General features: G+C 68.1%; 52 protein-coding genes (1 of these 52 running past the window's edge). 38 read left to right on the top strand and 14 right to left on the bottom strand.

Features of this window, described 5'->3' with window-relative positions; translation table 11 throughout:
• The 21 genes from AC07YS_RS23445 to AC07YS_RS23345 all read left to right on the top strand — a co-directional run.
• On the top strand, nucleotides 1-896 hold the 3' portion of the coding sequence (locus tag AC07YS_RS23445; RefSeq protein ID WP_492735748.1) for a 2-dehydropantoate 2-reductase. It extends 121 nt beyond the left edge of the window; 896 of the gene's 1,017 nt are visible here — the last part of the coding sequence; the start codon falls outside the window, past its left edge; it ends in the stop codon at nucleotides 894-896.
• 53 nt (nucleotides 897-949) lie between these two features.
• Nucleotides 950-2,209 (top strand): D-amino acid dehydrogenase, encoded by a 1,260-nt coding sequence (locus tag AC07YS_RS23440; protein ID WP_495270054.1) that lies wholly within the window; start codon nucleotides 950-952, stop codon nucleotides 2,207-2,209.
• Between the two features lie 191 nt (nucleotides 2,210-2,400).
• Nucleotides 2,401-3,384 carry a Bug family tripartite tricarboxylate transporter substrate binding protein gene (locus tag AC07YS_RS23435; RefSeq protein ID WP_495273748.1) on the top strand — a complete coding sequence of 328 codons (984 nt, stop codon included), beginning with the start codon at nucleotides 2,401-2,403 and terminating at the stop codon, nucleotides 3,382-3,384.
• A gap of 20 nt (nucleotides 3,385-3,404) precedes the next feature.
• Nucleotides 3,405-4,220 carry an SDR family oxidoreductase gene (locus AC07YS_RS23430; protein WP_495270056.1) on the top strand — a complete coding sequence of 272 codons (816 nt, stop codon included), beginning with the start codon at nucleotides 3,405-3,407 and terminating at the stop codon, nucleotides 4,218-4,220.
• Between the two features lie 43 nt (nucleotides 4,221-4,263).
• Entirely contained in the window at nucleotides 4,264-4,800 is a 537-nt protein-coding gene (locus AC07YS_RS23425; RefSeq protein WP_062474577.1) for a cupin domain-containing protein, read from the top strand.
• Nucleotides 4,801-4,831: 31 nt separating this feature from the next.
• Entirely contained in the window at nucleotides 4,832-5,701 is an 870-nt protein-coding gene (locus AC07YS_RS23420) for an alpha/beta fold hydrolase (RefSeq protein ID WP_495270057.1), read from the top strand.
• Between the two features lie 36 nt (nucleotides 5,702-5,737).
• Nucleotides 5,738-6,571: an IclR family transcriptional regulator gene (locus AC07YS_RS23415; protein ID WP_070060330.1), complete on the top strand. Its 834-nt coding sequence runs from the start codon at nucleotides 5,738-5,740 to the stop codon at nucleotides 6,569-6,571.
• Nucleotides 6,572-6,591: 20 nt separating this feature from the next.
• Nucleotides 6,592-7,431, top strand: coding sequence for an SDR family oxidoreductase (locus AC07YS_RS23410; RefSeq protein WP_495261756.1), 840 nt, complete (start codon nucleotides 6,592-6,594; stop codon nucleotides 7,429-7,431).
• Nucleotides 7,424-9,121, top strand: coding sequence for a thiamine pyrophosphate-binding protein (locus AC07YS_RS23405; RefSeq protein ID WP_492695778.1), 1,698 nt, complete (start codon nucleotides 7,424-7,426; stop codon nucleotides 9,119-9,121). Before AC07YS_RS23410 ends, AC07YS_RS23405 begins: the two co-directional genes overlap by 8 nt.
• A 20-nt stretch (nucleotides 9,122-9,141) precedes the next feature.
• Nucleotides 9,142-9,942 carry an aspartate dehydrogenase gene (locus AC07YS_RS23400; protein WP_354343357.1) on the top strand — a complete coding sequence of 267 codons (801 nt, stop codon included), beginning with the start codon at nucleotides 9,142-9,144 and terminating at the stop codon, nucleotides 9,940-9,942.
• Nucleotides 9,943-9,950: 8 nt separating this feature from the next.
• The gene (locus AC07YS_RS23395; protein WP_495270058.1) at nucleotides 9,951-11,426 is read left to right on the top strand and encodes an aldehyde dehydrogenase; all 1,476 of its coding nucleotides are present in this window, start codon (nucleotides 9,951-9,953) and stop codon (nucleotides 11,424-11,426) included.
• 13 nt (nucleotides 11,427-11,439) lie between these two features.
• Nucleotides 11,440-12,411, top strand: coding sequence for a VOC family protein (locus tag AC07YS_RS23390; RefSeq protein WP_095947548.1), 972 nt, complete (start codon nucleotides 11,440-11,442; stop codon nucleotides 12,409-12,411).
• Between the two features lie 14 nt (nucleotides 12,412-12,425).
• Nucleotides 12,426-13,412 carry a Bug family tripartite tricarboxylate transporter substrate binding protein gene (locus AC07YS_RS23385; RefSeq protein WP_307693878.1) on the top strand — a complete coding sequence of 329 codons (987 nt, stop codon included), beginning with the start codon at nucleotides 12,426-12,428 and terminating at the stop codon, nucleotides 13,410-13,412.
• Between the two features lie 32 nt (nucleotides 13,413-13,444).
• On the top strand, nucleotides 13,445-14,617 hold the full coding sequence (locus AC07YS_RS23380) for an FAD-dependent monooxygenase (RefSeq protein ID WP_495270059.1): 1,173 nt from the start codon (nucleotides 13,445-13,447) through the stop codon (nucleotides 14,615-14,617).
• 30 nt (nucleotides 14,618-14,647) lie between these two features.
• Nucleotides 14,648-14,869: a recombinase-like helix-turn-helix domain-containing protein gene (locus tag AC07YS_RS23375; protein ID WP_062474598.1), complete on the top strand. Its 222-nt coding sequence runs from the start codon at nucleotides 14,648-14,650 to the stop codon at nucleotides 14,867-14,869.
• Nucleotides 14,870-14,880: 11 nt separating this feature from the next.
• Nucleotides 14,881-15,924: a Rieske 2Fe-2S domain-containing protein gene (locus tag AC07YS_RS23370; protein ID WP_495270060.1), complete on the top strand. Its 1,044-nt coding sequence runs from the start codon at nucleotides 14,881-14,883 to the stop codon at nucleotides 15,922-15,924.
• A 23-nt stretch (nucleotides 15,925-15,947) separates the two neighbouring features.
• The gene (locus AC07YS_RS23365) at nucleotides 15,948-16,916 is read left to right on the top strand and encodes a PDR/VanB family oxidoreductase (protein ID WP_495270061.1); all 969 of its coding nucleotides are present in this window, start codon (nucleotides 15,948-15,950) and stop codon (nucleotides 16,914-16,916) included.
• A gap of 55 nt (nucleotides 16,917-16,971) precedes the next feature.
• Nucleotides 16,972-18,078: a porin gene (locus tag AC07YS_RS23360; protein ID WP_495270062.1), complete on the top strand. Its 1,107-nt coding sequence runs from the start codon at nucleotides 16,972-16,974 to the stop codon at nucleotides 18,076-18,078.
• Nucleotides 18,079-18,124: 46 nt separating this feature from the next.
• Entirely contained in the window at nucleotides 18,125-19,441 is a 1,317-nt protein-coding gene (locus AC07YS_RS23355; protein WP_495270063.1) for an MFS transporter, read from the top strand.
• 656 nt (nucleotides 19,442-20,097) lie between these two features.
• Nucleotides 20,098-22,335, top strand: coding sequence for a M1 family metallopeptidase (locus AC07YS_RS23350; protein ID WP_495269794.1), 2,238 nt, complete (start codon nucleotides 20,098-20,100; stop codon nucleotides 22,333-22,335).
• Between the two features lie 74 nt (nucleotides 22,336-22,409).
• On the top strand, nucleotides 22,410-22,817 hold the full coding sequence (locus AC07YS_RS23345) for a lipoprotein (RefSeq protein ID WP_495269795.1): 408 nt from the start codon (nucleotides 22,410-22,412) through the stop codon (nucleotides 22,815-22,817).
• 152 nt (nucleotides 22,818-22,969) lie between these two features.
• Here the strand turns inward: AC07YS_RS23345 and AC07YS_RS23340 are convergent, their stop codons facing one another.
• The 5 genes from AC07YS_RS23340 to AC07YS_RS23320 all read right to left on the bottom strand — a co-directional run bounded on the left by AC07YS_RS23340 (nucleotide 22,970) and on the right by AC07YS_RS23320 (nucleotide 26,769).
• Entirely contained in the window at nucleotides 22,970-23,704 is a 735-nt protein-coding gene (locus tag AC07YS_RS23340) for a transporter substrate-binding domain-containing protein (RefSeq protein ID WP_495269796.1), read from the bottom strand.
• A 76-nt stretch (nucleotides 23,705-23,780) separates the two neighbouring features.
• Complete coding sequence (locus AC07YS_RS23335) at nucleotides 23,781-24,629, bottom strand: substrate-binding domain-containing protein (protein WP_495261746.1); 849 nt, start codon at nucleotides 24,627-24,629, stop codon at nucleotides 23,781-23,783.
• Nucleotides 24,630-24,678: 49 nt separating this feature from the next.
• A complete protein-coding gene (locus tag AC07YS_RS23330) occupies nucleotides 24,679-24,882 on the bottom strand; it encodes a type II toxin-antitoxin system antitoxin (RefSeq protein WP_062474617.1) in 204 nt (67 codons plus the stop codon).
• Between the two features lie 45 nt (nucleotides 24,883-24,927).
• Nucleotides 24,928-25,824 (bottom strand): SPFH domain-containing protein, encoded by an 897-nt coding sequence (locus tag AC07YS_RS23325; protein WP_489057074.1) that lies wholly within the window; start codon nucleotides 25,822-25,824, stop codon nucleotides 24,928-24,930.
• Nucleotides 25,825-25,848: 24 nt separating this feature from the next.
• Nucleotides 25,849-26,769 carry a LysR family transcriptional regulator gene (locus AC07YS_RS23320; RefSeq protein ID WP_495269809.1) on the bottom strand — a complete coding sequence of 307 codons (921 nt, stop codon included), beginning with the start codon at nucleotides 26,767-26,769 and terminating at the stop codon, nucleotides 25,849-25,851.
• Nucleotides 26,770-26,878: 109 nt separating this feature from the next.
• Here AC07YS_RS23320 and AC07YS_RS23315 point away from each other — a divergent pair, with 109 nt between their 5' ends.
• Complete coding sequence (locus AC07YS_RS23315) at nucleotides 26,879-27,310, top strand: VOC family protein (RefSeq protein ID WP_062474623.1); 432 nt, start codon at nucleotides 26,879-26,881, stop codon at nucleotides 27,308-27,310.
• Nucleotides 27,311-27,320: 10 nt separating this feature from the next.
• The gene (locus AC07YS_RS23310) at nucleotides 27,321-28,235 is read left to right on the top strand and encodes an amino acid ABC transporter substrate-binding protein (protein WP_495269797.1); all 915 of its coding nucleotides are present in this window, start codon (nucleotides 27,321-27,323) and stop codon (nucleotides 28,233-28,235) included.
• Between the two features lie 29 nt (nucleotides 28,236-28,264).
• On the opposite strand, the gene AC07YS_RS23305 is transcribed toward AC07YS_RS23310, so the two are convergent.
• The 3 genes from AC07YS_RS23305 to AC07YS_RS23295 form a co-directional block, all read right to left on the bottom strand.
• Entirely contained in the window at nucleotides 28,265-29,035 is a 771-nt protein-coding gene (locus tag AC07YS_RS23305; protein ID WP_492743870.1) for a TIGR04325 family methyltransferase, read from the bottom strand.
• 90 nt (nucleotides 29,036-29,125) lie between these two features.
• Nucleotides 29,126-30,019 carry a response regulator transcription factor gene (locus tag AC07YS_RS23300; RefSeq protein ID WP_062474629.1) on the bottom strand — a complete coding sequence of 298 codons (894 nt, stop codon included), beginning with the start codon at nucleotides 30,017-30,019 and terminating at the stop codon, nucleotides 29,126-29,128.
• Nucleotides 29,991-33,386: a hybrid sensor histidine kinase/response regulator gene (locus AC07YS_RS23295; RefSeq protein ID WP_495269798.1), complete on the bottom strand. Its 3,396-nt coding sequence runs from the start codon at nucleotides 33,384-33,386 to the stop codon at nucleotides 29,991-29,993. Before AC07YS_RS23295 ends, AC07YS_RS23300 begins: the two co-directional genes overlap by 29 nt.
• A 244-nt stretch (nucleotides 33,387-33,630) precedes the next feature.
• Between AC07YS_RS23295 and urtA the strand changes: the two genes are divergently transcribed.
• The 8 genes from urtA (at nucleotide 33,631) to AC07YS_RS23255 (ending at nucleotide 40,833) form a co-directional block, all read left to right on the top strand.
• Entirely contained in the window at nucleotides 33,631-34,899 is a 1,269-nt protein-coding gene (gene urtA, locus AC07YS_RS23290; RefSeq protein WP_062478305.1) for an urea ABC transporter substrate-binding protein, read from the top strand.
• A gap of 124 nt (nucleotides 34,900-35,023) precedes the next feature.
• Nucleotides 35,024-35,938: an urea ABC transporter permease subunit UrtB gene (gene urtB / locus AC07YS_RS23285; protein ID WP_495269799.1), complete on the top strand. Its 915-nt coding sequence runs from the start codon at nucleotides 35,024-35,026 to the stop codon at nucleotides 35,936-35,938.
• Between the two features lie 28 nt (nucleotides 35,939-35,966).
• Complete coding sequence (gene urtC, locus AC07YS_RS23280; RefSeq protein WP_495269800.1) at nucleotides 35,967-37,163, top strand: urea ABC transporter permease subunit UrtC; 1,197 nt, start codon at nucleotides 35,967-35,969, stop codon at nucleotides 37,161-37,163.
• A 21-nt stretch (nucleotides 37,164-37,184) separates the two neighbouring features.
• Nucleotides 37,185-37,928 carry an urea ABC transporter ATP-binding protein UrtD gene (urtD, locus tag AC07YS_RS23275; protein ID WP_495269801.1) on the top strand — a complete coding sequence of 248 codons (744 nt, stop codon included), beginning with the start codon at nucleotides 37,185-37,187 and terminating at the stop codon, nucleotides 37,926-37,928.
• 15 nt (nucleotides 37,929-37,943) lie between these two features.
• Nucleotides 37,944-38,633, top strand: a complete 690-nt coding sequence (gene urtE / locus AC07YS_RS23270) for an urea ABC transporter ATP-binding subunit UrtE (RefSeq protein ID WP_495269810.1) — start codon at nucleotides 37,944-37,946, stop codon at nucleotides 38,631-38,633.
• Nucleotides 38,634-38,657: 24 nt separating this feature from the next.
• Nucleotides 38,658-39,890: a formamidase gene (fmdA, locus tag AC07YS_RS23265; RefSeq protein ID WP_495269802.1), complete on the top strand. Its 1,233-nt coding sequence runs from the start codon at nucleotides 38,658-38,660 to the stop codon at nucleotides 39,888-39,890.
• Between the two features lie 16 nt (nucleotides 39,891-39,906).
• Nucleotides 39,907-40,251 carry a zinc ribbon domain-containing protein gene (locus AC07YS_RS23260; protein WP_139701700.1) on the top strand — a complete coding sequence of 115 codons (345 nt, stop codon included), beginning with the start codon at nucleotides 39,907-39,909 and terminating at the stop codon, nucleotides 40,249-40,251.
• 231 nt (nucleotides 40,252-40,482) lie between these two features.
• A complete protein-coding gene (locus AC07YS_RS23255; RefSeq protein ID WP_056582144.1) occupies nucleotides 40,483-40,833 on the top strand; it encodes a hypothetical protein in 351 nt (116 codons plus the stop codon).
• Nucleotides 40,834-40,922: 89 nt separating this feature from the next.
• Here the strand turns inward: AC07YS_RS23255 and AC07YS_RS23250 are convergent, their stop codons facing one another.
• Nucleotides 40,923-41,786, bottom strand: a complete 864-nt coding sequence (locus tag AC07YS_RS23250) for a helix-turn-helix domain-containing protein (protein WP_492685450.1) — start codon at nucleotides 41,784-41,786, stop codon at nucleotides 40,923-40,925.
• Between the two features lie 311 nt (nucleotides 41,787-42,097).
• Between AC07YS_RS23250 and AC07YS_RS23245 the strand changes: the two genes are divergently transcribed.
• Together AC07YS_RS23245 and AC07YS_RS23240 are read left to right on the top strand one after the other, a co-directional pair.
• Nucleotides 42,098-43,984 carry a tannase/feruloyl esterase family alpha/beta hydrolase gene (locus tag AC07YS_RS23245; RefSeq protein WP_492685451.1) on the top strand — a complete coding sequence of 629 codons (1,887 nt, stop codon included), beginning with the start codon at nucleotides 42,098-42,100 and terminating at the stop codon, nucleotides 43,982-43,984.
• Between the two features lie 40 nt (nucleotides 43,985-44,024).
• Entirely contained in the window at nucleotides 44,025-45,968 is a 1,944-nt protein-coding gene (locus tag AC07YS_RS23240; protein ID WP_495269803.1) for a tannase/feruloyl esterase family alpha/beta hydrolase, read from the top strand.
• Nucleotides 45,969-46,016: 48 nt separating this feature from the next.
• Here the strand turns inward: AC07YS_RS23240 and AC07YS_RS23235 are convergent, their stop codons facing one another.
• Genes AC07YS_RS23235 through AC07YS_RS23220 form a run of 4 tightly spaced genes read right to left on the bottom strand, consistent with a single transcriptional unit; the run spans nucleotide 46,017 to nucleotide 49,856 of the window.
• Nucleotides 46,017-47,141: an NAD(P)/FAD-dependent oxidoreductase gene (locus tag AC07YS_RS23235; RefSeq protein WP_495269804.1), complete on the bottom strand. Its 1,125-nt coding sequence runs from the start codon at nucleotides 47,139-47,141 to the stop codon at nucleotides 46,017-46,019.
• A 5-nt stretch (nucleotides 47,142-47,146) separates the two neighbouring features.
• Entirely contained in the window at nucleotides 47,147-48,124 is a 978-nt protein-coding gene (locus AC07YS_RS23230) for a Bug family tripartite tricarboxylate transporter substrate binding protein (protein ID WP_495269805.1), read from the bottom strand.
• A 41-nt stretch (nucleotides 48,125-48,165) separates the two neighbouring features.
• A complete protein-coding gene (locus tag AC07YS_RS23225) occupies nucleotides 48,166-48,858 on the bottom strand; it encodes an RraA family protein (protein WP_492685455.1) in 693 nt (230 codons plus the stop codon).
• A complete protein-coding gene (locus tag AC07YS_RS23220) occupies nucleotides 48,855-49,856 on the bottom strand; it encodes a hydroxyacid dehydrogenase (RefSeq protein ID WP_492685456.1) in 1,002 nt (333 codons plus the stop codon). The genes AC07YS_RS23225 and AC07YS_RS23220 overlap by 4 nt, the downstream gene beginning before the upstream one ends.
• 106 nt (nucleotides 49,857-49,962) lie before the next feature.
• Here AC07YS_RS23220 and AC07YS_RS23215 point away from each other — a divergent pair, with 106 nt between their 5' ends.
• Nucleotides 49,963-50,928 carry a LysR family transcriptional regulator gene (locus AC07YS_RS23215; RefSeq protein ID WP_495269806.1) on the top strand — a complete coding sequence of 322 codons (966 nt, stop codon included), beginning with the start codon at nucleotides 49,963-49,965 and terminating at the stop codon, nucleotides 50,926-50,928.
• 10 nt (nucleotides 50,929-50,938) lie between these two features.
• Complete coding sequence (locus tag AC07YS_RS23210; RefSeq protein WP_174254369.1) at nucleotides 50,939-51,859, top strand: MurR/RpiR family transcriptional regulator; 921 nt, start codon at nucleotides 50,939-50,941, stop codon at nucleotides 51,857-51,859.
• Here AC07YS_RS23210 and AC07YS_RS23205 read toward each other — a convergent pair.
• A complete protein-coding gene (locus AC07YS_RS23205; protein ID WP_495269807.1) occupies nucleotides 51,796-52,671 on the bottom strand; it encodes an HAD-IIA family hydrolase in 876 nt (291 codons plus the stop codon). The genes AC07YS_RS23210 and AC07YS_RS23205 overlap by 64 nt on opposite strands.
• Nucleotides 52,672-52,858: 187 nt before the next feature.
• On the opposite strand from AC07YS_RS23205, the gene AC07YS_RS23200 reads away from it, so the two are divergent.
• From AC07YS_RS23200 to phnE, 3 genes are read left to right on the top strand one after another with little or no spacing between them, the layout of a single operon-like run.
• On the top strand, nucleotides 52,859-53,794 hold the full coding sequence (locus AC07YS_RS23200; RefSeq protein ID WP_070060360.1) for a phosphate/phosphite/phosphonate ABC transporter substrate-binding protein: 936 nt from the start codon (nucleotides 52,859-52,861) through the stop codon (nucleotides 53,792-53,794).
• A gap of 8 nt (nucleotides 53,795-53,802) precedes the next feature.
• Nucleotides 53,803-54,603 (top strand): phosphonate ABC transporter ATP-binding protein, encoded by an 801-nt coding sequence (gene phnC, locus AC07YS_RS23195; RefSeq protein ID WP_495269808.1) that lies wholly within the window; start codon nucleotides 53,803-53,805, stop codon nucleotides 54,601-54,603.
• Complete coding sequence (gene phnE, locus AC07YS_RS23190; RefSeq protein WP_139706725.1) at nucleotides 54,600-55,598, top strand: phosphonate ABC transporter, permease protein PhnE; 999 nt, start codon at nucleotides 54,600-54,602, stop codon at nucleotides 55,596-55,598. The genes phnC and phnE overlap by 4 nt, the downstream gene beginning before the upstream one ends.
• Nucleotides 55,599-55,838 lie beyond the last annotated feature (240 nt).

Genomic DNA, 55,838 nt, shown 5'->3' with positions numbered 1-55,838 from the left:
TCGACAAGCTCGCGCGCCACGGCCTCACGCTCACCGACCTCGACGGCGCCCGGCACAAGCTGGCGGCGCCCACGTTGCGCCTGTGCGAGCAGGTGCCGGTGGGCGCGCGGCCCGCGCTGGTGCTGCTGTGCGTGAAGAGCGGCGCCACGGCCGAGGCGGCGCGCGAACTGGCCTTTGCGCTGCCCGCCGGCACCACGGTGGTTTCGCTGCAGAACGGCATCTCGAACTGCGCCGCCGCGGGGCAGGCCGGCCCGTCGCTCAACATCCGCGCCGGCATGGTGCCGTACAACGTGGCCGAGATCGACGACGGCGCCTTCCACCGCGGCACGCCCGGCCGGCTGGCCGCGGAAGACGATCCCGCGCTGCGCGACTGGCTGCCCGTGTTCGAGCGCGCTGGCGTGCCGCTCGACCTGCATGCCGACCTGCTGCCGGTGCAGTGGGGCAAGCTGCTGCTCAACCTCAACAACCCGGTCAATGCGCTGTCGGGCCTGCCGTTGCGCGACGAACTCATGCAGCGCGGCTACCGCCGCTGCTTCGCGGCGCTCATCGACGAAACGCTGGGCGTGCTGCGCACGGGCGGCATCGTGCCCGCGCAGGTGGCGGCCGTGCCGGCGCGGCGCTTGCCCGGACTGCTGCGGCTGCCCGACTGGCTGTTTCGCATCGTCGCGGCGCGCATGCTGCGCATCGACGCCAAGGCGCGCTCCAGCATGGCGGACGACCTGGCGCTGGGCCGCCGCACCGAGATCGATGCGCTTTGCGGCGAGGTGGTGCGGCTCGCGCAGGAGCACGGCCTGAGCGCGCCGCGCAACGCGCGCATGGTCGCGCTGCTCGAGGCCTGGCCGCAACAGCCGAAGCGCTGGACGGCGCGCGAACTGCAGGACTCACTGGGTCTCTGAGCGCCAAGCCTGTACCCTCAGGCCATGGCGGCTTTCAAGAGGGAGGGGTTGTCATGCAGGTCCTGATTCTCGGCAGCGGTGTCATCGGCACCTCGGTGGCGTACTACCTGGCGCGCGCCGGGCACGCGGTGACGGTGCTGGAGCGCCAGCCGGCGCCCGCGCTCGAAACCAGCTTCGGCAATGCGGGCGAAGTCTCGCCCGGCTACTCGGCGCCCTGGGCCGGGCCCGGCGTGCCGGTCAAGGCGATCAAGTGGATGCTCATGCAGCACAGCCCGCTGGTCATCAAGCCGATGCTCGATCCGGCGATGTGGCGCTGGGGCCTGTCGATGCTGCGCAACTGCACGCAGGCGCGCTACGAACTCAACAAGGGCCGCATGGTGCGGCTGGCCGAATACAGCCGCGACTGCCTGAAGGCGCTGCGCGCGGACACCGGCATCCGCTACGACGAGCGCATGCAGGGCACGCTGCAGCTCTTTCGCACGCAGGCGCAACTCGACGGCACCGCGAAGGACGTGGAAGTGCTGAAGGCATCGGGCGTGCCCTACCAGGTGCTCGACCGCGACGGCTGTGTGTTGCATGAGCCCGCGCTCGGCGCCGTGAAGGACAAGTTCGTCGGCGGCCTGCGCCTGCCGGGCGACGAGACCGGCGATTGCTTCAAGTTCACGCAGGCGCTGGCCAAGCTCGCTGAGGCCGAGGGCGTGCAATTCAGATTCGGCGTGACCATCCAGGCCCTCGAACATGAAGCGGGGAAGGGCGTGACCGCGGTGCGCACCGACCAGGGCGTGTTCACCGCCGACCGCTACGTGGTCGCGCTCGGCAGCTACTCGCCCGCGCTGGTGCGGCCCTTGGGCATCGACCTGCCGGTCTACCCGGTCAAGGGCTTCTCGATCACGGTGCCCATCACCGACGCGAGCGGCGCACCCGAATCCACCGTGATGGACGAGACCTTCAAGGTCGCGGTCACGCGCCTGGGCGATCGCATCCGCGTGGGCGGCACGGCGCAGCTCTCGGGCTTCGACCTGGCGCTCGATGCGCGGCGGCGCGACACGCTCGAGCACGTCGTGACCGACCTGTTCCCGCGCGGCGGCCCGGTGCGCGATGCGTCCTTCTGGACCGGCCTGCGCCCCATGACGCCCGACGGCACGCCGGTGATCGGCGCCACCCGCGTGCCCAACCTGCTGCTGAGCACCGGCCACGGCACGCTCGGCTGGACCATGGCGGCCGGCACCGGCCGCGCGATGGCGGACCTGGTCGCGGGCAGGGCGCCCGAGATCGACATGGAAGGCCTGACCGTGGCGCGCTACGGCGGGTAGCCCAACCCCGCTTCCACCCTCGAAGGGCGGCCCGAAACGGCCGCCCTTTTTCGTGGGCCGCACACCCCGGTGTCACCTCAACTAGGGTTTTTACCTAGCCATGAAGTTGTCTTCGTCGGTATTCTCGCGGTGTTCCATTAATAAATCGTTGTTTCTTTAGTGAAACAAACCATCGATTCCACGGACCCCCGATGACACACACTCGCCGCCTCGCCATCGCCGCTGCCGTCTCCCTGGCCGCCGCTTGCGCTTCCGGACTCGCCTGGGCAGACACCTACCCCAGCAAGCCGATCACGCTGGTCGTTGCCTATCCGGCGGGTGGCGACACCGACGCCCTGGCGCGCCTGTACGCCGAAAAGCTCTCGGCCCGCGTCGGCCAGCCCGTGGTGGTCGACAACCGCCCCGGCGCCAGCGGCATCATCGGCAGCGCTTTCGTGTCGAAGGCCGCGCCCGACGGCTACACGCTGCTGCTCGCGCCCAGCACCTTTTCGATCGCGCAGCTGGTGCTCAAGACCGGCAGCACCTCGGGCTACGACGTGCTCAACGGCTTCACGCCGATCGTGCAGACCGGCAGCCTGCCGCTGTTCCTCGTGGCCAGCGGCGCCAAGGGCTACACCGGCCTGAAGGACGCGGTGGCCGCGGCCAAGGGCGGCAAGTCGCTGAGCTACGCCAGCCCGGGCAGCGGCTCGCCGATGCACATCCTGGGCGAGATGTTCGCCCGCGCCTCGGGCACCAGCCTGGCGCACGTGCCGTACAAGGGCGTGGCGCCCGCCGTCAACGACGTGCTCGGCGGCCATGTGCCGGTGACCTTCATCACGCTGGGTCCGGTGGCGCCGTACATGCCCAACGGCAAGATGGTCCCGCTGGCCGTGGCCTCGCGCGAGCGCTCGCCGCTCGCGCCCAAGGTGCCGACCTTCGCCGAGCTGGGCTACAAGGACGTCGAGCTCACCGCCTGGAACGGCCTGTGGGGCCCGCGCAACCTGCCGCCCGAAATCGTGAAGACGCTCAACGGCCATTTCAACGAGATCCTGAAGATGCCCGACATCGTCGCGCGCATGGCCGTGCTGGGCACCACGCCCGTGGGCGGCGACGCCGACGTGCTGGCCAAGACCAACGCCGCCGACTTCGCGCGCTTCGGCAAGGTCATCAAGGAACTCGGCATCCAGGCCGACTGAACTTCACGGAGACGCCCGCCATGACCGACCTCAAAGCCATCGCCGATTCCTCCAGCCTGCAGGCCCTGCTGGCCGAGATGCCCGCCAACCTGCTGGCCGGCCGCCGCGTGCTCGTGACCGGCGGCGCGCGCGGCCTGGGCTTGGCGTTCGCGCAGTGCGTGGCCGCGGCGGGGGCGAGCGTGGTGCTGGCCGACATCCTCGGCGAGCTGGCCGAGACCGAGGCCAAGGCCCTGCGCGATGCCGGCCGCACGGCGCACGCGTTGGCGATCGACCTGTCGGACCCGGCCTCCATCGAGGCGGGCGCGGCCGAGGCGGTGCGCCTGCTGGGCGGCCTGGACGGCCTCGTCAACAACGCCGCCATCACCAACTCGGGCGGGCGCGACGCGCACCAGCTCGAGATCGACATGTGGGACCGCGTGATGAACGTCAACGTGCGCGGCAGCTGGCTCATGGGCCGCGCCTGCCGCCCCGCGCTGGCGGCCAGCGGCCGTGGCGCCATCGTCAACCTCGCGTCGGACACGGCGCTGTGGGGCGCGCCGAACCTGCTGGCCTATGCCTCGAGCAAGGGCGCCGTCATCTCCATGACGCGCTCGCTGGCGCGCGAATGGGGCGGCGACAACATCACTGTGAACGCCGTGGCGCCCGGCCTCACGCTGGTCGAGGCCACCGAGTACGTGCCGATGGCGCGCCACCAGAAATACCTCGAAGGCCGCGCCATCCCGCGCGAGCAGCAGGCGGCCGACGTCTGCGGCGCGACCGTGTTCCTGCTGTCCGGCCTGGCGCGCTTCGTCACCGGCCAGCTGCTCGCCGTCAACGGCGGCTTCGCGATGCACTGAACCCGTCACCACCGACCGAATTTCCCGACCAAGGAGTACACCCATGAGCGATTTGTCCGAACAGCAGAAGATCAACAACACCCTGGCGCAGCCCGAAGGCAGCAGCCTGGCCGAGTGGATGAACACCCGCATCGCCCGCTACGAAACCCGCAAGTACGACTGGGACGCGCTGAAGTTCCAGGCCGACTTCGACCCCAAGTTCCGCCGCGCGCAGATGCGCTACGTGGGCACCGGCGGCACCGGTGTCGCGGCCGACACCAACACCGTGCCCTCGGAGCACTTCACCTTCTCGACCATGGTGATCCCGGCCGGCCACGAAGGCCCGCCGCACATTCACACCGACGTGGAAGAGGTGTTCTTCCTCATCCGCGGCAAGCTCAAGGTCGTGATCGAGAAGGACGGCGAGCGCTTCGAAACCATCATGACCGACCGCGACCTGATCTCGGTGCCGCCCGGCGTGTACCGCGAAGAGATCAACATCGGCGACGAAGACGCGCTGATGTGCGTGATGCTCGGCGCCAAGAAGCCCGTCACGCCGACGTACCCCGCCGACCACCCGCTGGCCAAGATCAAGCGCTGAGCGAGCGAGCAAGCAAGCGAGCGAACAGGCCATGAGCACCGTCGACATCTCCGCCCAGACCCTGCCGGCTTCCGAGCTGGCACGGCTCGATGCACGCTTTCCGGCCCGCGACGTCGCGGTGGGCGGCGGCGCGGTGGTGTCGGTGCGCGAATGCGGGCAGGGCCCCGTGATCGTGTGCCTGCACGGCATCGGCTCGGGCGCGGCCTCGTGGCTCGACACCGCGGCGCTGCTGGCGCCGCAGGCCTGCCTCATCGCGTGGGACGCACCGGGCTACGGCCGCTCGACGCCGCTGGCTTCGGCTGCGCCGACCGCCGCCGACTACGCCGCACGCCTTGAAGACATGCTCGATGCGTTGTCGATCCGCTCCTGCGTGCTCGTCGGCCATTCGCTGGGCGCCATCGTCGCCGCGTCGGCCGCCCGCAGCGATGCGAGCGCCAGTGCCCGCATCCGCCGCCTCGTGCTCGTGAGCCCCGCCATCGGCTACGGCGCCGCCGGGCGCATCGACGCCCGCGCCAAGGTGCGCGCCGAACGCCTGGCCACGCTCGACGACCTCGGCATTGCCGGCATGGCCGCCAAGCGCGCGGGCCGGCTCGTGTCCGACGGTGCCAGCGAACACGCCCGCCAGTGGGTGCGCTGGAACATGGCGCGCCTGAACGACCACGGCTACCGCCAGGCCGTCGAGCTGCTGTGCAACGCCGACCTGTTGGCCGACCTGCCGCCGCCGATGCCCGTGCGCGTGGCCTGCGGTGCGCTCGACGTCGTCACGCCGCCCGCCGCCTGCGAAGAAGTCGCGCGCCGCTGCGGCGTGCCCCTCGAATTGGTGGACGATGCGGGTCACGCCGGCTATGTGGAACAACCGCAGGCCGTCGCCGCCTTGCTGCGCGAATCGCTCGCCGGCTGACCCGACACGAACAAGACAACCGAGAGGAATCCAGACATGGCCACCGACAACGAAGTGATGGAAGAGGGCGCGGACCGCTACAACGTGCCCGCGCTGGAGCGCGGCCTGCGCGTGCTGTGCGAGTTCAGCCGCGAGAGCCGCACGCTCTCCGCGCCCGAGCTGGCGCGCCGCTTCGACCTGCCGCGCTCGACCGTCTTCCGCCTGCTGACCACGCTGGAGAACATGGGCTTCCTCGAGCGCGCCGAGGGCGGGCGCGACTACCGCCTGGGCCTGGCCGTGCTGCGCCTGGGCTTCGAATACCTGGCCTCGCTGGAGCTCACGCAGCTGGGCACGCCGCTGCTCAACCGCCTTTGCGACGAGCTGCGCACGCCCTGCAACCTGGTGGTGCGCGACGGCCGCTCGATCGTCTACGTCGCCAAGGTGGCACCGGCCACGCCGTTCGCCAGCTCGGTCACGGTGGGCACGCGCCTGCCGGCCCACGCCACGGTGCTGGGCCGCATCCTGCTGGAAGACCTCACGCTGCCGCAGCTGCGCGCGCTGTACCCCGAAGACAAGCTTGAGACCTTCTCGCCGAGCACGCCCAAGACCGTGAACGAACTCTTCGACATGGTGCAGGCCGACCGCCAGCGCGGCTATGTGCTGGGCGAGGGCTTCTTCGAATCGAACATCTCGACCATCGCCGCGCCGGTGCGCGACCACAGCGGCCACATCGTGGCGGCACTGGGCGCCACCATCACCTCGGGCCACATCGACGAGAACCGCATGGACGAGATGGTGCAGCGCGTGCGCGGCACCGCCGACGAGATCTCGGGCCTGCTCAATTACTCGCCCGCGCGCACCAGCAAGGTGGTGCCGCTGCGCAGCGCCTGACGACTGATTTCCGTTTGACCATGACGACCTTCGCCCCTTCCTCTTCCTTCTTCGCCGCCGACGCACTGGCCGGCCGCGTGGCCGTGGTCACGGGCGGGTCGTCGGGCATCGGCCTGGCCACCGTCGAGCTGCTGCTCGGCTGCGGCGCCGCCGTGGCGCTGTGCGGTCGCAACGCCGAACGGCTCGATGCCGCCGTGGCCGGCCTGCGTGCCCAGTACCCCGACGCCAAGCTGTTCGCGCAGACCTGCGACGTGCTGGACGCCGCCTCGGTGCGCGCCTTCGCCGCCGCCAGCGAGGCCGCGCTCGGCCCGGCCTCGATGCTGGTCAACAACGCAGGGCAGGGGCGTGTCTCCACCTTCGCCGACACCGACGACGCGGCCTGGATGCAAGAGCTGAACCTGAAGTTCTTCTCGGTCATCCACCCGACGCGCGCCTTCCTGCCGCAGCTCACGGCGCAGCGCGCGGTGCTGGGCGATGCCGCCATCGTCTGCGCCAACTCGCTGCTGGCACGCCAGCCCGAGCCGCACATGGTCGCCACCTCGGCCGCGCGCGCGGGCCTGTTGAACCTCGTGCGCTCCATGGCCACCGAGTTCGCGCCGCAGGGCGTGCGCGTCAACGGCATCCTGATCGGCCTGGTCGAGTCGGGCCAGTGGCGCCGCCGCTTCGAGGCGCGCGAAGACAAGTCGCAGGACTGGGCCGCCTGGAGCCGCCAGCTCGCCACCACCAAACACATCCCGCTGGGTCGCCTGGGGCTTCCGACCGAAGCCGCGCGCGCGATCCTTTTCCTTGCTTCACCGCTCGCGTCGTACACGACCGGCAGCCACATCGACATCTCCGGAGGCCATTCCCGCCATGCATAACCCCAACAACACCGTCACGGTCGGCGCCGTCGTCGCCGCGTTCCTCGAGCAGTGCGGCGTCAAGGCAGCCTTCGGCGTGATCTCGATCCACAACATGCCGATCCTCGATGCCTTCGCGCAGCGCGGCACGGTGCGCTTCATCTCGGCGCGCGGCGAAGCCGGCGCGGGCAACATGGCGGACGCCTATGCGCGCTCCACCGCCAGCCTGGGCGTGTGCATCACCAGCACCGGCCCGGCCGCGGGCAACATCGCCGGCAGCATGGTCGAGGCACTGACCGCCGGCGCGCCGCTGTTGCACATCACGGGCCAGATCGAGACGCCGTACCTGGACAAGGGCATGTCGTACATCCACGAGGCGCCCGACCAGCTCACCATGCTCAAGGCCGTGTCGAAGGCCGCGCTGCGCGTGCGCAGCGTCGAGACCGTGCTCGGCACGCTCAAGCGCGCGGTGCAGCTCGCCATGACGGCGCCGACCGGCCCCGTGAGCGTGGAGATTCCGATCGACATCCAGTCGGCGCTCACGACCATGCCGGCCGACCTGTCGCCGCTGCCCATCGAGCGCCCCGTGCCTTCGGCCGCCGGCCTCGATGCACTGGCCGCGCGCCTGGCCACGGCCAAGCGTCCGCTGCTGTGGGTGGGTGGCGGTGCCCGCCATGCGCGCAGCGCGATCCAGCGCCTGCAGAAGCTGGGCTTCGGCGTGGTCACGACCACGCAGGGCCGCGGCACGGTGCCCGAGGACGATGCCGGCTCGCTCGGCGCCTACAACATCCAGAAGCCGGTTGAGGCCTTCTATCAGACCTGCGACGCGATGCTCGTGGTCGGGTCGCGCCTGCGCGGCAACGAGACGCTCAAGTACGAACTGAAGCTGCCGCGCCCGCTGTACCGCATCGACGCCGATGCCGCCGCCGAAGGCCGCTGCTACGCGTCCGAGGCCTTTGTCTGCGGCGATTCCGCGCTGGCCCTCGACGGCCTGGCCGACCGCCTCGAAGCCGCGAAGTACCAGGCCGACCCGCAGCTGCTGGTCGACCTGCGTGCCGCGCATGACCAGGCGGTTGCCACGCTGCGCGACGGCCTCGGCCCGTACGCCGAGCTCGTGCGCCAGCTGCAGTCGGTGGCCGGCCGCAAGTTCAACTGGGTGCGCGACGTCACGGTGTCCAACAGCACCTGGGGCAACCGCGAGCTGCGCGTGTTCGAGCCCAGCGCCGGCGTGCACGCCACGGGCGGTGGCATCGGCCAGGGCATGCCCATGGCCATCGGCGCGGCCATCGGCGCGGCGGTGACGGGCTCGGGCCGCAAGACCTTCTGCCTGGCCGGCGACGGCGGCTTCATCCTGAACCTGGGCGAGCTGGCCTGCATGGTGCAGGAGAAGGCGCCCATGGTCATCGTGCTCATGAACGACAAGAGCTACGGCGTCATCAAGAACATCCAGGACGCGCAGTACGGCGGCCGCCAGTGCTACGCCGAGCTGCACACGCCCGACTACGACCTGCTGTGCAAGTCGATCGCGCTGCCGCACGCTCGCGTGAAAGACCTGGCCGACCTGCCGGCGCAGCTGGACCAGGCGCTCGCCGCCAACGGCCCGTTCCTGCTGGAGATCGACATGCTGTCGATCGGCGGTTTCAAGACCAGCTTCGCCGGCCCGCCGACCAACACGGTCACGCAGATTCCCGCGCTCGGCGCGGCCAAGTGAGCGAACGCGGAGCCCCACGCATGACCACTGCCATCACGCGCATCGCCCTCGTCGGCTGCGGAGCCATCGGCACCTCGGTGCTCGAACTGCTGCGCGGCGATCCCGCCCTGAAGGTGGTGGCCATCGTCGTGCCGGCCGAAGGCATTGCCGCCGCGCAGAAGGCCGCCCCCGACGCGCAGGTGGGCAGCGCCGTGCCCGCCGACGGCATCGACCTGGTGGTCGAGACCGCCGGCCATGCCGCCATCGAGGAACACGTGCTGCCCGCGCTGGCGCGCGGCACGCCCTGCGTGGTGGCCTCGGTGGGTGCGCTGTCGGCCACGGGCTTCGCCGAGAAGCTCGAAGCCGCCGCCGTTGCCGGCCGCACGCAGGTGCAGCTGATTCCCGGCGCCATCGGCGGCATCGACGCGCTGGCCGCGGCCCGCATCGGCGGCCTGGACAGCGTGCGCTACACCGGCCGCAAGCCGCCGCAGGCCTGGAAGGGCACGCCGGCCGAGCAGGGCCGCAACCTGGACACGCTGGCCCACGAAACCGTGATCTTCGAAGGCAGCGCGCGCGAAGCGGCCTTGCTCTACCCGAAGAACGCCAACGTGGCGGCCACCGTCTCGCTCGCGGGCCTGGGCCTGGACCAGACGCTGGTGCGCCTCATTGCCGACCCGGCCACCACCGAGAACGTGCACACCGTCGAAGCCGAAGGCGCCTTCGGCAGCTTCGCACTGACCATGCGCAACAAGCCGCTCGCGGCCAATCCCAAGACCTCGGCCCTGACCGTGTACAGCGCCGTGCGCGCGCTGCGCAACCGCGTCGCGCCTCTTGCCATCTGAGCCACCCCATGATCTCCACCGAACTCCTTCCGATCTACATCGCCGGCGAATGGCGCCTGGGCGGCGGCGACGTCTACGAAAGCCTGTACCCGGCCACCGGCGAGCCCATCGCACGCCTGAAGGCCGCGAGCCTGGCCGACGTCGAAGAAGCCATCACGCGCGCCGACCACGCCTTTCGCACCAGCGGCTGGGCCCAGCGCCTGCCGCACGAGCGCGCCGCCGTGCTGCACCGCGTGGCGCAGCTGATCCGCGAAGAGGGCGAGTCGCTGGCGCAGAAGCAGCGCCTGGACAACGGCAAGCCGATCAGCGAAACGCGCAACCTCGTGGCCAGCGCCGCGGGCACCTTCCAGTTCTTCGCTGCCGCATTGGAGACGCTCGAAGAAACCATCACCCCCTCGCGCGGCGCGTTCATCACGATGAGCGTGCACGAGCCCATGGGCGTGGTCGCGGCCATCACGCCGTGGAACTCGCCCATCGCGAGCGAAGCCCAGAAGTTGGCGCCCGCGCTGGCCGCCGGCAACGCGGTGGTCGTGAAGCCCGCCGAAGTCACGCCGCTCATGGCGCTGGAGCTGGCGCGCATCTGCGAGCAGGCCGGTGTGCCCAAGGGCATCGTGAGCGTGCTGCCGGGCAAGGGCTCGGTGATCGGCGACGCGATCACCAAGCACCCGCTGGTCAAGCGCGTGTCGTTCACCGGCGGCACCACCACCGGCAAGCACATCGCCCACATCGCGGCCGACAAGATGATGCCGGTGTCGCTCGAGCTCGGCGGCAAGTCGCCCACCATGGTGCTCGACGACGCCGACCTCGACCATGCGGTGAACGGCGTGCTCTACGGCATCTTCAGTTCGTCGGGCGAGTCGTGCATCGCGGGCTCGCGCTTGTTTGTCGCGCGCGGCATCTACGACGAGTTCCTCACGCGGCTGGCCGAAAGCGCCAATGCGCTGCGCGTGGGCGATCCGGCCTCGGAGCGCACGCAGATGGGGCCGCTCATCACGGCCAAGCACCGCGAAGGCATCGAGCGCTACGTGGACCTGGGCGTGTCCGAGGGCGGGCGCATCCGCACGGGCGGCGTGCGCCCGCACGGCGCCGACTACGACAAGGGCTACTTCTACCAGCCGACCATCCTCGAAGGCCTGACCAACAACGCCCGCATCAGCCAGGAAGAAATCTTCGGCCCGGTGCTGGTCGCGATGCCCTTCGACAACGAGGAAGAACTGATCGCGCAGGCCAACGACAGCGTCTACGCGCTGGCCGCGGGCGTGTGGAGCCGCGACTTCAAGCGCGCCTGGAAGCTGGGCCGCGCGGTGCAGGCCGGCACGGTCTGGGTCAACACCTACAAGCAGTTCTCGGTCTCGACGCCGTTCGGCGGCTGGCGCGACAGCGGCCTGGGCCGCGAGAAGGGCCGCGAAGGCATCTTCCAGTACATGGAGCAAAAGAGCATGTACTGGGGCACGAACGACCAACCGCTCCCGTGGGCGAACTGAACAGGAGCACACGATGAGCGTACTTGGCATCGACCAGATCACCTACGGCGCGGACGACCTGCCCGCCTGCCGCCAGTTCTTCCAGGACTGGGGCCTTTCACTCGTGTCCGAAGCCGCCGACGAACTCGTCTTCGAGTGCCTCAACGGCTGCAAGGTGGTCGTTGCGGCGTGGGACAAGCCCGGCCTGCCGCCCGCGATGGAAGAGGGCCCGACGCTGCGCGAAGTGGTGTGGGGCGTGGAAAGCGACGCCGACCTGGACCGCTACGCCGCCGCCATCGCGCAAGACCCGGCCTTCACCGACACCACGGTCGACGGCGCGCGCCGCATCGGCTGCACCGACCCCAACGGCCTGGCCGTGCGTCTGCAGGTCAGCCGCAAGCGCGCGGTCGAGGTCGACTGCGGCGCCATGAACACCTGGAACGCCAAGCCGCGCGTGAACCAGCCCGCGCCGATCTACGAACGTGCCACGCCGATCGAGGTCGGCCACGTCGTGTTCTTCGTGAGCGACGTGAAGGGCACGAGTGCGTTCTATGCGCAGCGCTTTGGCTTCGTGTCGTCCGACGGTTATCCGAACCGCGGCGCCTTCATGCGCTGCGCGCCCGAGGGCGGCCACCACGACCTGTTCCTGCTGCAGATTCCGTCGGGCAAGCGCGGGCTCAACCACGTGGCCTTCACCGTGCGCGACATCCACGAGGTGTTCGGCGGCGGCCTGCATTTCTCGCGCTGCGGCTGGGACACCCAGCTGGGCCCGGGCCGCCACCCGGTGTCGTCCGCGTACTTCTGGTACTTCAAGAACCCGGCCGGCGGCCTCATCGAGTACTACGCCGACGAAGACCAGCTCACCGCCGACTGGCAGCCACGCGAGTTCGAGCCCGGCCCGACCGTGTTCGCCGAATGGGCGGTCGATGGCGGCCTCGATGGCCACACCCGCCGCCAGAAGAACGCCGAAGGCCCGAAAGGTGCTTTCCTGACGGAAAAGAAGTGAACCCGGTGACCCTCATGCAACGACGTTTTTCTTTCTCCCTGCTGGCTGCCGCGGCGCTGGCCATCGCCTTGCCCGCGCACGCGCAGAGCGATGCGCACAAGCAGCTGTCGAGCGACCGCTTCACCATCGTCTCGCCGTTCCCGCCCGGCGGCCCGGTCGACACGCTGGCCCGCATCCTGTCCGACGGCCTGGCCAAGCGCTACGGCCAGGCGGCCGTGGTCGAGAACATGGTGGGCGCGGCGGGCAACATCGGCATCGACAAGGTCAAGCGCGCCAAGGGCGACGGCCACACGCTGCTCGTGGTGCCCGCTGGCAACCTCACGATCAACCCGACGTTGATGCCGAACTTCCCGTTCAACATCGAGAAGGACTTCGTGCCCGTCACCATGCTCGCCAAGGCGCCCAACGTGCTGGTGGCGTCGCCGGCCTCGGGCATCAAGAGCGCGAAGGAGCTGGTGGCCATGGCCAAGGCCAAGCCCAACACGCTGTCGTATGCCTCGCCCGGCGTGGGCAGCGGCCTGCACCTGGCGGGCGAGCTGTTCAAGCAGCAGGCCGGCATCGACCTGCTGCACGTGCCCTACAAGGGCACGGCACCCGCGCTCAACGACGTGCTCGGCGGCTCGGTGCCGCTGATGTTCAGCAACCTGCCCGCGACCATGCCCTTCATCAAGAACGGCAAGCTCGTCGCGCTGGGCGTGACCGAAGCCAAGCGCAGCGCCGCCGCGCCCGACATCCCCACGCTGGCGGAGCAGGGCATCCAGGGCGTGGCCGTGACCTCGTGGTATGGCCTGCTGGCCCCCAAGGGCACGCCGCCCGCCGTGGTCGAACAGCTCGCCAAGGACGCAGCCGAGATGCTGGCCCAGCCCGACGTGCGCGAACGCCTGAAGGCACAGGGCATGACCGACGCGGCCATGAAGCCCGCCGAGTTCGCTGCGCACATCCGCGATGAGACGGCCGTCTGGGCCCGGATCATCAAGGCCCGCAACATCGTGGCCGAGTGAGCCACCCCCAAGAACAAAGAGAGACAGAGACCATGCAGACAAGCGAATCCACCATCGGCATCGTCGGTGCCGGCATCGGCGGCCTGGTCGCCGCCATCGCACTGCGCCGCGCGGGGCACGACGTGGTCGTGTTCGAACAGGCCAAGCAGTTCGCCCGCGTCGGCGCCGACATCAACCTCACACCGAACGCCGTGCGCGCCCTCGACGGCCTGGGCGTGGGCGATGCCGCCCGCGTGACGGCGGCCCGCCCGTCGCACCGCATCAGCCGCACCTACGACAGCGGCGAAGAAACCTCGCGCCTCGAAATGGCCGACTCGGCCGAGCAGCGCTACGGCGCGCCGCAGCTCACCATCCACCGCGCCGACCTGCTGGCTGCGCTGGCCGACATGTTCCCGGCCGAGCGCGTGGCGCTGGGCAAGCGCGCCGAGACCATCGCGGCCGACGACAACGGCGTGACCCTGTCGTTCAGCGACGGCACCAGCGCCCGCGTGGGTGCGCTCATTGGTGCCGACGGCATCCACTCGGGGGTGCGCACCGCGATGTTCGGCGCGGAGAGCTCGCGCTTCACCGGCATCGTCGCCTACCGCGCCGTGGTGCCCGCCGAGCGCGTGGCCGGCGTGCCCAACCTGGGCGCCTTCACCAAGTGGTGGGGCCCGAACCCGCAAAGCCAGATCGTCACCTTCCCGCTGAACCGCGGCAAGGACATCTTCATCTTCGCCACCACGCCGCAGGACACCTGGCACCTCGAATCGTGGACCGCGCCGGGCAGCGTCGACGAGCTGCGCGAGCAGTACGTGGCCTACCACCCCGAGGCGCGCGCGCTGCTCGACGCCTGCGACACGGTGCTGAAGACCGCGCTGTACGAGCGCGACCCCATGCCCGCCTGGGCGCAGGGCCGCATGGCGCTGCTGGGCGATGCCGCGCACCCGATGCTGCCCTTCATGGCGCAGGGCGCCGGCATGGCCATCGAGGACGCCGTGGTGCTGTCGCGCCACCTCGACGGCGTGGCCATGGCCGGCATTCCCGCCGCGCTGCAGGCCTACCAGACCGCCCGTATCGAGCGCGCCAGCCAGGTGCAGCTCGGCTCGCGCGGCAACAACTGGCTGCGCGAAGGCGGCAACGCCGACTGGGTGTACGCCTACGACGCCTGGGCCGTGCCGCTGGGCGTGCCGGCGCAGGGCGCTGTCGCCGCTGCCACCGCCTGAAATTTTTCCCCTCGCTTACGGAGGCTCACGATGCAACAAGACCGCTTTCTCCAACCGCACCAGGCGCGCCAGCGCCCCGCGACCACCTACGAAGACCTGCTGGGCGACGTGATCGAACGCGCCTACGCCGACGGCATCCATGACCTGCCGGGCCTGGTGCAGCGCCTGAACGACAGCGGCCTGGCCACGCCGGGCGGCCTCGCATGGACCGAGGCGCTGTACCGCAAGGAAATGGCCACGCTGGCCGCCTGAGGAGAACCACCATGACCATCGCCATCCATCCCGTTCCCGCCGATCCGGTCGACCACCTGCTCGAGATCGGCCTGAAGGACCTCTGGTACCCGATCTGCCCCTCGCACTTCATCAAGGAGAACCCGATCTCCCTGCGCCGCCTCGGCCGCAAGCTCGCGCTGTGGCGCGACGGCGAAGGCGTGCTGCACGCACTCGAAGACCGCTGCCCGCACCGCGGCGCACCGCTGTCGCAGGGCGTGGTGCTGGGCGACCGGCTTTCGTGCCCGTACCACGGCGTGGAAGTGCGCCATGACGGCGTGGTCACGCGCGTGCCCGGCAGCCCCGGCTGCAAGCTCGAAGGCTCGCGTGCCACGCGCCACTTTCACGTGCAGGAGCGCGCGGGCGCCGTGTTCCTCTACAACTCGAAGGAGCCGGTCGACGTGCCGCCGCCGCTGGTGCTGCCCGAGCAGCTGACCGACGAGGCCGAGTACTCGAACTTCCTGTGCTACACGGAGTGGAAGGGCGACTACCGCTACGTGCTGGACAACGTGATGGACCCGATGCACGGCACCTACCTCCACAAGCAGTCGCACTCGATGGCCGAGGGCGACTCCAGCGCCAAGTTCGGTGTGCGCCCGACCGACATTGGCTTCGTGTTCGAGAAGGAAGGCCAGCGCAACGTCAACTTCGACTGGACCGAGTGGGCCGACACCGGCATCCACTGGATGCGCCTGGAGATTCCGTACCCGAAGACCGGCGGCCCCGGCGGCAACTTCATCATCATCGGCGCCTTCTCGCCGATGGCCAACGGCATGACCGCCACCTTCTTCTGGCGCGCACGCAAGCTGTCGCCGGGCTGGGAGCGCGACACCTGGCGCTTCCTCTACAAGAACCGCCTCGAGGCGCGCCACTGGCACGTGCTGGAGCAGGACCGCGTGATGCTCGAAGAGATGGAAGCCGACGCCAACCAGCACGAGAACCTGTACCAGCACGACCTGGGCATCGTCCGCCTGCGCCGCCACATGCGCAACCTCGCGCAGGCGCAACTGGCGCAAGCCGAGGCCGCCACGGCCTGAACTGAAAGCAAGCGAGCATCGCCATGTCTTCTCCCACGCTGAACGCCCTCGTGCACACCATGCGCTACGAGGCCGACGGCATCGTCAGCGTCGAGTTCCGGCCGGCCACGCCGGCGGTGGACTTTCCCGCCTTCGAGGCCGGCTCCCACATCGACCTGCACCTGCCCAACGGGCTGGTGCGCAGCTACTCGCTGTGCAACCCTTCGAGCGACCGCCAGCGCTACGTGGTGGGCGTGCTCAACGACCGCAAGAGCCGCGGCGGCTCGCGCTACGTGCACCAGCAGCTGCGCGTGGGCATGACGCTGCCCATCTCGGCGCCACGCAACAACTTCAAGCTGGAAGAGGGCGCCGAACGCTCGGTGCTGGTGGCCGGCGGCATCGGCGTGACGCCCATCTGGTGCATGCTGCAGCGGCTCATCGCCATCGGCAAGCCGGTGGAGTTCGTGTATTGCGCGCGCACCCGCAAGGAAGCCGCCTTCTGCGACGCCATCGAGGCGCTGGCCACCGAGAAGTCGGTGCAGCTCACCTGGCACTTCGACGACGAGAAGGGCGCGCCGCCCGACCTCGCATCGCTGCTGGCCGGCAAGGGCGCCACCAGCCACTACTACTGCTGCGGCCCCACGCCAATGCTCGACGCCTTCGAAAAGAGCTGCGAGCAACTGGGTTATGCCAACGCCCACATCGAACGCTTCGCCGCCGTGCATGTGGAGGCGCCCAGCGCCACGCAGACCTGCGTGGTGCAGTGCGCCAAGAGCGGCAAGAGCATCGAGGTGCCTCCGGGCAAGTCGATTCTCGACAGCCTGATCGACGCTGGCCTCAACCCCGACCACAGCTGCAAGGAAGGCGTCTGCGGCGCCTGCGAAACGGCGGTGCTCGAGGGCGAAGTCGATCACCACGACGGCATCCTCACCAAGATCGAACGTGCGTCCAACAAGACCATGATGATCTGCGTCTCTCGCTGCAAGGGCGAGCGGCTGGTGCTGGATATCTGAGCAACAAGGCCACAACCGACAAGACGGCCGAGAAGAAAACCAACCGAGACATTCAATGAAAAAGTACTTGATCGCGATGGCTGCGGCCACCGCGGCTGGCGCAGCGCTGGCCCAATCTTCCGTGACGCTCTTCGGCGTCGTCGATGCCTCCGTGGTCTACACGCGCGGCAGCGGCAACGGATCGGCCCACAAGACGCAGCTGGGCAACAGCGGCAACATGTTCAGCCGCCTCGGTTTTCGCGGCACGGAAGACCTCGGCGGCGGTTACTCGGCCAACTTCTGGCTCGAGATGGGCCTGCAGAACGACAGCGGCACCGGCTTTCCGTCGAACTCCAACAACCAGGCCAGCGGCAACGGCACGCCCGGCGTGCTGAGCTTCAACCGCCGCTCGACCGTGAGCCTGGCCGGCCCCTTCGGTGAAGTGCGCCTGGGCCGCGACTACGTGCCCGCCTTCTGGAACACCGCGATCTTCGACCCCTTCGGCACCGGCGGCGGCATCGGCGCCAACCAGATCTACTTCTCGGGCCTGGGCGGCCTGGTGGCACCCACCGGCACGCGCGCCTCGAACAGCATCGGCTACTTCCTGCCGGCCAACCTGGGCGGTTTCTACGGCCAGGTGATGTACGCGATGGGCGAGAACGATTCGAACTCGGTGCTGCCCGGCACCCAGGTGTCGAACAAGCGCGACGGCCAGCACACGGGCGCGCGCTTCGGCTACCAGAGCGGCGGCCTCAACGTGGCCATTGCCACCGGCCGCACGCGCTACGCCGCCGGCGACCTGCGCGTGACCAACCTGGGCGCGTCCTACACCTTCGATGCGGCGCTCATGAACCTCAAGCTCACGAGCGAGCTGTACAAGGAATCGAAGGGCAGCACCGATGCCAAGGGCGTGCTGGTCGGCTTCCAGCTGCCCATCGGGCCGGGCGAGATCAAGGCCTCGTACGCGCGCTACAAGCTGGAGCCTGCCAACGCGGTGCGCGAGCCCACGACGTCGAAGCTGGCCATCGGCTACGTGCACAACCTGTCCAAGCGCACGGCGGTGTACGGCACCATCGCGCGCATCAGCAACAAGAACGGTGCGACGCAGGCCCTGGCCGGCGCCATCACCATGCCCAACCGCGCCTCCAGCGGCGTCGAGTTCGGCATGCGGCACATGTTCTAGGCGCGCAAGACAGCGCGCACCACCCCCGCAAGAGAGAGCCCCGGTCATGCAGAGCAAGAACTTCCGTTGGTACGGCGTCATCACGCTGTTCGTGATCGTGGCGATCTCCTACGTGGACCGCATCAACATCGCGGTGCTGATCACCGATGCGGCGTTTCTGAAGCACGTGGGCATCGACGCCTCCGACCGCGTGAGCCAGGGCCTGCTGGCCACGGCCTTCATGCTGGGCTACGGCATCTCGGCCTTCGTGCTCACGCCGTTCTGCTCGGCGCTGTTCGGCGTGCGGCGCAGCCTGATCTATGGTCTCGTGCTGTGGGGCGTGGTGACCTGGGCCTCGCCGATGTTCAACAGCTACGGCCTGCTGCTGGCGTCGCGCGTGCTGCTGGGCGTGTCGGAAGGGCCGCTGTTCTCGCTGGCTTCGTCGTACATCAAGGCGCACTTCAAGAGCGACGAGAACGGCAAGCCCAATGCGCTGGTGAACATGGGCACGGGCCTGGGCCTGGCGGTGGGCTATCCGCTGGTGGGCTACCTGCTCACGCAGTTCGAATGGGACAGCTCGTTCCACGTGCTGGGCGTGCTCAACATCGTGCTGGGCATTCCGCTGGTGCTGGCCTTCGTGCGCATGCCTGCGGGGCACGGCGACGGCATCAAGCCCTCGTCGCTGGGCGATGCGATGTCGCGCGTGGCGGGCATCGTGAAAGGTGCGCTGCACACGCGGCACCTGTTCCTCATCACGCTGCTGACCTCGGCGGCGCTGGCCTACCTCTGGGGCAGCAGCAACTGGCTGCCGACCTACCTGCGCGAGGCGCGCGGCTTCTCGCTGCGCGAGATGGGCTGGATCGCCTCGCTGCCGCAGTACGCCACCGTGCTCGCGGTGTTCACGGGCGGCGTGCTCATCGACAAGCTCGGGCGCGACCGCGTGCCCTTCATCTTCATGGGCGCGAGCGCGGGCGTGGCGCTGTCGGTGCTGCTGGCCATCAATGCGCGCGACCCGTACATGGCCGCGACCTGCCTCGTGGCGGCGAACTTCTTCTGGGGCCTGCAAAGCCCCGCCATTCCAAGCACGGTGCAGCACTGTTCGCGGCCCGAGCACACGGCCAGTGCCTTCGGCGTGACCAACGGCGTGGGTAGCCTCGTGGCGGGCTTCATGCCGGCGCTGATGGGCGGCGTGATCACCGCGGTGTCGCATGGCTCGGGCGCAGCGAACACGGCGGTCACCGCGGCCTCGTCGGCGGCGGGTTTCTTCGCGGGCTTTGCACTGCTCATCGGCACGCAGCTCGTCGTGTTCGCATGCGGCTTCTTGCTGTGGTGGCGCGAGCGCGCGCAACGCACTGCTGCAGTCTCTGGTTCACAGCTTTCGTAGCCTTCGCCGTGGCTTGAACCTTCGTACTGTGGCCGCTTCGTCACAGTGAAGGCCTCGTGTTTTTGTCATCTGCGTGAGCAGGTGTTTCGGTCGCAGAACCATCTTCGTAGTGCATGGCATGCGTCGCGTGCCATGACGCCATTCGGCCTATCGCGCGCGAACAATTGGAGAGAGAAAAGTTCCGCGGATCGTTGAGCTCATTGCATCGATCAGCTACAACTGCGTGCACTTCAACGGACGAGGGAATGCGCGTGAAATCAACCACAAGAGCCGCAGCCAGTCTTGCCGTCGCCATCGCTTTCGCCATGGCCCCGGCCGTTCACCTGACGGGTGAACGCATCGCGTCGATGCACGGGCACTGAGCCCGGCCCGCGACACCCCACCGCGTTCACACGCTCCCCCCCACACCCCGCGTCTTGACGGGAATGGCGCCGCTCGCCCCGCGCATCCTGGGACCACCGCTGCACACGCGGTGCGGTCCGGCCTGAGCCTGCGTTCCTGACGAACGGTTTGTTCGCCGGGAGGGCGCTGTGCTGCCCGCATTTCCTGTTGATCTGTCGTTCCACTCATTCCGCGCGCGTCACGTGCATCGCCGGCTATCCGCCGGTGCCTGCGGTGCGGCGCATGTTCCTTACCAAGAGTACCCAGAGGCGATCATGAAATCACTGAATACACCTGTCGTTCATTGCCTGGCCCTCACGGCCGTGACCCTTGCCGCGCTGACGGCCTGCGGCGGCGGCGGAGACAGCGGCGGTGGCGCATCCTTCGGCGGCTCCGGCCTGAATGCGCCGTCGCTGGCCAACGCGCCCGCGGCCGACAGCGGCGACACCACCAAGAAGACCCCCGACGACGGCGTGCCCGCCGCACCCGAATCGGCAGTGGCCGCGGTCGATCGTTCGGCCCGGCCGATGGAGTTGCCCGACACGGTCTGGCCCGTGAACTACAAGCTGTGGTTCCGCCCCGATGCGGCGCTCAAGACTTTCGTGGGTCGCGCCGACGTGGAGATCGACGTGCTCAAGCCGGTCGACGCCATCGTCGTCGCCGCGCACGACCTCAACTTTGCGCGCGGGCGCACCACGCTGCGCAAGGTGTCCAAGCCGGGCGAGGTGATCCCGCTGATTCCCACGCCGCAGACGCGCGGCGACTTCGTGCAGCTGCGCCTGAACGACGGCCAGATCGCCAAGGGCAAGTACCTGCTGCACATGGAGTGGGACGGCAAGATTCAGTTTTCCGACGCCGAGTACTGCACGCCGGAAGTGATGGCGAAGAACCCGCTGTGCTCGGCCGCGTCGGGCATCTTCAAGGTGGGCCTGTCCACGCCCGAGGGCGTGAGCAGCGACGCCATCGTGACGCAGGGCGAAACCAACTTTGCGCGCCAGTGGTTCCCGGGCTGGGACGAGCCGGCCTTCCGCCACACCTTCGAGATCTCGGCCGAGGTGCCGGGCGACTGGAAGACCGTGTCCAACGGCGCGCAGACCGAGGCCGTGAAGCTGCCCGACGGCTATCAGCGCGTGGCCTTCGAGAAGACGCCTTCGATGCCGATGTACCTGGCCTTCTTCGGCGGCGGCAAGTTCGACATCCTGGCCGACACCTTCAAGAACCCGCTGGACGGCAGCGACATGGCGCTGCGCTGGTTCACGCCGCCGGGCCGCTCCGACTGGGCCAAGTTCGCGATGGAGTGGACCAAGGTGTCGATGGACTACTACTACAAGTACACCGGCATCTCGCTGCCCTTCAAGAAGTTCGACACCGTGGCCGCCAACGACAGCTACGACAACAAGCCCAACACCGGCTTCGGCGGCATGGAGAACTGGGGCGCGATCTTCGAGTTTGCCGACGCGGTGCTCACCAAGCCCGGCGACAAGCCCACGCTGTACTCGGTGACCGTGGTCACGCACGAGGTGGCGCACCAGTGGTTCGGCGACCTCGTCACGCTCGACTGGTGGGACAACGTGTGGCTCAACGAGTCGTTTGCGCGCTGGTTCGAACGACGCACCACGATCAAGTTCCACCCCGAGTACTACAGCTTCTCCGACTACGTGCTCGACAAGCACAACGTGATCGTGGCCGACCTGAAGCCCTCGGCCGTGCCGGTGCAGCGCAACCTGAACGACGCGGGCTCCTTCGGCTTCATCAGCCCGGCGATCTTTGTCTACAACAAGGGCAGCCACGTGCTAGAGATGGTGCAGAACTACATCGGCGAAGAGGCGATGCAGAAAGGCCTGCAGATCTACCTGAAGGACTACGCGTTCGGCAACGTCACGCCCACGCGGTTGTGGACCTCGCTGGAGAAGGCGGCCGGCGGCAAGAAGGTGAGCGAGATCGGCGACAGCTTCATCCGCCAGACCGGCATTCCGCTGCTCACGGTCGATGCGCAGTGCGCCGGCGACCGCACCTACGTCAACATCACGCAGGAGTCGTTCCCCAACCAGAACCAGTTCCCGGCCTCGACGTGGACCATTCCCGTCACGCTGGCGTACGGCGACGCGATGGAAAAGCGCGAGACCTTCGTGATGTCGAACAACGCCACGCAGGTCGAGCTGCCGGGCTGCACCGCGGTGCTGGCCGGGCCGACGGGGCAGGACTACTACGTGAGCAACTACAGCGCGCCCTCGTGGAGCAACCTGCTGGCCAAGGTGCAGAACTTCGCGGGCAACAAGCCGCTGCTGCTGAACATCGAGCGCGATGCCTTCCGCCTGCTGGGCGTGGGGCGCATCACGCAGGCGCAGTACGACCAGATCAAGGGCGTGCTCAACCTGCCGGCGCCGCTGCTCGCCAAGACGCAGCTGAGCCAGCAGAAGATGGCGGCGGTGGACGCGGGCGGCAAGGAGGAGTACCCGCACGCGCTGCGCTTCCAGGGCAGCCTGACGCTGCGCGAGAACCAGAAGCGTTGAGTTGAACTGAACTCACTTTCGTGAACCCTCGCATGTGCCGCTCGGCGGCGCATGCGTCACCTCATTCGAACCTCATGAAAACTCTTCTGAATTCTTTGCTGGCAGTGGCCTGCGTGTCACTACTCTCGGCCTGCGGCGTGCGCGGCGGGCCCGAAACCGAACTGGTCGGCGTCTATGCCGTCGAGCGCAACGGCGTGCTCAAGGAGGTCGTCAAGATCGAGCGCGACGGCGACCGCTACATCATGCGCGACAAGGTGCGCACGCCCGAATGGAGCGAACCCAAGATGCAGATGCAACCGGTGTCGCGCGAGCGCTGGAGCCGCATCACCACCGACACGGAGAACACGTCCTTCGTCGGCATTTCGAGCGACCAGCTCGGCATCTTCAAGGTGCCGCCCGGGTGGCAGAAGAACGGCTTCAAAACCCAGACGGGCTACTTCCTCTTCTATTCGCAGGGACCGGTGGAAGCGCACAAGCTCTGATCGGCCACCACCACCATCACGACAGCACTCAGCGGGCACAGGACACTGGGTGCTTCCCGCAGCGAAATCAAGGAGGAGGCCGAAGGCCGGGGGACATTCGCGGAGGGAAGTACCCGGTGGCCTGTGCACGCGCCCTGAACAAGAGCGCTCAGTTACGGCGCAACGATCGCGCCTTCGATGCGATGGCGTTTCAACGCATCGGCCACAAAGCCAGAAGCCTTCATCTCCTCGACAAAGGCAGCAAGCAGCGCCTGCGCCTCAGCCCCCCGGCTGGCCGGTGTCCCCATCGCCTGCTGGATCACCATGAAGCGCCCCGGCAGCACACGCACCCCCGGCGCACGGGCCGCTTCGCCTTCGAGCAGCTGGCGAATGCCCGCCGCCACCTCGACCTGCCCCGCGCGCAATGCAGCGAGCGCAGGCCCCGCGCCCTGAAGGCGCACGATCTCGGCCGCCTTGATCTCGCGCGTGAGGAACAGGTCGTAGGCGCTCCCAGAGCCGACCGAGATGCGGTGGCCTTCAGCATCGACCTGCGCGTTGTCGGTCAGCGCAGAGGATTCGGGCACGAGGTAGCTGCCCTCGATCAGCACATAAGGCGCCGTGAAGCGCAGCCCTTCGCTGCGCGCCGGATCGACCGCGAAGAAGCCGATGTCGGCCTTCTCGTTCTTCACCGCGTCCACCGAGGCTGCGGCCTTCTCGAACACCACCAGCTCGATGCCCACGCCAAGCCGCCGCGCGAACTCGCGGGCCAGGTCGATCGACACGCCGACCGGCTCGCCCGTGGTGGCGTCCTTGTTGGCCAGGATCGGATTGCCGAGGTTGATCGAGGCGCGCAGCGTGCCGCTGGGCGCGAAGGCGGTCACGAGGGCGGAAGAGGGCGAAGTGGTCATGGCGTCCGTTCGTCGGGAAGGCGGGGATGAAGGCCGCCAGTTTACGGGCCGTGGGGCCGCCGGTTCAGCGCGCCATTCACCGCGCGGAGAGCGGCTCCAGCCCCGTCTTCGCGATCGTCGGCGCCGCGGCCGGCGCGTTGAGGTAGCGGATCAGCTGGCGCGCCGCCTCGGGCTGCTTCGAGGCCGTGGCCACGCCGGCCGAGAACACCGTCACGCGCTGCACCTCGGCGGGCAGCGGGCCGATGTAGTCGATGCCTTCGATGGGCAGCAGCTCGCTCACCTGCTGCAGGCCGAGGGCCGCGTCGCCGCGCGCCACCACCGTGCCCACGCGCTCGCTGAGGATGCGCTTGCTCTTGGGCTTCACCTGGTCCTCGATGCCCAGCGTCTTGAGCAGCTCGGTCTCGTAGTACGTGCCGCTCGCGCTTGCCGAGTAGGCGATCGACGGCGCTGCGAGCAGCGTGCGCTTGAGCGCATCGACCGTGCCGATGTCGGGCTTGGGCGCACCCTTGCGCACCGCGAAGCCGATCGACGAGCGCACCAGGTCGACCTGGCTGCCCGCCACCACCTTGCCCTGCGCCACCAGCGCATCGAGCGCGGGGCGCGCCAGGATCACGACGTCGGCCGGCTCGTTGCGCCCCAGGCGGCTGGGAATCGAGTCGCTGGCGTTGCCCATCGACGCGCCGTAGGCCGTCTTCACGCTGCGGCCGGTGCTGCGCTCGAAGCCGGGGCGCAGCTCGTTGTAGGCGGCGGTGAAGCCGCCGGAGGTCATGACGTGGATGTCGCCCGTCGCGGCGGGTGGGGTGCTGACGCAACCGGCGAGCGCGAAGGAGGCGGCCAGCGCCAGGGCGGCGCGGCGGGTCAGGGCGGAACGAGGGAAGGCGAAGGCTGTCACGGCGTGTGTCTCCTGAAGATCGTGCCGTGCCATCGTAGGGGCCGAGGCTGTCAATCGGCCTTCAGGAAATTCCGGGTAACTACTAGCGCGAGGGTTTGGGCGGGTCCGCGTCCTTGGCGGGCGCAGCCGCCGCCGGCAGGCGCCCCCGTTTCGCCAGCCCTTCGCGCAGCAGGAACTCGACCTGCGCGTTCGCGCTGCGCAGCTCCTGGGCCGCCAGCCGCTCGATCTCGGCCCACAGGGCCGGATCGATGCGCAGCGGGTAGGACTTCTTACCGGGACTGGCCATCAGGGAACAACGACGTGGGGGCGGTGGACAGGTGCCGTGGATGCATCAGGTGTAGAGCGTGCCCGTGTTGACCACGGGCTGGGTTTCGCGGTCCGAGCACAGTACCACCAGCAGGTTCGACACCATCGAGGCCTTGCGCTCGTCGTCGAGCACGACGAGATTGCGCTCCGACAGGCCCTTGAGGGCGGCCTCGACCATGCCGACCGCGCCCGCCACGATCTGGTGCCGCGCGCTCACGATGGCCACCGCCTGCTGGCGCCGCAGCATCACCTGGGCGATCTCGGGCGCGTAGGCCAGGTGAGTGAGCTTGGCATCGAGCACCTCGACGCCGGCGCTGGCAAAGCGCTGGTTCAGCTCGGCCTTGAGGGCGTCGGCCACCACGTCCAGGCCGGCGCGCAACGTGACCTCGTCGCTTTGCAGGTCGTCGCCGCTGTCGTAGGCGTAGAGCGTGGCCAGGTGGCGGATGGCGGCTTCGGACTGGATGGCGACGAACTTGTTGTAGTCGTCGATCTCGAACACGGCCTGCGCCGTGTCGTGCACGCGCCAGACCACGGCCGCGCCGATTTCCACCGGGTTGCCGCGCTTGTCGTTCACCTTCAGCGGCGGCGTGTTGAGGTTGCGCGCGCGCAGCGAGATCTTCTGGCCCGACTGGAACGGGTTGGTCCAGCGCAGGCCCTCGCTGCGGTCGGTGCCCTGGTACTTGCCGAAGAGCGTGAGGATGATGCCCTCGTTGGGCTTGAGCATGTACAGGCCCGGCAGCAGCGAGACGCCGACGACGATCAGCAAGATGCTCAGGGGCAGCGGCATCATCCGCCGCACGAGAACCCAGGCGCCGACCGCAAGGATCAGCAGCGCCACGGCGACGATGCCGTATCCGTTGACGGACCGGTACGGCCGCTCCCTGCGGACCGGGCGAGGGATGGACGGGGTCTGCTCGTGCATGAAGGCCTCCTGTTGAAAGTGATATCACTCTAATATCTTTTTGGAGGTCGTCAAGGCTTTCTTTCGGCTCGCCTTCGCCGGTTCGGCTGCCTCGCGCAGGCACTGCGCAAACTGCGCGACGAGGGGCGGGCTGGCGCGTGGCTTGCGCTGCAGGAGGCCGATCTCGCGATGGAACGTGGCCTCGCCGAGGGACAGCATGCGCACGCCCGGCGGCAGCGGCAAGTGGGCCTCGACCCACGGCACGAGCGCAACGCCCAGGCCCTTGGAGGCCAGGTGGATGAGCCCGGAGATTTCGTCGACCTCGATGGCGTCGTTGACCACGAGGCCTTCGCGCTGGAGGAATCGTTCGACCATGCGCCCGCCGAACGATGCGCGGTCGTAGCGCAGGAACGGCTGTTCCTGCAGCAGCGTGCGCCAGTTCCTGCCCGGCACGCTCGCGGGGGCAATGAGCACATAGGGCTCGCGCACCAGGGTCTGCCAGGTCAGCTCGGGAAGAATGCCGAAAGGCGGCCGGATGATCACGGCCGCATCGATGCTGCCGGCGTCCAGGTCGTCCATCAGCCGCATCGACACGCCGGGCGAGATGTGTACGCGCAGCAGGGGGAAGCCGGCGCGCAATTTTTCGAGCGCCCGCGCCACCAGTGTCGGCTGCGCGGACGCAATGGCGCCGATGCGCAGCAGCCCGGCATTCGCAGCGTCGTCGGGCAGCTCGCCGAGCTTGGCGTAGAGGCCGCAGATTTCTTCCGCCCGGCCCAGCGTGGTCTCGCCCGCCGCATTCAAGGTGGCAGAGCGGCCTGTGCGATCGAAGAGCTGGAACCCCAGGGATTCCTCGAGCCGCTTGATCTGGCTGCTGACGGCCGATTGCGTGAGGCCGATGCGCTCTCCCGCCGCGGCGAATGTGCCGTGGCGACACACGGCGATGAAGGTTCGAAGCTCGGTGATCATTCGGGATTCATCGAAATGGGTGGTGCTCAGCGATGAAATATATCGTTTTCGGTTATGTGGCTCGCTGCTTAGAGTTTGCTCACCCTGAACTCCTTGATCGATGAACCCCATGAGCACCCCCACTGCACGCATCCCGTTCCACCTGGCCTTTCCCGTGCGCGACATCGCCGAGGCGCGCGCCTTCTACGGCGAGTTGCTCGAATGTCCCGAAGGCCGCAGTTCGACCGAGTGGGTCGACTTCAACTTCCACGGCCACCAGATCGTGGCGCACCTGGCGCCCGACGAATGCGGCCACAAGACGCACAGCGCCGTGGACGGCCATGACGTGCCCGTGCGCCACTTCGGCGCCGTGCTGCCGATGGACCTGTGGCAGGCAATGGCCGACAAGCTCATCGCACGCCAGACGAAATTCGTGATCGAGCCCTACATCCGGTTCAAGGGCGAGCCCGGCGAACAGGCGACGATGTTCTTTCTCGACCCGTCGGGCAACGCCATCGAGCTGAAGTCCTTTGCGGACCTGGATTCGCTGTTCGCCGTCTGAAAGCGCCGACGTGAAAACAACCCACTGCCTTCTGGCGGCCGCAACGGCCGCGGCGCTCCTGCTGAGCGCCGGGCGTGCATCCGCCCAAACCGACGTGCTGAAGAAGATCAGGGAGTCCGGCGCCATCACCATGGGCGTGCGCGACGCCTCGGGCGCCATGTCCTTCACCCTGGGGCCCGGCAGCTACACGGGCTTTCACGTCGAGGTCTGCGAACGTGTCATTGCCGACATCGGGAAGGCGTTGCAGATCGGCAAGATCCACGTGAAGTACCAGCTCGTCACGCCGCAGAACCGCATGCCGCTCGTGCAGAACGGAACGGTCGACATCGAGTGCGGCACCACGACCAACAATGCGGCGCGCCAGAAAGACGTCGCGTTCGCCCCGACGCTCTATGTCGAAGGGGTTCGCATCGCGGTCAAGGCGACATCCGGCGTTGCTTCTGCGGCCCAGCTCGCCGGCAAGGCGGTGGCCGTCACGACGGGGAGCACCTCCGTCCAGCTCCTGAGAAAACTCAAGCGCGACAACGCCCCGGAGATCGCGCAGGTGTACGCCAAGGACAACAGCGAAGGGTTCCTGCTGCTCGAATCGGGCCGCGCAGAGGGCTTCGTCGCCGACGGGCAGATCCTTGCCACCTTGATTTCCAGGAGCAAGGAGCCCGCGCAGTACCGCTTGCTCGACCAGGTGCTCAGCGTCGAGCCGATCGCGATCATGATTCCCAAGGGCGATGCCGCGTTCAAGAAGCTGGTCGATCAAAGCGTCCTGGCGTTGGCAAGGAGCGGGGGGGCCGCGCGGCTCTACGACAAGTGGTTCATGCAACCCATTGCGCCGCACGGCGCGAAGGTGGGGCTGCCGGCCAGTGCCCTGACCAGGGCCGCCTGGGCCAACCCCAGCGACAAGCCGATGGAAGACTACGAGGTGCGATAGGGCGGCACCCGCAAGGCGACGAGGTCGAATCAGACGATCAGGTCGAAGCAGCAGCCCGCGTAGTACGGCTTGTCCCCGCCATCGACGAAGGGCACCTCGATCGGCTTGCCCTCGTTGCGCCACACGTCGCGCTTGCGGTAACCGGAGCGTGCCAGGTCGGCCAGCAGCTCGTCGTGGTGCTGGATGCGGTAGGCGCACACGGCCACGCCGATGCTGTTGAGCGTGTAGATCGTGCGCTCGGGGTGCACGGCCGTGGTGTTCATGACGATGCGCCGGGGCTTCACGGCAAGCGCGGAAAGAATGGCGTCCATGCGCATCGGGAGGTACTGCAGGCTGCCCGACACGTACAGCACGTCGCAGCCGCTCGCGTCGCGGTAGTCGGTGGTGAAGCCGAGCTGCGCGGTCGCCTCGCGCTTGACGGCCATCGCGCGGCCGCTCTCGACCACGCCGGGCACGTCGCACACCGTCCAGCGCAGGGTGTCGGGGTAGCTCAGCACGCGCCGGAAGGCGTAGTACTTGATGCCGACGTGCCCGCCCAGGTCGAACACGCGCGTCAGGCCCGCATCGATGGAACGGCCCAGCCAGAAGAGGCCGGGATAGTCGTAGAAATAGATCTGCGGGCTGTAGAGCTCGCCCGCGTCGGCATTGGCGTAGCCGACGGCCTTGCTGGGCGGCGCGCCAGCCTCGGCCGCCTCGAAGCTCTCGAACGACCCCATGAAGAGGTTCTCGTCCGTGTTGTTCAGGAACTTGCGCCGGTAGGCGCTTTCGCGGGGCGGGAAGGTCAGCAGGCTTGAAAGCATGTCTCTCTCCTGTGGCTTTCGCATTCTGAGCGCAACCGGCGTCTTTGGGGCGATAGCCCAGCGCCGCGGGGGCGGTTACCCCGTGGGGCTTTACATGCCGCTCGCCAGTGCCGCAGCCGCCGCGCGGGTCTCCACGCCCAGCTTCTCGAAGATGTGCTCCAGGTGCTTGTTCACCGTGCGCGGGCTGGTGCCCAGGATCTCGCCGATGTCGCGGTTGGTCTTGCCCTTGGCGAGCCAGGACAGCACCTCGGTCTCGCGCGGCGTGAGGGCCGCATCGGCCAGGCGCGCGGCCGGGCCTTCGCGCTGGATGGCGAACAGCAGCATGGTCTCGCCCAGCGCCGCCGCGCCCAGGTTGCGCACCGACAGGCGCATGCCCGTGGCGGTGCCGATGGCGATCGACGCACCCGGCGCCAGCGCGGGCTCCACCGACGCGGGCAGGCGGCCCGGCGCCACCGGGTCTTCGAGCGCGTGCAGCCACAGCGCGGCCTGCGGCGAGCGCCAGGCGATGCGCCCGCGCGTGTCGACGAACACCACGCCCATGCCCGCCACGTCGACCGCGTCGCGCGCCATGCGCGTGATGCGGGCGTTGCGTGTGTGGGTGTGCAGCCGCGCCAGCACCTCCTGCGCGCGGATCGGCTTCACCACGTAGTCGACGCCGCCGCACTCGAAGCCCTCGACCACGTGCGCGGTTTCCGACAGGCCCGTCATGAACAGCACCGGAATGTGCGCCAGCGCCGCGTTAGCCTTGATGCGCCGGCAGGTCTCGAAGCCCGAGAGGCCGGGCATGAGGCCGTCGAGCAATATCGCGTCGGGCACCACCAGCTCGAGCCGCTGCAGCGCGGCCTCGCCGTCGGCCGCCACCAGCACGGTGTAGCCGCTGGCCTCGAGCGTGTCGCACAGCATGCCCAGGCTGCTGGGGGCGTCGTCCACCACCAGCACGACGGGGCGTTCGGATTCATGACCGGGCGAGGGGAGTGTCTGCATCTTCTGCCAGTGCGTTGCGGAGGTTGTCGAGTTCGAAGCGCGCGACCATGCCGCGCAGCCAGGTGCAGGTGGCCGCCGCGGCGGGCGAGGCCGCGGCCAGCCGGTCGAGCGCGGTGTGCAGGCCGCGCACATGGCCCATCTGCACCAGGCGCATGAGGTCGGCACGGTCGTCTTCGCCGAGCGCGAGCAGGGGCGGGCGCACCGGCGTCGTGTCGGGGTCGGCGGGCGGCGGCAGGGCGTCGCCGATGGCCAGCCATTCGAGGCCCAGGTGCCGCTCCAGCGTGGCGATGAGTTCCGACTCGATCACCGGCTTGCCCACGAAGGCCTGGCAGCCTGCGGCGCGCAGCCGGTCGGACTGGTTCTCGAACATGTTGGCCGAGACGATGATGATCGGCAGCTCGGCAAAGCCCGAGGCCCGCACCGAGCGCGCGGTCTGCCAGCCGTCCATGTCGTCCATCGTCAGGTCCAGCAGGATGGCCGAGGGCAGCTCTTCGCGCAGGCTGTCCAGGCACTCGGTGCCGCTGGCCGCCTCGCGCACCGTGAAGCCCAGTGGCGCGAGCATGCCGGCGAGCATCTGGCGCTGCACCGGCTGGTCGTCCACCACCAGCAGCGTGCGGCGCTCGCCCAGGTAGCCCGACACCGGTTCGCGTGAGCCCGCCTGGGGGCCGGGGTCGGAGACCTCACGCAGGTACACGCGCACGCTGAAGGTGCTGCCCGCCGACGAGGTCGACGCCAGTTTGAGCTCGCCGCCCATGAGCGAGGTGAGCAACCCCGTGATGGTCAAACCCAGTCCCGTGCCCGGCTCGCCGCGCCGGCGGCCTGCGGCGCCGCGCTCGAAGGGCAGGAAGATGCGCTGGCGGTCCTGCGGCGCCACGCCGATGCCGGTGTCGACCACGTCGAAGCGCAGCACCTCGCGCCGCGCGTCGACGTGCAGCGTGACGGTGCCGCTGTCGGTGAAGCGCACGGCGTTGGTCAGCAGGTTGATGAGAATCTGGCGCAGCCACTTCACGTCGGCATGCACCCACGGCGGCAGCCGGCCCGCATGGGTGTAGACGAACGCCAGGCCCTTGGCCTCGGCCTGCGGCCGCACCATCTGCACCACCTGGTCGAGAAAGGCCGGCAGCGCCAGCGGCGAGGGCTCCAGCTGCAGCCGCCCGGCCTCGATGCGCGCCAGGTCGAGCAGCCCGTCGATGAGGCCCAGCATGTGCTCGCCGCTGCGGTGGATGGTCTGCACCGCCTCGCGCGGCGGCAGGGCCGCGTCGCCGCCCTTGAGCAAAATCTGCGAGTAGCCCAGGATGCTGTTGAGCGGCGTGCGCAGCTCGTGCGTCATGCCGGCCACGTAGCGGGTCTTGGCTTGGTTGGCGGCCTCGGCGGCTTCCTTGGCGGTCTGCAGCGCGGCGTCGGTGCGGCGGTGCGCTTCGATTTCGAGCGCGAGCAGGTTGTTGTGGCGGTTCGATTCTTCCTGCGCCATCTGCCGGCTCTCGCTGCCCAGCACCACCCACCACGCGGCCACGGCGGCGATCACCGAGAGCAGCGCGAACACTTTCAGAAAAGCCGTCGCCATCGCCGAATCGATGGTGCCCGCGATGGCCTCCTGCGCGTAGACCACGCCCACCACCGTGGCCAGCAGCGCAATGAGCGAGGTGGCGACCAGCAGGTAGTGCGCGACGCGGAAGTTCAGCCGCGCCGACAGCGCGGGCGGCAGCAGCGCCTGCAGCCAGCCGCTCATCTGCTCGGCCGCGCGCGAGTCGGTCTTGCAGCGGTCGTGGCAGCGCGACTCGAGCGTGCAGCACAGCGAGCAGATCGGCGCGCTGTAGGCCGGGCAGTGCGCCATGTCTTCCGACTCGAAGCTGTTGTCGCACACCGAGCACTTCACGCTCTGGCCCGGCGTCCAGCGGTCGATGTCGGTGCGCGCCAGGTAGTAGCGCCCGCGCGTCCGCCACGCCAGCAGCGGCGACACGGCCATGGCCGTGGCCAGCGCGATGAAGGGCGAGAAGGCCCGCGCCCACTGGCCGAGTGCGCCGGAATAGGCCAGCATCGCGAGCGCCGCCGCCACCAGCATCGCGACCAGGCCCACGGGGTTGATGTCGTACAGGTGCGCGCGCTTGAACTCGATGGTCTTCGGGCTCCAGCCCAGCGGTTTGTTGATGACGAGGTCTGCCACCAGCGCGCCGACCCAGGCGATGGCGATGTTGCTGTAGAAGCCCAGCACGTGCTCCAGTGCCGCGAACACGCCCAGCGCCATCAGCAAAATCGCGATGGCCACGTTGAACACCAGCCACACCACGCGCCCTGGGTGGCTGTGCGTGAGCCGCGCGAAGAAGTTCGACCACGCCAGCGAGCCCGCGTAGGCGTTGGTCAGGTTGATCTTCATCTGCGAGACCACCACGAACAGCACCGTGATGCCCAGCACCCACGCCGGGTCGCGCAGCACGTACGAGAAGCCCGTGAGGTACATCTGCGTGGGCTCGATCGCGTGGTTGGCCGGTATCTCGTGCTGCAGCGCCAGGAAGGCGAGGAACGCGCCGCCCATCATCTTGAGCATGCCGGGCACGATCCAGCCCGGCCCCGCGACCAGCACCGCCGTCCACCAGCGCCCGCGGTTGGCGGCGGTCTTTTCGGGCAGAAAGCGCAGGTAGTCGACCTGCTCGCCGATCTGCACCACGAGCGAGAAGGCCACCGTGGCCGCCGCGCCGAACATCAGCGGATCGAAGCCGCTGCTGTCCGAGGTGCGGCCCACGAGCCCGGTGAAGTCGGCGTACAGCTCGGGCTTCTTCACCATCACCGCGATGAAGGGGCAGACGAACAGCACGATCCAGATCGGCTGCGTCCACAGCTGCAGCCCCGAGATGAGCGTGATGCCGCGCGCCACCAGCGGAATGATCACGATCGACGACACCAGGTACAGCAGCCACAGCGGCCAGTCCAGGTACATCTGCAGCGCCAGCGCGAGGATGGCCGCCTCGAGCGCGAAGAAGATGAAGGTGAAGCTCGCGTAGATCAGCGAGGTGAGCGTGGAGCCCAGGTAGCCGAAGCCAGCGCCGCGCGTGAGCAGGTCCATGTCCACGCCGTGGCGCGCCGCATAGTACGAGATGGGCAGGCCCGTGAGGAAGGTGATGAGCCCCACCACCAGGATCGCCCACAGCGCGTTCGAGAAACCGTAGCTCAGCGCGATGGCGCCGCCGATGGCCTCCAGCGCCAGGAACGAGGTGGCGCCGAAGGCCGCGTTGGCCACGCGGAACTCCGACCACTTGCGAAAGCTGCGCGGCGTGTAGCGCAGCGCGTAGTCCTCCAGCGTTTCGTTCGCGACCCAGGCGTTGTAGTCGCGGCGGATGCGAAAGATCTTCTGTCCGGAGACGGATGTCATGGCGGGTTCTCGCGGCGGCGGCAACGGTGGCATGCGGCAGGTACAGCAAGAAGCGCTCCCTGCTGTCCCGTGCCTTGTCTGCTCGCGAGTCTGCGGCCCGGGCAGGGGCCTATCGCTACGTTGAATGACGTATTCGCGCAGAGGCAAGTGATTTCTAAAGTACCAGCCATGGTGCTCGCAGCACCGTCCGATGCACTGCGATGGTGCGCGGCTCACTCTTCTTTCAACCTGCCTGGAGTTCCTGATGTCGCGTGATTCCGATCCTTCTTCCCTCGATGCCATGGCACTGCGCCGCCGCCGCCTGCTGCAGGGCGCCGCCGCGCTGCCCGTGATGGGCCTGAGCGGCCTGAGCTTCGGCCAGGGTCAGTTCCCCACGGCCAAGGTCAACACCACCAAGCTCGCGGTGACCGACACCGAAGTCACGGTGGGCCAGCTGCATTCGTCCACCGGCACCATGGCCATCTCGGAGACCGGCTCCATCCAGGCCGAGCAGCTCGCCATCGACCAGATCAACGCGATGGGCGGCATCCTGGGTCGCAAGATCAAGGTCATCAAGGAAGACGGCGCCTCCGACTGGCCCACCTTCGCCGAGAAGTCGAAGAAGCTCCTGGTCAACGACAAGGTCGCGGCCGTGTTCGGCTGCTGGACCAGCGCCTCGCGCAAGGCCGTGCTGCCGGTGTTCGAAAAAGAGAACGGCCTGCTGTACTACCCGACCTTCTACGAAGGTCTGGAGCAGAGCAAGAACGTGATCTACACGGGCCAGGAGGCCACGCAGCAGATCATCTGGGGGCTCGATTGGGGCGCGAAGGAGAAGAAGGCCAAGACCTTCTTCCTGGTCGGCTCCGACTACATCTGGCCGCGCACCTCGATGAAGATCGCGCGCAAGCACATCGAGAACTTCCAGAAGGGTTCGGTCAAGGGCGAGGAGTACTACCCGCTGGGCCACACCAACTTCAACTCGCTGATCAACAAGATCAAGGTCGCCAAGCCCGACTGCATCTTCGCGGCGGTGGTGGGCGGCTCGAACGTGGCCTTCTACAAGCAGCTCAAGGCCGCCGGCATCACGGGCGACAAGCAGTTCCTGCTGACGCTGGCCGTGACCGAGGACGAGATGACCGGCGTGGGCGGCGAGAACTTCGCGGGCTTCTACTCGTCGATGAAGTACTTCCAGACGCTGGACAACGAGAACAACAAGAAGTTCGTGGCCGCCTTCAAGGCCAAGTACGGCAAGGACGCGGTGATCGGCGACGTGACGCAGGCGGGCTACCTCGGCCCGTGGCTGTGGAAAGCGGCCGTGGAGAAGGCGGGCAGCTTCGACATCGACAAGGTGGTCGCGGCGTCGCCGGGCATCGAGCTGAAGACCGCGCCGGAGGGCTACGTGAAGCTCGACGCCAACCACCACCTGTGGAGCAAGGCGCGGATCGGGCAGGGGCAGCTCGACGGCAGCTTCAAGGTCGTTGCGGAGTCGGGCGAACTGATCAAGCCCGATCCGTTCCCGAAGGGGTATCAGTAACTCCCCCGAAGCGGCTCACTTCGTGTAGCCGCCTCCCCCTCAAGGGGGCGACACCTGCGGCCCGGCAAAGCCGGTTCCGCGGTGTCTCACGACTTGTTCCCTGACCCTTACCGGATATTGCGCAATGAGCCTCTCGGACATGATGAACATCGGCCTGATGCAGGGCTTCGCGGGGCTGAGCCTCTTCGCGGTGCTGCTGCTCATGGGCCTCGGGCTCGCGATCATCTTCGGGCAGATGGGCGTGATCAACATGGCGCATGGCGAGTTCATGACCATCGGCGCCTACTCGATCTTCCTGGCCGCGCAGGTGACCGAACGCATGGCGCCTTCGCTCATGCCGTACTACTTTCCGATCGCGATCGGGCTGGCCTTCGTGTTCGCCTTCATCGCCGGCTGGCTCGTGGAGTGGGCGCTGATCCGCCACCTGTACAAGCGGCCGCTCGACACGCTGCTCGCCACCTGGGGCGTGAGCCTGGGCTTGCAGCAGATCTTTCGCACCTTCATCGGCCCGAAGGAAGTGAGCCCCACGCTGCCCGAGTGGCTCATGGGCTCGTGGACGCCGCATGAAGGCCTGGACATTCCGATCAACGGCCTCTTTGTGCTGGCGCTCACGGCGCTGGTCACGGGCGGCGTGCTCATTGCCTTGCACAAGAGCCGCTGGGGCCTGCGGGTGCGTGCCACCGTGGCCAACCGCACCATGGCCAACGCCACCGGCATCGACACCAAGAAGACCGACCGCCTCACCTTCGCCATCGGCTGTGGCATTGCCGGCGTGGCGGGCGCGGCCTTCACCACCATCGGCTCGACCGGGCCGACCTCGGGGTCGCTGTACATCGTCGACGCCTTCCTGGTCGTCACCTTCGGCGGTGCGGCCAGCCTGCTGGGCACCGTGGTCTCGGCCTTCGGCATTGCGCAGACGCAGTCGATCTCGGAGTTCTTCATGACCGGCTCGATGGCCAAGGTGCTGACGCTGTCGCTGATCGTCTTGATTCTCATGATGTGCCCGCAGGGACTTTTCGCAGTCAAGGTCCGTCGCTGAACCCGATTCCTTCCCGGAGAACCTCTCGATGAATTTCCTCAAGGCCTCGATCCGGCGCTACCAGCTCGGCAGCCTCCTGCTGCTGGTGCTGCTGCTCGCGGTGGTGCTGCCGCTGTCGCTCGACATCTTCCGCCTCAACCTCGTGGGCAAGTACCTCACCTATGCCTTCGTGGCCGTGGGCCTCGTCATGGTGTGGGGCTACGGCGGCGTGCTGAGCCTGGGGCAGGGCGTGTTCTTCGGCATCGGCGGCTATGCGATGGCGATGTTCCTGAAGCTCGAAGCGTCGGACCCCATCACCACCAAGATCCAGTCGACGCCCGGCATTCCGGACTTCATGGACTGGAACCAGATCACCGAGCTGCCCGCGCTGTGGCTGCCGTTCAAGAGCCTGCCGCTGAGCCTGGCGCTGGTGGTGCTGGCGCCGATGGCGCTGGCCTGGCTCATCAGCTTCGCGATGTTCAAGCGCCGCGTGGGCGGCGTGTACTTCGCGATCATCACGCAGGCGGTGGCGCTGATCTGCACGGTGCTCATCATCGGCCAGCAGGGCTACACGGGCGGCGTGAACGGCATGACCGACCTGAAGACGCTGCTGGGCTGGGACACCCGCACCGACAGCGCCAAGTACATCCTCTACTACGTCTGCGTGGGCCTGCTCGTGGCCAGCATCGTGCTGTGCCGCTGGGTGCAGACGAGCAAGCTGGGCACGCTGCTGCTGGCCATGCGCGACAAGGAAGACCGCGTGCGCTTCTCGGGCTACGACGTGTCGAACTTCAAGGTCTTCACCTTCTGCCTGGCGGCCGGGCTCTCGGGCATCGGCGGCGCGATGTTCGCGCTGCAGGTGGGCTTCATGTCGCCGAGCTTCGTGGGCATCGTGCCCTCGATCGAGATGGTGATCTTCTGCGCCGTCGGCGGCCGCATGAGCCTGGTAGGCGCGGTGTACGGCGCGCTGCTGGTCAATGCGGGCAAGACGCTGTTCTCCGAGAGCTTTCCCGACCTGTGGCTGTTCCTGATGGCCGCGCTCTTCATCGGCGTGACCATGGCCTTCCCGATGGGCCTGGCGGGCCTGTGGGAAGACACGATCAAGCCGTGGTGGGCCTCGCGCCGCCAAGCCCTGCGCGACGCCGCGGTGAAGCCGCCGCCCGCCGCCGTGTCGGCCCCTTCACCCGTCGCCGCGCCGCAGGCCGAGCCCGTGCTGCCCGAAGGCATCGGCCGCCAGCGCGCCTGACCGACACCGGAGCCCCTCCTCATGAGCAACACCGACTTCGCACTCGCCGTGGAAGACCTCAGCGTCTCCTTCGACGGCTTCAAGGCCATCGACGACCTGACGCTGTACATCGACAGGAACGAGCTGCGCGTGATCATCGGCCCCAACGGCGCCGGCAAGACCACGCTGCTGGACCTGATCTGCGGCAAGACACGCGCCAGCGCCGGCAGCATCAAGTTCAAGAACACCGAGCTCACGAAGATGGCCGAGCACAAGCGCGTGCGGCTGGGCATCGGCCGCAAGTTCCAGACGCCGTCGATCTACGAGAACCTCAGCGTGTTCCAGAACCTGGAGGTGTCCTTTCCGAAGGGCCGCTCGGTGTTCGGCGCGCTGGCCTTCCAGTGCGACGACGAGGTCAAGGGCAAGGTGCAGGCGATTGCCACGGAGATCGGTCTGGCCGACAAGCTCGGCACCGAAGCGGGCCTCTTGAGCCACGGCCAGAAGCAGTGGCTGGAGATCGGCATGCTGCTGATGCAGGAGCCCGAGCTGCTGATGCTCGACGAGCCCATCGCCGGCATGAGCGCGCGCGAACGCGAACTCACGGCCGACCTGCTCAAGCGCATCTGCCAGAACCGCGCCGTGATCGTCATCGAGCACGACATGGCTTTCGTGAAGCAGATCGCGCACAAGGTCACCGTGATGCACCAGGGAAAGATCCTCGCCGAAGGGCCGATGGAGAAGGTGCAGGCCGACCCGAAGGTCATCGATGTCTACCTGGGGCACTGAACCATGAGCACCATCATGTTGAAGGTCGAAGACCTGCACGTCGCCTACGGCCAGAGCGAGGCGCTGCACGGCCTTTCGTTCGAAGGCCATGCGAACGAAACCATCGCCATCATGGGCCGCAACGGCATGGGCAAGACCACGCTGTTCAAGAGCCTCATGGGCATCCTGCCGATCAAGAGCGGGCGCATCGAGGTCGCGGGGCAGGACGTGTCGCGCGACGAGAGCTTTCGCCGCGTGGCCAAGGGCATCGCCTATGTGCCGCAGGGCCGGATGATCTTCCCGACACTGACCGTCGAAGAGAACATCCAGACGGGCCTGGAGAACTCGAAGACCCGGCGCATCCCCGAAGAAATCTACGCGCTGTTCCCCGTGCTGTGGGACATGAAAAGCCGCAAGGGCGGCAACCTTTCCGGCGGCCAGCAGCAGCAGCTCGCCATTGCACGCGCGCTCGTCACCGACCCCAAGGTGCTGCTGCTCGACGAGCCCACCGAAGGCATCCAGCCTTCGATCATCAAGGACATCGCCAAGGCGCTCAACGAGATCCGCAAGCTGCGCGGCATCACCATCGTCGTGTCCGAGCAGGTGCTGAGCTTCGCGATGGACGTGGCCGACCGGCTCTTCGTCATCGAAGGCGGACGCCTCGTGCACGAGACCGCGCGCGACAAGACTGATGTCGATCACATCAAAGCCTATCTCTCTGTCTAACCACAACCCCAGGAGCCACTGCACATGACGGACACGCTGATCAAGGTCGACCTGACCAAGCCGCCCACGGAGAACGAAAACGTCCACAACCGCTGGCACCCGGACATTCCGATGGCCTGCTGGGTCAACCCGGGCGACGACTTCATCCTCGAGACCTTCGACTGGACCGGCGGCTTCATCAAGAACAACGACAGCGCCGACGACGTGCGCGACATCGACCTGAGCACGGTGCACTACCTCTCGGGCCCGGTGGGCGTGAAGGGCGCGGAGCCCGGCGACCTGCTGGTGGTCGACCTGCTGGACATCGGTGCCAAGCAGGACAGTCTCTGGGGCTTCAACGGCTTCTTCTCGAAGAAGAACGGCGGCGGGTTCCTCACCGATCACTTTCCCGAAGCGCAGAAGTCGATCTGGGATTTCAAGGGCATGTTCACGAGCTCGCGCCACATTCCGGGCGTGAACTTCGCGGGCCTGATCCATCCGGGCCTCATTGGCTGCCTGCCCGACAAGCCCATGCTCGACATGTGGAACGAGCGCGAAGGCAAGCTCATCGCCACCGACCCGGACCGCGTGCCCGGCCTCGCGAATCCGCCGTTCGCCGGCACCGCCCACATGGGCAAGATGACGGGCGAGGCGAGGGCGAAGGCCGCAGCCGAGGGCGCCCGCACCGTGCCGCCGCGCGAGCACGGCGGCAACTGCGACATCAAGGATTTGTCGCGCGGCTCGAAGGTGTTCTTCCCTGTGTATGTCGACGGCGCGGGCCTGAGCGTGGGCGACCTGCACTTCAGCCAGGGCGACGGCGAGATCACCTTCTGCGGCGCCATCGAGATGGCCGGCTGGGTGCACATGAAGGTCACGCTCATCAAGGGCGGCATGGCCAAGTACGGCATCAAGAACCCGATCTTCAAGCCCAGCCCGATCACGCCGCAGTACAACGACTACCTGATCTTCGAAGGCATCTCGGTCGACGAGAGCGGCAAGCAGCACTACCTGGACGTGAACGTGGCCTACCGCCAAGCGTGCCTCAACGCCATCGAGTACCTGAAGAAGTTCGGCTACTCGGGCGCGCAGGCCTATTCGATCCTGGGCACGGCGCCGGTGCAGGGCCACATCAGCGGCGTGGTCGACGTGCCCAATTCGTGCGCCACGCTGTGGCTGCCCACGGGCATCTTCGACTTCGACATCAACCCGAACGCCTCGGGGCCTGTGAAGTTCATCGACGGCAGCATCGACATGCCGCTGTCGCACGACCTGCGTTGAAGAGAAGGCTGTACGCATGCCGACCTACGACTACGCCTGCGGGCAATGCGGCGGCTTCGAATCGCTGCGGCCTTCGGGCCAGCGCGACGAGCCCGCCGCCTGCCCCGATTGCGGCACGGCTTCGCCGCGCGTGTTCACCGCCGCGCCGCGCCTGGCGCTGATGGCCGCCGACACGCGCCATGCGATGGCCACCAACGAACGCGCGCGCCACGAGCCCGCGAGCTCGCGCGACTATGCGCGGCTGCGGCATCCCTCGGGCTGCGGTTGCTGCTCGGGATCGTCGCGGCGCAGTGCCACGCAGACCGCGCCGAACGGTGCGAAATCGGCCCCGTCGCGGCGGCCCTGGATGATCTCGCACTGAGGGTTCGGCGTGCATTCCTTGCATGCGCGAGGCGCATGCAAGGAATGCCGGCAGCGAGAACTTTCTCGTGCGTTCCCTCGGGAGGAGAGGGGGTAGGCCGCCGCATCGCATGCGCGGGCGGTGCGCGATTGTTTCAATCCCGTGAACGCCGCGATTCCTTTTGCTGCCGTTTTTTGGGGCGCTTCAGGCTCAAACTTCATCCCATCGACACACCACCTGAAGGAGATTGAAATGAATGCCTCGAAGACCCTCGCCGCCGTTGCGCTCTCGCTCCTGGCTGTTGCCGGTGCCCACGCCGAAACCTATGACGGCGTGCACACCGTGAACTCGACCCTCTCGCGTTCGGAAGTCGCGTCGCAAGCCGTGGCCGCCGCCCGCGCCGGCAACGAGTACAGCGACGGCGCCACCGCCGGCGCACAGACCTTCACCTCGACCGCCGACCGCTCGACGATCCGCGCTGAAGCCGTCGCCAAGGCCCACGACCCGCTCGCCAGCCTCGACCGCCGCGCGTTCTACCGCGACGAAGTGCCGGCTGCGTACAAGAAGCCCAGCGTGTCGTTCACGCGCCAGGCTGGCCTGTAATTGGTCGACTCAGCTCCTTCGGGGGCTGACAAAAAGGAACGGGCCCTCGGGCCCGTTTTTTTGTGCGGTCGCGGATCGCTGTCCTTCGCCTAGGCGTCCTTGCGCCAGCGCGCCGGTGTCGTGCCGGTCCGGCGGCGAAACGCTTCGGTGAAATGTGCCTGGCTGCTGAAGCCGAATGCATTGGCAATTTCCGCCAGCGGCCGGTCCCGCTGTGCGCGCAACACGCGCGTGGCCGCTTCGATGCGTTGTTCGAGGATGAAGGCGTGGGGCGGCCGCCCGAAGGTCGCCTTGAACATCTTTGCGAAGAGGTACGGGCTCATCGACAGCGACGCGGCAAGCCGGCTGATGGGGAGATCGTCCGACAGCTGTTCCGTGATGACCGCGCGCAGCCGCTCGGTGTCGCGCGCGCCGAACTTGCCGGTGCGTGCCGCTTGCTTCGGCGGGGTCGCGCTGTAGCGCTCGCTGAGCAGCCCGACCAGCGCGAGCGTCAACCCCTCGACATAGCGCCGCCCGACCGGTGAGGCGTCGACAGCCTCGTTCCACAGCGCATTGACGAGGTTCGACACCGTCGGATCGAAGAGCTCGTAGCGTGTCTGGAGTTGGATCGGCGGCACATCGCCGTGCAGCAGGCCGTTCAATCGCGCGGCGGGCAACTGCACGGCAATGACTTCCCCTGGCGTGCCGGCCCACCGGGCCTGATCGATGCGGCAGCCAACTTCGTACAGCTCGACCATGGCGGGTGCGGAGCGCAACTCGCGCGAGCGCCCGGCGGTCGTGAACCATCGCTTGCCGCTGCCGGCGCGAACCACCGCCAGCGACGGCTCGATGCAGACCGCCCCGATGACTTCGGCGTCTGCGGGCAAGCGCTCCAGCGTGATGGGCAGGCCGCACCACCCCGGATCCGCGTTCGCCAGCGGGGGGAACGTTCCACTTTCCACAGAAAAGCCGGCCATGGCATCGCTTCTTGAGTACGGATTCCAGCTGCGAAACGGCGCTTCGCATCGCTTGAAAAGTGCAGCTTAGTGCATGTGTCTAAGGGCGCCGGATAGGGTAATCCTTTGCCCTTGCCACCCGTTTCTAGAAAAAAGCGGCGGGTTTTCGATAGAAATGCCCAACCCCATCTCCTATCGTCGCTCAGCGGCAACACGGACAGCGTGCCGCGGGTTTGCTTTGATGCAATTTACTTCACATAAAAGTGCGACAGGAGACAGCGGTGAAATCGACCTTTCAATCCCCACGATCGGATGTGCGGCGCCCCAGGCGAATGGCCTGGCAGATGGGGGCCGCCATGGCCCTTGCGGCGGTGCTGGCGGGCTGCGGCGGCAGCAGCAACGGGCCGGCCTTCGTGGCGGCGCCGATCGCAACGCCCACGCCACCCACGCAGCCCTCCGGCCCCACGGTGCTCGCTTGCGACGACACGATCAAGACCGGCTTCAAGCCCGACGACCAGACAACCGTACTGTTGGTCAAGGCATTCAGGAAGGGAGACCCGCTGGCGTTGACGGAGGCGGTGACCGCCGACACGCCGACGGCCGGGAATGACCTCTGTCTCGTGAAGCTCAACGTGGGGCCGGGCAATCCCGGCCCGGCGGAAGCGCCTTCGACCTCCGCCGGCATTGGCCTGGAGATCTGGCTGCCGACGCCTGCCAACTGGAACCAGCGTGTGCACGCCCTCGGCAGCGGTGGTTGGGGCGGCGGGAACGAAGGATCGACCACGAAGCTGCAGAACCAGTTGAATGCGGGAGGCAGCGCCGCGGCAGTCGCAGCGTCGGAGGGCGCAGTCAGCGTCACCACGGACACGGGCCATGCAGACACCGCGCACGGCGGCTCGTTCGCGATGAACCCCGACGGGACGATCAACACGGTGCAGTGGCGCGACTTCTCGACGCGCAGCGTTCATGAAATGGCCGTGAAGAGCAAGGCCCTGGCCAAGGCGTACTACGGCGCGGCCCCGCTGTATGCGTACTTCGACGGCGGCTCGATGGGAGGCCGGCAGGCGTTGGGCTCACCACAGGTCAACCCGGCGGACTTCGACGGCATCCTGGTGGCGTTTCCTGCCAACAACTGGACCCGCTTCATCACGGCCGACCTGTATCCGCAGATCGTGTTCCAGCGCGACCTCGGCGGCGTGCCGCTCACGACGGGCCAGCAGAACCTCGTCTCCAATGCAGCGATCAACGCGTGCGACGTGGTCGGCGGCCAGCACCTGGGCTTCATCCTTGACGACGCGCAGTGCCGCTACGATCCCACCAAGGATGCCAAGGTGCTATGCCAGGGCGTCACCGGCAATGGCGCCGCAGCCGGCACGAACACCACGCCGGACTGCGTCAATCTTGCGCAGGCGACTGCGATGAACAAGATCTGGTACGGCATGACCTCGGATGGCAGCGTGCCCGATCCCGCGCTGGACAACGGCTGGGACACGGGCCTGTCGGGGACGCGCCGCTGGTACGGCTATCCGCGCGGCACCGGTCTGGGCACCGTGGCATCCCCGGACGGGCCGTTCTTCATTGCCGCCGAAACCGTCGCGCTCAATCTGCAAGACGCGAGCCTGGCGGGCCCCACGTTCGTGAACGCGTCGGGCAACGGCGCTTCGAAGTGGAAGAGCCTGTCGTACGCGCAACTGTCGAATGCCTTCGACCGTGGCACCGCGCTGCAGGGCGCGTTCGACCATGTCGACGCCGACAACCCGGACCTGTCGGCATTCAAGGCGCGCGGCGGCAAGATCCTTCACTACCACGGCATGGCGGACGGCGCGATCATGCCGCAGGGCTCCATCGACTACTTCGAACGCGTCGTCGCCCGGATGGGAGGGCTGGCCTCGGCCCAGGACTTCTATCGCCTGTACCTGGTTCCTGCGATGGGGCACGGCTTCATCTGCCTGAACGGCACCTTCTTCTGCAACGACTTCACGACCCGGTACTTCAACGGGACGACGAACCCTGATGCGCATCCACCGGTGCCGGACCGCCGCCAGCTCTATGCGGCGCTGCAGGCCTGGGTCGAGAAGGGCGTGGCGCCCGACGTGCTCGCTGCGCAGACCTTGCCGTCGTCGCCGGTGGCCAAGAGCCTTCCGCTGTGCGCCTATCCCAAGAAGATCACCTTCGCGAGTGGCGATCCGCTCGTGGCCGCGAGCTACGCATGCCGATGAACCGGCGCCTGCGCCCCACCACAACGACAGGAGACCTTCGATGACCCCCACTACAACGAACCCCGCGCACGTGCGCTGCCGACGCCTGATGGTGAGCGTCGCCTGCATCGGCCTGATCGCCGCATGCGGAGGCGGCGGCGGAGGCGGCAACGACGCGGCACAAGCCGCGGCGATTGCTGCCGCCATCGCGGCTGCGAACGCACCTCCCGCGCCACCCGGGCCGGCGCCGCAGCTCGCATGCGACGACTCCATCCAGACCCACTTCAAACCGGACAGCCAGACCACTGTGCTGCTGGTGAAGTCGTTCAAGAAAGGCGAGCCGCTGCTGTTGAGCGGAACCGCCACTGCAACGACCAGCACCGCGGCCAACGATCTGTGCCTGGTCAAGCTCAATGTCGGGCCAGGCAACGCAGGCCCCGCCGAGGCGCCATCGACATCGCCAGGCATCGGCATCGAAGTCTGGCTGCCTGCCAAGGCGAACTGGAATGGCCGCTTTCATGCCACCGGCAACGGCGGCTTCGGCGGGTCGCTCGAAGGCTCGACCTCGGAGCTGAGCGCCACGGCTGCCGCGAACGACGTGCGCAGGGCGTCGGCCATTGCCGGCACCGAAGGCGCTGTCACGGCGTCCGAGAACATGGGCCATACCGACCCGACGGGCAGCGGCTCGTGGGCGATGAACCCGGATGGCACCATCAACACGGCGCTGTGGAAAGACTTCTCGGAGCGCAGCGTGCATGAAATGGCCGTGAAGGCCAAGGCACTCGCGACGGCCTACTACGGCTCCGCGCCGAAATACTCTTATTTCGACGGAGCCTCCACCGGCGGGCGCCAGGCCATCAAGGCCGCCCAGGCCAATCCGGACGACTTCGACGGCATCATTGCCGCGGTGCCCGCGCTCAACTGGACGAAGTTCACCACCGCGGAACTCTATCCGCAGATCGTCTGGCAGCGCGACCTCGTGGACAAGGGCATCGCGATCCCGACCTACGAGCAGCAGGACCTGGTGTCCAACGCAGCCATCAATGCCTGCGACGCGGTGGGTGGGCAGCACCTGGGCTACATCCTCGACGACTCGCAATGCAGGTACGACCCGACGAAGGACGCCACCGTGCTTTGCTCGGGTGCGGCAGGCAGCGCCGGGGTGGTGGGCACCAGCCACTCGCCATCCTGCGTCAACGGGGACCAGGCGCAGGCCATCAACAAGATCTGGTACGGCATGACGGCCGATGGCAGCGTGCCGGACCCGGCCGTCGACAACGGCTGGAACGTCACGTTGGGCGGCACGCAGAAGTGGTACGGACTGCCGCGCGGCACATCGCTTTATCAGGCGTCATTCACCAAGGTGACGGGCATTCCCTTCGGCCTGGCGAACCCGAACGCCGCATTCACCGTCGGCACCGACCAGGTCGCATTGGAACTGCAGGACGCCAGGCTCGCGGGGCCCAACTTCAGGAACGCCACGAGCAACGGTGTGAACGGCTGGAAGTCCTTGTCGTACGCGCAGCTCTCCAACGCCTTCGATCGGGGCGTGGCGCTGCAGCCGCGGTTCGCGGACATCAACACGGACAACCCGGACCTGACAGCGTTCAAGAAGCGTGGTGGCAAGCTGCTCCATTACCACGGTGTCAACGACGAGCTGATCTTCTCGATGGGCTCCGTCAACTACTACCAGCGGGTGTTGAACCAGATGGGCGGCGCGGCGAATGTCCAGGACTTTTATCGCTTCTACCTGCTGCCCGGCAATGGACATGGCTCGGTGAATGCGACGTCCAATGAAGCGGCGACCCCACCTGCGCTCACGCCCGGACAGATGTACGGCCTGATGACGGACTGGGTCGAAAAGGGCATCGTGCCCGACCGCATCGTGCTGAACTCGCTTGCGGGAAGCCCGACGCCCATCAGTCAGCCGATCTGCCCGTACCCGCAGAAGGCGACCTTCCAAAGCGGCAATCCGAGGCAGGCCGCAAGCTATGCATGCTCCTGATTGAATGGAGACGTCTTCAGAAGGAACGGGCCCTCGGGCCCGTTTTTTTTACGGATGCATCTTCGCCACGAGGCCCGCAACATGCGCGCCCAACGCGAGCGACGCCGTCAGCCCCGGCGACTCGATGCCGAACAGATTCACCAGCCCCGCGATGCCGTGATCCTGCGGCGTCTGGATCACGAAATCCGTCGCCGTGTTGTGCATTGAAGAACCGGGGCCGGCCAGGCGTGGGCGGATGCCGGTGTAACCCGGCTGCAACTCACCGTCCTGCAGGGCAGGGTAGTAGCGGCGCACCGATTGGTAGAAGGCGGCTTCGCGCGAAGCGTCGAAGCTGTAGTCGATGCCGTCGCGCCAGCTCAGGTCCGGCCCGAACTTGCATTGCCCACCGAGGTCGAGCGTCACGTGGGCGCGCAAGGCGCCTTCACGCCCGGTCGGGTACACGAGATGGCGGAAGGGCGATTTGCGCGCCAGCGAGAAGTAGTGGCCAATCGCGTAGTACAGCGGTGGCACCAGGCCGGCCGGCATGCCGTCGATCCGCGATGCCACCTGCTGCGCACCCAACCCCGCCGCGTTCACCACCGTGTTGCACAGCACGCTCGTTGTTTCCGCGCCGCCCACCTCGACCACAAGGCCGTCTGGCGTGGGCCGCGCGGCCAGCACACGGCTCTGCAAGGCAAGCGAGGCACCCGCACGTTCCGCGTCGCCCAGGTACGACAGCATCAGCGCGTGGCTGTCGACGATGCCCGTCGAGGGCGAGTGCAGGGCGCCGACGCAGGCTACCTCGGGCTCCATGTCGCGTGCCTCGGCGGCGTCGAGGATGCGCAGGTCGGTCACGCCGTGGGCCGCGCCGAGCGCGACGTATTTGTCGAGCTCGGGCAGCTCCGAGTCCTGCACCGCCACGATCAGCTTGCCGATGCGCTGGTGGCCGATGCCGCGTTCGGCGCAGTAGGCGTACAGCGCGGCCTTGCCCGCCACGCACAGCCGGCCCTTGAGCGAGCCGGGCGCATACGAGATGCCCGCGTGGATCACCTCCGAATTGCGCGCGCTGGTATGCGTGCCGATGGCGTGCTCGGCCTCGAGGATCACCACCTCGCGCCCGGCCATGGCGAGCGATCGTGCGATGGCCAGGCCCACCACGCCGGCGCCGATCACGACGCAGTCGATCCGGTCCATGCGGCTCAGTCCAGCTTGATGTCGGCTTCGCGGATCAGCGCGCCCCACTTGGCGTGCTCGGCGCGGATGTAGGCGTCGAACTGCTGCGGCGTGCCGCTGGCGGGCACGCTGCCTTCCTGCGCGAGCTTGTCCTGCACGTCCTTGCGTGCCACCGTCTTTACGACCGCAGCGTTGATGCGGTTGACCACGTCGGCGGGCAACCCTGCCGGTCCGACGAGGCCGACCCAGGTCGTGGCCTCGAAGCCCGCGAAACCCTGTTCGGCCACGGTGGGCACGTTCGGCAGTGCGGGCAGGCGCTTGGCCGAGGTGACGGCCAGCGCGCGGGCGCGGCCGTTCGACAGCTGCGACATCACCGAAACGCTGCTGCCGAAGTACAGCGCGATCTGCCCGCTGATCAGGTCGTTCATGGCCGGGCCTGCGCCCTTGTAGGGCACCTGCATGAGCTTGATGCCCGCGCGGCGCGCCAGCATTTCGCCGGCCAGGTGCCCCACGGTGCCGTTGCCGGCCTGCGCGATGCTGAACTCGCCCGGCTTCGCCTTCGCGGCTTTGATGAAGTCGGCCAGCGTGCGCAGCGGCGAGTCCGCGCGCACGGCGAGCACGACGGGTTGCGAGGCCACTTCGGCGATGGGCGAAAAGTCTTTCAGCGCCTCGAAGGGCATCTTCGAATAGAGCCAGGGGTTGATCGTGAGGTTCGACGTTTGCCCCATGCCGATCGTGTAGCCGTCGGGCGTGGCCTTGGCCACGGCGTCGAGGCCGATGTTGCCGGCCGCGCCGGGCTTGTTGTCGACGACGACGGTCCAGCGCTCGAGCGAGGTGAGGCGTTCGGCAATCAGGCGCGAGGTCGCGTCGGTGCCGCCGCCGGGCGTGAAGGGCACCACCAGCTTCACGGGGCGTTGCGGCCAATCGCCTTGCGCGTAGGCCATGCCCGCCGTTTGGGCGATGGATGCGAAGGCGGTGGTCTGCAGAAAGTCTCTTCGGTTCATGTCTTGTCTCCTGGGGGTTCTTGTGATCTCGTGGCTGCCGTTCAGACCGGCAGGCCCTTGGCGCGCAGCACGGCGTCGAAGCGCTCGGGGTCGGCGGTGCCGGTGCGGTTGGTCTCGCGGATCTTTGCTTCGCGCGCCAGGTGGGCCCGCGTCTTCTCGAGCACGTCGGCCGCTTCGGCGGCCGGCACCGCGATGACGCCGTCGGCGTCGCCCACCACGAGGTCGCCCGGCATCACGACCAGGCCCGCGCACGAGACGGGCACGTTCACCTCACCGGGGCCGTCCTTGCTCGGCCCGCGGTGCGTGTGGCCTCGCGCGAAGATCGGCATGCCGTCTTCGGCCCATTCGCACAGGTCGCGCACCGCGCCGTCGATGACGAGGCCCGCTAGCTGGCGCGCGATGCAGGTGGTGCGCATCAGGCCGCCGACCAGCGCCTGCGTGACGTCGCCGCCGCCGTCGATCACGAGCACGTCGCCCGGCGCGACCATCATCAGCGCCTTGTGGATCATCAGGTTGTCACCGGGCCGCACGCGCACGGTGACGGCGGGGCCGCACAGCACCGTGTCGAGTCGCGCGTGGTACTGGCGCAGCCCGACGGTGCCGACATTGCGGCTCATCGCATCGCCGATGGCGGCCACGGGCAGCGTGCGGAAAGCGTCGACGAGGGCGGCGTCTGGGCCGGACGCGCGCGGGTTGATGCGGTAGCCGGACGGCCAGGAGAGCGGGGCGGTCATGCGGTGATTCCGTGCAGAAGGGGGGAAGACAGGACCTGCGGGTTCACGCAAGCCGAAGGATCGACCGGACAGCCTTGCAGCCAGCCCAGCACGTTGCGTGCGGCGCCGCTGGCCATGCCCGCGAGCGCCGCGGGCGTGGAGCCGCCGACATGCGGCGTGAGCACCACGTTGGGCAGGGCGGCCAGCGGGCTGCCGGCGGGCAGGGGTTCGTCGGCCATGGTGTCGAGGCCGGCCGCGTACAGCTGGCCGCATTGCAGCGCCGCGATGAGCGCGGGTTCGTCGATCACCTCGCCGCGCGCCGTGTTGACGACGATCGCGCCGCGCGGCAGCGCCGCAAGCTGCGCGGCGCCGAGCATCTGGCGCGTGTGTCGGTTGAGCGGCACGTGCAGGCTGAGCACATCGCTCAGCGGCAGCAGCGCATCGAACGAAGGCAGCAGGCGCACGCCGGCCACTGGGCTCGGGCCTTCGCCGAGGGCCGGGTCGAACGCGGCCACCTGCATGCCGAGCGCGAGGCCGACCCGGGCCACGCGCTGGCCGATCTGGCCGAAGCCGACCAGGCCCAGCGTCTTGCCGTGCAGCTCCACGCCGTCTTGTGCGCGCGACCAGCGGCCGTCGTGCAGTTCGCGGTCCATCCAGCCGATGCGGCGGGCGGCGGCGAGCATCAGGCCGAGCGTCATCTCGGCGACCGACTGCGCGTTGGCGCCGGGCGTGACGTAGACCGGAATGCCGCGCGCAGTAGCGGCCTCGACGTCGATGTTGCTCACGCCCACGCCGTGCTTTGAAATCACCTTCAGCGTGGGGCACGAAGCGATGGCGAGGGCCGACAGTTGCACGGTGCGCGAGATGACGGCGTCGATGGGTTCGCTCGCCATCACGCGCTCGACTTCTTCAACGCTGTCTGCATTCGCAAGGTAGATGACGCGGGCGCCGGCTTCGGCGAGAAGGTCGGCGCCGGCCTTGGCAAGCCGTGGCGCAGTGACCAGGACAGTGGGGTTCATGGAGAGAGAGAGGGTCGTTCGAGGGTCGGTATGAGCTGGATTGTGGAAATCACCATTCATTCCGTCCAATCGATAATGTTCATTCAACGATTCCTCGGAGCTATGAATGGACATCCAGTTGCGCGACCTGAAATATTTCGAGGTGGTCGCCGACACCGGCCACCTGGGCCAGGCCGCCGACAAGCTCGGGCGCACGCAGCCCGCGCTGACCAAGGCGGTGCAGCGGCTCGAGGAGGCCTTCGGCAGCGCGCTGTTCGAGCGCAAGGGCCGGGGCATCCAGCTCACGGCGGTGGGCGAGGTGCTGCTGGCGCGTGCCCGGCTGCTGCGCGGCGCCACCGAGGAGGCGCTGCGCGAAGTGAGCGATTTCGCCAAGGGCAACGCGGGCCATGTGCGCATCGGCAGCGGGCCCATTGCGGCCGACCATGTGCTGCCCGAGGTGTGCAATCTGCTGCTGGCCGAGGCCGGCGACACCCGCATCGACATCACCGTCGCGCCCAGCATGGCGCTGCGCGAGCGGCTGCGCGAAGGCGCCATCGACCTCTTGATCGGCCTCATGCCCGAGCACGATCCGGCCTTCGTCACGCATTCCATCGTCGAGGATGTGGTGGTGGTCGCCGCCAGCCCGCAGCACCCCGTGTTCGAGCTGCCGAAGATCACGATGAAGTCGCTCCTGCAATGGCGCTGGGTGCTGCCCGCCGACCCCATTCCCAGCCGCCAGTGGCTCGACGCGGCGTTTCAGTCGCGCGGGCTGCCGCTGCCTGCGGTGCAGGTCAACGCGAACTCGATCCCGCTGCTGCCGCGCCTGATCTCGCGCACCGACCTGCTGAGCTTCCTGTCACGCCACACGCTCGGTGCGCCTGGGCGCGAAGGCACGCTGCGCGAAGTGCCGCTCAAGGAGACCACGCTGCGCCGCCACCTGGGCGTCACGTACCGCAAGGAGGGCTACCTGTCGCCGGCGGCGCGGCGCCTCGTGACCTTGCTGCGTAGCGAAGGGGCGCAGCTTTTTTCGTCGGCGCTGTCGGGCCTGGCGCCAGCCGCTGTACGGCACAAAAGCGCCATCGGGCGCGGGTAAGCTTGTGGCCATGAAGCGCAACAGCCCCTCCCGACCCGCCAGCACCAAGGCCACCGGCGCACCGCCGCCCGAGGTGCCCGACGGCCAGGTCTCGGCGGTGCTGGCGCGCATCGAAACCCTCTGGTCCTCGCTGGGCCCCGTGGGCCAGCGCATCGCCGACTTCATCGTGAAGAACCCGCGCGAGGTGGTCCACATGTCGGTGAGCGAGGTGGCCGAGCGCACCGGCTCCAGCGAAGGCAGCATCGTCGGCCTGTGCAAGAACCTCGGCGCCACGGGCTTCCAGCAGATCAAGATCGCGCTGGCGCAGGAGATCGTGCGGCCGGTGCAGTTCATCCACGAAGACCTCGATCCGCAGGACAAGGCCGACGCGGTGATCCGCAAGATCTTCCAGAGCAACGTGCAGACGCTGCACGACACGCAGTCGATGCTCGACGCCAAGGCGATGGAGCGCGCGGTGCAGCTGTTTCGCAAGGCCGAGCGCATCGAGATCTACGGCATCGGCAGCTCGGCCACCATCGCCGAGGACGCGCACTACCGCATGCTGCGCATCGGCCTCAATGCCAAGGTGGTGGTCGATTCGCACGTGCAGGCCATCAGCGCCTCGCTCACGAATGCGAAGACGGCGGTGCTGACCATTTCGCATTCGGGCAGCACGCACGAGACGGTGACGGCCACGCGCCTCGCGAAGGAAGCCGGCGCGGCCACGGTGTGCATCACCAACTTCGGCAAGTCGCCAATCCAGGCCTTTGCCGATGTGCTGCTGTTCACCATGGCGCGCGAAACCAACTTCCGCACCGAGGCGATGACGAGCCGGCTCGCGCAGCTGGCGATCATCGACGTGCTGATCGCCTGCCTGGCGCTGTCGGACTACGACACCTCGGTGCGCACGCTGCGCCAGACCTTCGACGTGCTCTCGCTCAAGCGGTACTGAGGCGCGGGTTCCACTGCTTCTGAGACGGGCGGCACGAGCAGCCCGGCCACCGTGGGCGCCACCGCCCCCGGCGATTCACCCACCAGCACGCAGGCCAGGCCGAGCCGCGCGGCGCCTTCGCCGTCGGTCAGCGGGTTGTCGCCGACCACCACCGTGCCCTCGGCGCTCGCGCCGAGGCGGCGCAGGCCTTCCTCGAACAGCAGCGGCGCGGGCTTGCCGACCACGCACCACGGCTGCACGCCGCTGGCCGCGACCACGGCCGCGAGCAGCGCGCCGGTCTCGGGCACCACGCGGCCGTGCGGGCCCGGGTGCGTGGCGTCGGCATTGGTCACCATCAGCTTCGCGCCGCGCCGCAATGCGTTCGCGATGACCGACAGGCGCGTGTGGCTGAAGTGCATGTCGAGCGCCAGCAGCACGACGTCGGCCTCGGCCTCCGCGGACACCAGCCGGCAGCCCTGCGCGCGCGCATAGCGCTGCAGGGCAGGGCTGGCGGCCAGCAGCACGCGCGCCTGCGGATGCTGTTGTGCCAACTGGCGCACCGCGAGTTCGCCGGCCAGCACGATGCGTTCGGGCGGCACGCGCAGGCCCAGCTTGCGCAGCCGCACCGACAGGCCCTGCGCCGTGTGGGTGGAGTTGTTGGACACGATGGCGTAGCGGTCGTGGAAGTGCGCCAGCAGGCGGGCCGCGCCGTCGATCGCCTCTTGCTGGCGCACCAGCGTGCCGTCGAGGTCGACCAGCAGGTGGCGGGCCTGTGCCAGCGCCTGGATGCCGCTGCCGTTCATGGTCCCTGTTGTCGTGTGATGCGTGCTCATGGATCTCAGGTGGTGGGGCCGTCCGGAGGGCTCGGCCGTGGCGGCGGATTCTATTGAATATTGCTCAGTGATATTTGAATTTTGAAATGAGCTTATTTCATTTCCCTGTCATCTGCGGCTCCTAAAGTTCTCTTCATCGGGGCGTTGCAACCGCACGCCCACCGCTTTCCAAACGAAGGAACCGACCATGAAAAAGCTTCTGGCCCTTGCGGCCGCCGCCCTCTCGCTGACTGCCGCGCTGCCGCTGGCGGCGCAAGCCCAATCGGTGGCCGACGGCTCGCGCGAGCGGCCGCTGCGCGTGCTGCTGATCCCGGCCGACGGCGGCACCGAGTCGGGCACCAAGGCCGACTACGCGCCGGTGTTCAACGCCATCACGCGCAGCACCGGCCTGAACTTCGACCTCAAGGTCGGCCAGTCGTACGGCGCGGTGGTCGAGGGCATGTGCAACCAGCTCGCCGACATCGCCTTCTTCGGCCCGGTGTCGTATGTGCAGGCGAACAAGCGCGGCTGCGCGCAGCTCCTGGCCGTGGGCGTGGAGAAGGGCGCCTCGGTCTACTACGCGGGCATGTTCGCCAAGGCCAACGCGCCCATCGCTTCGGTCAAGGACCTCAAGGGCAAGCGCGTGGCCTTCGGCGACGTCAACTCGGCCTCGAGCTTCACCTTCCAGGTCGCGATGCTGCTCGACGCCGGCATGGACCCGGCCAAGGACCTCGGCGCCATCCGCATGACCGGCAGCCACGCCAGCAGCCTGGCCGCGCTGGTGCAGGACCAGGTCGACGTGGCCTCGCTCTCGTTCGACTCCTACGAGAAGGCCGTGAAGCAGGGCGTCGTCGATCCGAAGACGGTGAAGGTGGTGGCGCGCAGCATGCCCATTCCGTACCCGCCGCTGGCGCTCAACTCGAAGCTGCCCGAGCCGCTGAAGGCGAAGCTCAAGGACGCCTTCCAGACCGTGAACAAGGCCCCCGGCGTCACGCCCGACATGATCCGCGGCTACGGCGGCGGCAAGATCGACGGCTACGACACGAAGTTCTCCGAAGCCGAGTTCAACGTCGCCGCCGAAAAGCTCGGCCTGCTGACCGACGAGCTCAAGGGCCGCATCCTCGCCAAGTCCGCCGAGCGTTGAGCGTCGCCATGCTGAATTTCGAATCGGTCGCCATGCACTACGCCGACGGCACGCGCGCGCTCGACGGCGTGTCGCTGCAGGTGCCGGCGGGGCAGTTCTGCGTGGTGCTGGGCGCCTCGGGCGCGGGCAAGTCGACGCTGCTGCGCATGGCCAACGGGCTGGTCAAGCCCACGCAGGGCGCGGTGCAGGTCGAGGGCGTGCAGATCGCCGCCCACTCGCTGGCCCGCATCCGCCCGCGCATCGGCATGATCCACCAGCAGTTCAACCTGGTGCTGCGTTCCACGGTGGCCGACAACGTGCTGGCCGGTGCGCTGCCCGCGGTGCCGACGTGGCGTGCGCTGCTCGGCCTGTTCACCGACGCGCAGCGTGCCAAGGCCTGCGCGCTGATCGAATCGGTCGGGCTGCAGGAGCAGCACCTGCTGCGCCGCGTGAGCGAACTCTCGGGCGGGCAGCAGCAGCGCGTGGGCATCGCGCGCGCCTTCATGCTCGAGCCGCCGCTGGTGCTGGCCGACGAGCCCGTGGCCAGCCTTGACCCGCAGACCAGCCACGACGTGCTGTCGCTGCTGCGCACGCAGGCGCGCGAGCGCGGCACCACGGTGCTGTGCAGCCTGCACCAGATCGAGCTGGCCTGCGAGTTCGCCGACCGCATCGTCGCGCTGCGCCACGGCGCGGTGGTGTTCGACGGCGCACCCGCGGCCTTCGACCCGAAGGTGTTCGATGCGGTCTATGGCCGCACGCCGGCGCCCGCGCGGCCCGCGCCCGAAACGCCGCAGCCGCTGCATGCCGGCGCGCTGGAGCTGGTGCCATGAGCCGCCCCGCATCCGCCTGGGACCTGCCGCGCCCCTTCGGCGCCCGCAGCCTCGCCGTGCTGTTGCTCGTGGTGGTGGTCGGCTTCTTCGCCGGCCAGCGCGTCGAAATGGGCCGCATGCTGTCGCTCACGGGCGAGGGCGTGCTCGCGGCCGTCGGCCTGCGCGAGCAGTCGCAGGTGCTGTCGGGCCTGGGCACCATCGCCAGGTCGCTCTTTCCGCCGCAGGTGTCGGAGCGCACCGAGGTGTCGCGCATCGAGGGCTTCGACCGCGAGCGGCTGCCGTGGTTCTCGCATGTCGAGATGGAGGAGTCGCGCCAGCCCAAGCTCAACCCGCAGACGCTGCAGATGGAAGAGGTGGTCGACCGGCGCGAAGTGCTGGTCGAGCCCTTCGGCTACCTCTGGCATGTGGCGGTGAAGATGCTGGAGACCTTCGAGATCGCCATCTGGGCGACGCTGCTGGCCATCGTGCTGAGCGCGCCGCTGGCCTGGTGCAGCGCGAAGAACTACACGCCGAACCGCGCCGTCTACACGCTGGCGCGCGGCGTGGTCGGCATGTTCCGCGCGGTGCCCGAACTGGTGAGCGCGCTGTTCCTGGTGCTGGCCTATGGCTTCGGTCCCATTGCCGGCGTGCTCGCATTGGCACTGCATTCGGCGGGCTTCCTCGGCAAGTTCTACGCCGAAGACATCGAGACCGCCGACGACAAGCCGCAGGAAGCGCTGCGTGCCATCGGCGCCAGCAAGCTGAAGGTGATGCGCTTCGCGGTGCTGCCGCAGGTGATGCCGCAGTTCATTGCCTACACGCTGTACATCCTCGACCGCAACGTGCGCATGGCCACCGTGGTGGGGCTGGTGGGCGCGGGCGGCATCGGCCAGGAGCTGAAGGGCCGCTACGACATGTACAACTACGCGCACGTTGGAACGATCCTGATCGCGATCTTCCTCACGGTGCTCGTGCTCGACAGGGTCGCAGCCCGGCTGCGCAGCCGCTATGCCTGAGCGCTGACACCCACCCATCCGCCCACTTCGGGCACCCGAGTTCTCCCCGTTTCTTCCCGTTCCGGTGCAAGCCCTTCGAGGCCTGCACGGCCCGGCTTCGCCTTGCTTTTCCTTCCACGCCCCTTCGATCCAGAAAAGGACACCTTCATGACCTCACGTTCTTCCCGGTATGGCCTCGCTGCGGCGGGCTTTCTCCTGTGCCTGAGCCTCGCCGCATGCGGCGGTGGAGGGGGCGGTGGC

It is taken from the genome of Variovorax sp. GW458-11-26-14-LB1 (assembly GCF_059423965.1).
Note: the sequence above shows the minus strand (reverse complement) of the source record. Positions and strands in the feature narration are given on the sequence as shown.

Excerpts from the sequence above, each read along its gene's own strand:
- AC07YS_RS23215 (WP_495269806.1), top strand. The coding sequence starts at position 49,963 with ATGGACATCCAGTTGCGCGACCTGAAATATTTCGAGGTGGTCGCCGAC.
- AC07YS_RS23415 (WP_070060330.1), top strand. The coding sequence starts at position 5,738 with ATGGCCACCGACAACGAAGTGATGGAAGAGGGCGCGGACCGCTACAAC.
- AC07YS_RS23405 (WP_492695778.1), top strand. The coding sequence starts at position 7,424 with ATGCATAACCCCAACAACACCGTCACGGTCGGCGCCGTCGTCGCCGCG.
- AC07YS_RS23245 (WP_492685451.1), top strand. The coding sequence starts at position 42,098 with ATGGCCTGGCAGATGGGGGCCGCCATGGCCCTTGCGGCGGTGCTGGCG.
- urtC (WP_495269800.1), top strand. The coding sequence starts at position 35,967 with ATGAATTTCCTCAAGGCCTCGATCCGGCGCTACCAGCTCGGCAGCCTC.
- AC07YS_RS23205 (WP_495269807.1), bottom strand. The coding sequence starts at position 52,671 with ATGAGCACGCATCACACGACAACAGGGACCATGAACGGCAGCGGCATC.
- AC07YS_RS23250 (WP_492685450.1), bottom strand. The coding sequence starts at position 41,786 with ATGGCCGGCTTTTCTGTGGAAAGTGGAACGTTCCCCCCGCTGGCGAAC.
- AC07YS_RS23385 (WP_307693878.1), top strand. The coding sequence starts at position 12,426 with ATGCAACGACGTTTTTCTTTCTCCCTGCTGGCTGCCGCGGCGCTGGCC.
- AC07YS_RS23230 (WP_495269805.1), bottom strand. The coding sequence starts at position 48,124 with ATGAACCGAAGAGACTTTCTGCAGACCACCGCCTTCGCATCCATCGCC.
- AC07YS_RS23370 (WP_495270060.1), top strand. The coding sequence starts at position 14,881 with ATGACCATCGCCATCCATCCCGTTCCCGCCGATCCGGTCGACCACCTG.
- AC07YS_RS23315 (WP_062474623.1), top strand. The coding sequence starts at position 26,879 with ATGAGCACCCCCACTGCACGCATCCCGTTCCACCTGGCCTTTCCCGTG.
- urtE (WP_495269810.1), top strand. The coding sequence starts at position 37,944 with ATGTTGAAGGTCGAAGACCTGCACGTCGCCTACGGCCAGAGCGAGGCG.
- AC07YS_RS23390 (WP_095947548.1), top strand. The coding sequence starts at position 11,440 with ATGAGCGTACTTGGCATCGACCAGATCACCTACGGCGCGGACGACCTG.
- AC07YS_RS23320 (WP_495269809.1), bottom strand. The coding sequence starts at position 26,769 with ATGATCACCGAGCTTCGAACCTTCATCGCCGTGTGTCGCCACGGCACA.
- AC07YS_RS23350 (WP_495269794.1), top strand. The coding sequence starts at position 20,098 with ATGAAATCACTGAATACACCTGTCGTTCATTGCCTGGCCCTCACGGCC.
- AC07YS_RS23435 (WP_495273748.1), top strand. The coding sequence starts at position 2,401 with ATGACACACACTCGCCGCCTCGCCATCGCCGCTGCCGTCTCCCTGGCC.
- AC07YS_RS23240 (WP_495269803.1), top strand. The coding sequence starts at position 44,025 with ATGACCCCCACTACAACGAACCCCGCGCACGTGCGCTGCCGACGCCTG.
- AC07YS_RS23300 (WP_062474629.1), bottom strand. The coding sequence starts at position 30,019 with ATGCAGACACTCCCCTCGCCCGGTCATGAATCCGAACGCCCCGTCGTG.
- AC07YS_RS23420 (WP_495270057.1), top strand. The coding sequence starts at position 4,832 with ATGAGCACCGTCGACATCTCCGCCCAGACCCTGCCGGCTTCCGAGCTG.
- AC07YS_RS23260 (WP_139701700.1), top strand. The coding sequence starts at position 39,907 with ATGCCGACCTACGACTACGCCTGCGGGCAATGCGGCGGCTTCGAATCG.
- phnC (WP_495269808.1), top strand. The coding sequence starts at position 53,803 with ATGCTGAATTTCGAATCGGTCGCCATGCACTACGCCGACGGCACGCGC.
- AC07YS_RS23255 (WP_056582144.1), top strand. The coding sequence starts at position 40,483 with ATGAATGCCTCGAAGACCCTCGCCGCCGTTGCGCTCTCGCTCCTGGCT.
- AC07YS_RS23425 (WP_062474577.1), top strand. The coding sequence starts at position 4,264 with ATGAGCGATTTGTCCGAACAGCAGAAGATCAACAACACCCTGGCGCAG.
- urtA (WP_062478305.1), top strand. The coding sequence starts at position 33,631 with ATGTCGCGTGATTCCGATCCTTCTTCCCTCGATGCCATGGCACTGCGC.
- AC07YS_RS23335 (WP_495261746.1), bottom strand. The coding sequence starts at position 24,629 with ATGGCACGGCACGATCTTCAGGAGACACACGCCGTGACAGCCTTCGCC.
- AC07YS_RS23365 (WP_495270061.1), top strand. The coding sequence starts at position 15,948 with ATGTCTTCTCCCACGCTGAACGCCCTCGTGCACACCATGCGCTACGAG.
- fmdA (WP_495269802.1), top strand. The coding sequence starts at position 38,658 with ATGACGGACACGCTGATCAAGGTCGACCTGACCAAGCCGCCCACGGAG.
- AC07YS_RS23235 (WP_495269804.1), bottom strand. The coding sequence starts at position 47,141 with ATGGACCGGATCGACTGCGTCGTGATCGGCGCCGGCGTGGTGGGCCTG.
- urtB (WP_495269799.1), top strand. The coding sequence starts at position 35,024 with ATGAGCCTCTCGGACATGATGAACATCGGCCTGATGCAGGGCTTCGCG.
- AC07YS_RS23200 (WP_070060360.1), top strand. The coding sequence starts at position 52,859 with ATGAAAAAGCTTCTGGCCCTTGCGGCCGCCGCCCTCTCGCTGACTGCC.
- AC07YS_RS23210 (WP_174254369.1), top strand. The coding sequence starts at position 50,939 with ATGAAGCGCAACAGCCCCTCCCGACCCGCCAGCACCAAGGCCACCGGC.
- AC07YS_RS23330 (WP_062474617.1), bottom strand. The coding sequence starts at position 24,882 with ATGGCCAGTCCCGGTAAGAAGTCCTACCCGCTGCGCATCGATCCGGCC.
- AC07YS_RS23220 (WP_492685456.1), bottom strand. The coding sequence starts at position 49,856 with ATGAACCCCACTGTCCTGGTCACTGCGCCACGGCTTGCCAAGGCCGGC.
- AC07YS_RS23355 (WP_495270063.1), top strand. The coding sequence starts at position 18,125 with ATGCAGAGCAAGAACTTCCGTTGGTACGGCGTCATCACGCTGTTCGTG.
- AC07YS_RS23340 (WP_495269796.1), bottom strand. The coding sequence starts at position 23,704 with ATGACCACTTCGCCCTCTTCCGCCCTCGTGACCGCCTTCGCGCCCAGC.
- AC07YS_RS23430 (WP_495270056.1), top strand. The coding sequence starts at position 3,405 with ATGACCGACCTCAAAGCCATCGCCGATTCCTCCAGCCTGCAGGCCCTG.
- AC07YS_RS23395 (WP_495270058.1), top strand. The coding sequence starts at position 9,951 with ATGATCTCCACCGAACTCCTTCCGATCTACATCGCCGGCGAATGGCGC.
- AC07YS_RS23225 (WP_492685455.1), bottom strand. The coding sequence starts at position 48,858 with ATGACCGCCCCGCTCTCCTGGCCGTCCGGCTACCGCATCAACCCGCGC.
- AC07YS_RS23410 (WP_495261756.1), top strand. The coding sequence starts at position 6,592 with ATGACGACCTTCGCCCCTTCCTCTTCCTTCTTCGCCGCCGACGCACTG.
- phnE (WP_139706725.1), top strand. The coding sequence starts at position 54,600 with ATGAGCCGCCCCGCATCCGCCTGGGACCTGCCGCGCCCCTTCGGCGCC.
- AC07YS_RS23375 (WP_062474598.1), top strand. The coding sequence starts at position 14,648 with ATGCAACAAGACCGCTTTCTCCAACCGCACCAGGCGCGCCAGCGCCCC.
- AC07YS_RS23305 (WP_492743870.1), bottom strand. The coding sequence starts at position 29,035 with ATGCTTTCAAGCCTGCTGACCTTCCCGCCCCGCGAAAGCGCCTACCGG.
- AC07YS_RS23440 (WP_495270054.1), top strand. The coding sequence starts at position 950 with ATGCAGGTCCTGATTCTCGGCAGCGGTGTCATCGGCACCTCGGTGGCG.
- AC07YS_RS23380 (WP_495270059.1), top strand. The coding sequence starts at position 13,445 with ATGCAGACAAGCGAATCCACCATCGGCATCGTCGGTGCCGGCATCGGC.
- AC07YS_RS23325 (WP_489057074.1), bottom strand. The coding sequence starts at position 25,824 with ATGCACGAGCAGACCCCGTCCATCCCTCGCCCGGTCCGCAGGGAGCGG.
- urtD (WP_495269801.1), top strand. The coding sequence starts at position 37,185 with ATGAGCAACACCGACTTCGCACTCGCCGTGGAAGACCTCAGCGTCTCC.
- AC07YS_RS23400 (WP_354343357.1), top strand. The coding sequence starts at position 9,142 with ATGACCACTGCCATCACGCGCATCGCCCTCGTCGGCTGCGGAGCCATC.
- AC07YS_RS23345 (WP_495269795.1), top strand. The coding sequence starts at position 22,410 with ATGAAAACTCTTCTGAATTCTTTGCTGGCAGTGGCCTGCGTGTCACTA.
- AC07YS_RS23295 (WP_495269798.1), bottom strand. The coding sequence starts at position 33,386 with ATGACATCCGTCTCCGGACAGAAGATCTTTCGCATCCGCCGCGACTAC.
- AC07YS_RS23360 (WP_495270062.1), top strand. The coding sequence starts at position 16,972 with ATGAAAAAGTACTTGATCGCGATGGCTGCGGCCACCGCGGCTGGCGCA.